Source organism: Aeromonas sp. QDB62, from assembly GCF_027705695.1.
In the GTDB taxonomy this organism is placed as follows: Bacteria; Pseudomonadota; Gammaproteobacteria; order Enterobacterales; family Aeromonadaceae; genus Aeromonas; species Aeromonas allosaccharophila.
In genome coordinates, this window is record NZ_JAPDCD010000008.1 from 55,513 (window position 1) to 112,329 (window position 56,817).

A 56,817-nucleotide genomic window follows, 5' to 3' on the forward strand; every position below is an offset into this window, starting at 1 on the left:
GGCCTGATGGGGCAACGCTGTGATGACGATGTCGCCATCCTCCTCGCTCCAGACCGCCCGCTGCTTGATGGAGCCCTTGCCGGTCTCGTAGATTTTGCGGATGTCGTCACGCGGGGTGATGATCTCGGCGTTGGTCGGGTAGTCCGGCCCCTGAATGTGCTGCATCAACACATCCAGCCCCGCATTCGGGTTGTCGAGCAGCTCGGCACAGGCGTAGGCCACTTCCCGCGCGTTGTGGGGCGGGATGTCGGTCGCCATCCCCACCGCGATACCGGTCACCCCGTTGAGCAGGATGTGCGGCAGGCGGGCAGGCAGCACTACCGGCTCTTTCATGGTGCCGTCGAAGTTCGGCGTCCACTCCACCGTGCCCTGCCCCAGCTCGGAGAGCAGCAGCTCGGAGAAGCGGGACAGCCGCGCTTCGGTATAACGCATGGCGGCGAAGGATTTGGGATCGTCCGGCGCACCCCAGTTACCCTGACCATCCACCAGCGGGTAGCGGTAGGAGAAGGGCTGGGCCATCAGCACCATGGCTTCATAACAGGCAATGTCGCCGTGGGGGTGGTACTTACCCAGCACGTCACCCACGGTACGGGCGGATTTCTTGTGCTTGGAGAGGGCCGACAGACCCAGCTCGCTCATGGCGTAGATGATGCGCCGCTGCACCGGTTTGAGGCCATCGCCGATATGCGGCAAGGCCCGATCCATGATGACGTACATGGAGTAGTTCAAGTAAGCCTGTTCGGTAAAGGTGCGCATTGGCTGGCGCTCTACCCCGTCCAGACTGAGCTCGATAGCATCACTCATGTGGTTTTCTCTTTCGGTTCGGGAGCCGCCACAGGGCGACTCCGGCTAAATGCTTGCTGGCCCTGTGCGGGCCAGCCGACGGCTTAGATGATGGCGAGGTTGCCCGGATCGATCAGCCACTCCTCATCTAACAAAGGAATGACCTAGATGATGGCAAGGTTCCCCTTCTCCTCTAACCATTCACGGCGATCACCCGCCCGCTTCTTGGCCAGCAGCATGTCCATCAGTTGCAGGGTCTCTTCCCCTTGCTCATCCATGGTGAGCTGCACCAGACGGCGGGTATTGGGATCCATGGTGGTTTCCCGCAGCTGTTTCGGGTTCATTTCACCCAGACCCTTGAATCGGGTCACCATCACCTTGCCCTTCTTCTTCTCGGCCTCGACCCGCTGCAGCACGCCGTTCTTCTCGTCCTCGTCGAGGGCGTAGTAGACCTCTTTACCGATATCGATCCGGTAGAGGGGCGGCATGGCGACATAGACGTGGCCCTTGTTGACCAGGGTGCGGAAGTGCCTCACAAACAGGGCGCAGAGCAGGGTGGCGATATGCAGACCGTCCGAGTCCGCATCCGCGAGGATACACACCTTGCCGTAGCGCAGGCCGCTGAGATCTTCGGAGTCGGGATCGAGCCCGATAGCGACCGAGATATCGTGAACTTCTTGCGAGGCGAGCACCTGACCGGCCTCCACCTCCCAGGTGTTCAGGATCTTGCCGCGCAGGGGCATGATGGCCTGAAACTCGCGATCCCGCGCCTGCTTGGCACTGCCGCCCGCGGAGTCACCCTCCACCAGGAACAGCTCACCCTGCATGGGGTCGGCGCAGTTACAGTCGGTCAGCTTGCCGGGCAGCGCCGGGCCCTGGGTAATCTTCTTGCGCACCACTGTCTTGGCGGCGCGCAGTCGGCGCTGGGCGCTGCTGATACAGATCTCGGCGATCTGCTCCGCCAGCTCGGTGTTGCTGTTGAGGTAAAGGCTGAAGGCATCCTTCACCACGCCGGAGACAAACGCCGAGCTCTGGCGGGAGGAGAGGCGCTCCTTGGTCTGACCGGCAAACTGCGGGTCCTGCATCTTGATGGAGAGGATGTAGGCGCAGCGATCCCAGATATCTTCCGGGGTCAGCTTGACCCCGCGCGGCAGCAGGTTGCGGAACTCGCAGAACTCGCGCATGGCGTCGAGCAGCCCCTGACGCAGGCCGTTGACGTGAGTACCGCCCTGCGCGGTGGGAATGAGGTTCACATAGGATTCGGCGAGGCATTCGCCCCCTTCCGGCAACCAGCAGAGTGCCCAGTCCACCGCCGACTGTTCGGAGCTGAACGAGCCGATAAAGGGCTGCTCCGGCAGGCAGGTGAACTGCTTGACCGCATCGACCAGATAATCCTTGAGGCCATCTTCATAGCACCACTCCAGCTTGATGCCGGTGTTCTTGTCGAGGAACTTGATGGTGAGGCCGGGGCAGAGCACGGCCTTGGCTTTGAGCAGGTGCTCCAGCTTGGTGACCGAGAACTTGGGCGAATCGAAGTAGCTCGCCTGCGGCCAGAAACGCACCCGGGTGCCGGTGTTGCGACGGCCGCAGGTGCCGGTGATGGTCAGCTCCTGCACCTTCTCGCCACGCTCGAAGGCGATGTCATAGACCTGGCCGTCGCGGCGCACCGTCACCTCGACCCGATCGGAAAGGGCGTTCACCACCGAAATACCCACCCCGTGCAGACCGCCGGAGAACTGGTAGTTCTTGTTGGAGAATTTGCCGCCCGCGTGCAGCTTGCAGAGGATCAGCTCCACCCCGCACACCCCTTCCTCCGGGTGGATATCGACCGGCATACCGCGGCCGTCATCGATCACCTCGAGGGACTGGTCTTCATACAGGGTCACCTCCAGGGTACGGGCGTGGCCCGCCAGCGCTTCGTCGACGCTGTTGTCGATGACCTCCTGGCCGAGGTGATTGGGCCGGGTGGTGTCGGTATACATGCCGGGGCGACGACGCACCGGTTCAAGGCCATTGAGGACCTCAATGGCATCCGCATTGTATTGAGTAGACATGGAGGGCCTTGCGAATTGACGTTTGGAGGGAATCTTAACTGCTAGGCGGGGGCAGGACAAACGCCCCGCGCCGAAAGCTTGATCTGGAGAAGGACAAGCAGGGCGAGACCGCCCTTTTATAACCCGAGGAAGTGGATGATCTGGGCGGGGTAGCGCTCGAACGCCACAAAGGCGTGGTCGCCGCCGCACTCCAGCGAGAGACGGGCAAAGCGGTACTCGTCCAGCGCCTTGCGGTAGTCAAGCACCTCGTCCTCCTGCTGTTGCAGCACCCAGAGTCGCTCGGGGGCGGTCACAGGCACTGCCAGCGCTCGCAGCTCGTCCATATGTTCAGGCAGCAGCTGATACTGCTCCCCCGTATAGGGATTGGTCTGGGGGCCGAGGTAGTCACAAAGGAGCTCGTGGGGGCGCACCGCCGGATTGATCAGTGCCGCGCGGCAGCCGTACTGCTCGCTGACCCGGGTCGCCATAAAGCCGCCGAGGGAGCTGCCCACGGCGCCAAGCTTGAATTCGTTGCCATAACGGCTCTGCAGATCAGCGATGGTCTGCTCGATGGCCGCCCAGGCCGCCGCCGGGGTGTTGGGCTGGGCCGGGATCACCACCTCGATATCGGATCTGTGTTCTGCCACCCAGGCAGCCATCTGCTGCGCCTTGGCTGAACCGGGCGAGGAGTTGAAACCGTGCAGGTAGAGGAGAACCGACTTCATGGAATGCTCTCCTCAATAACCGGTGGCGTTGGGGTCAGGCACAAACTGCCCCACCGGCAGGCGCCACACCTCGCTGGTCACCCGCCCATCCGGATAGAGGGTGAGATAGCGCCAGCCCGGGCCGGATTCATCCAGCGCGAAGCCATCAGAGAGCGGCTTGAACTGAATGCAGGTGGAGGGGCTGGCAATCAGCCGCACTCCGCGGTGCACCTCGTCAAACTCCTGATGGACGTGGCCAAACAGGATGGTCTTCTGCTGCGGATGACGGGCCAGCACGGCAAACAGGTCATCGGCATTCTTGAGATTGTGCTGATCCAGCCAGGCGCAGCCCACCGGCACCGCCTGATGGTGCAGGGTGATAAGGGCGTGGCGATCGGGATATTGGCGCAGGGCGCGGTCGAGGGCGGCCAGCTGGTGATCGCCGATCATGCCGTGGGGTTTGCCGCGCACCTGGGTGTCGAGCAGGATCACCTGCCAGTGATCGCCCACCAGCAGCTTGGATTCGCTGATCCCAGCGGCATGAAGCTGCTCGGTCATCAGCGGGCTGTCATCGTGATTACCGGGCAACCAGTAGATGGGGCGGCCAAGAGGCGCCATCATGGAGGCGAAGCGCTGATAAGACTCCGGGCTGTGATCCTGCGACAGGTCGCCAGTCGCCAGAATCACCTCGTAGGGATGGTCGTTGGCCTGCACCCGCTCCAGCACCGCAGCCAGACTCTCGGCGGTGCGCACAGCCAGCAGCCGACCCTCGGCACTGGCAAAAAGATGGGTATCAGTAATTTGCAACAGGCGCACACTGCCGTCCTGCGCCTGGGGGAGCTCTGTTTCCAAAATCACGCTTCTTTTTATTTGTTCAACTGGAGATATTGATCGGGCTGGTACCATGTCTGAGACAAAATTTTAGCCATTCGGCCAGAAACAGATTTACCTGCTCCTTTTCGTCCCGCTGGTGCATCTTTTTATTGGGATAATCATAACGTGGTTGCAAACGGGAAATCTGTTGCGCTGCACACACTTCCGCCATCCGCACATCATGGTACAAACGAATCTCGATTTGAGCCTGCAGATATTCGGGCAATTCGGGGTTGTGCTGGCTCAGGATCACCTGGCTGGTGAAGCGACTCTCGCCAATGATGGTGAGCTGGAACTGCAGATCGTTGCCGACCCGATAGCGGCGCTCGGCCCCGACCTCACCCTCTGGCGGCAACAATTTCATCAGTGCCATGTAATTGACCTCGCAGGTACGCTGCAAAGACATCAAATCCGGCACATAGCGCCTGCTCTGTTGCAGGGTCAGCGCCACCTCAGCGATCCGCCAGCCAGCGGGCGCGCAGCTCGCCGTGGTTGAGAGCCAGCCACTGCAGGGCGATGACCGAGGCCGCATTGTCGATGCGCCCCTCTTTGAGCCAGGCGTAGGCCTGCTCGCGGCTCACCACGTGCACCCGGATATCTTCGCCTTCGTCGGCCAGCCCGTGCAGCCCTTCGGCCTTGCTGGCATCCACCTCGCCCACATAGACCTCTATCCGCTCGGTGCTGCCACCCGGGCTCACCAGATAGCTGATGGCGTGCTCGCAGCGGGCCACCTCGATCCCGGCCTCTTCCACCGCTTCGCGGCGCACCACCGCCTCGGCGGTTTCACCTTCGTCGATAATGCCAGCCACCAGCTCCAGCAGCCAGGGGGTCGGGCAGGTCTCCATGGCGCCGATACGGAACTGCTCCACCAGCACGATCTGGTCGAGTACCGGATCATAGGGCAGCAGCGCGGCAGCATGGCCCCGCTCGAACAGCTCGCGCACAATGGGCTGATTCCAGCCGCCTGCAAATAACCGATGCTGCAGACGATAGACATTCACCTTGAAGAAGCCGTTATATCCAGCTGATTTTTCAATGATTTTCACATCATCGGCGGCGTAATGCCGATCTTGCGGCAAGGGTTGCTGCGACATCCGGGACTCCCGTCAGCTTGACTTGTATCAGTTTGACCATAAAATCCGAGGAACATGAATGAACGTTCATTCACTCGGCGTACCATGGCAATGAGGGGTGGATTTTAGCAGCCACAGACCATTTGGCTAGGCGCGCGGGGAGAAAACTGCGTCCGGTTCTTGACGTTCCCGTCACCGGACCTGAGACTCTTAGCATTAAATTTTGCTTATAGTAGAGTGATTAAGCTGCAATCAAGCTTGGTCGGTGACAATATTTGCCCTCTCCAGCAACCAGTTTGGGTTACTACATAAGGTTAAAACGATCTATGAAAAGAACACTCTTGTCCGTCATGGTGTTGCTGGGCGTCAGTGCCGGTGCCCATGCCGAAAACCTGCTCGACATCTACCAGCAAGCCCAGATCAAAGACCCGCAGTTGCTGCAGTCCAAAGCCGTTCGTGACCAGGCCTTCGAGAAGATCAATGAATCCCGTGCTGCGCTCTTGCCGCAAATCAATCTGGGTGCCGGTCTGAACTACCTGCAAAACAAGAATGATACCCAGAGCAACAACAAAGCCTCCGGTTCTCTTTCGCTGGATCAATCCATCTACCGTCGCAGCAACTGGGTCAACCTGGACCTGACCGAGAAAGGCGCCACCCAGTCCGACGTCGCCTACAACCTCGAAGTGCAGAACCTGATGGTGCGCAGCGCCACCGCCTATTTCAATGTGCTCAAGGCGATGGATACCCTGGAATTCGTCCGTGCCAACAAGGTTGCCGTTGAGCGTCAACTGGAGCAAACCCAGCAGCGTTTCGAAGTGGGCCTGACCGCCATCACCGACGTCCATGAAGCCGAGGCGTCCCGCGACCAGGCTCTGGCCGACGAGATCAACGCCGAGAACGATCTGGCCAACAGCTATGAGGCCCTGCGCGAGCTGACCGGTATCGATCACCGCAATCTGGATGTGCTGAACACCGATCGTTTCAGCCCGCAAAAGACCGCCTTTGGCTCCGACAAGTGGCTGGAACTGGCGCTGGACAAGAACCTGCAACTGCACAGTGCCCGCATCGCCAAAGACATAGCCAAAGAGAAAATCGATCTGGCCAAAACCGGCCATGAACCGACCCTGGATCTGGGTGCCGGCCTGCAAACCAGCAATACCGATTACAAGCTGGATAGCATTCCGGGCGGCAATGACAATCAGGCCAATATCGGTCTGACCTTCAAGCTGCCGATCTACAGCGGCGGTGCCACCACGTCGCAAGTGAAGCAGGCCCAGTTCAACTACGTGGCCGCCAGCGAGCTGCTGGAGAAGAACTTCCGTTCGGTGCAGAGCACAGTGCGCTCCTCCTACAACAACGTGAACGCCAGCATCGGCTCGGTGCGCGCCTATAGCCAGTCCGTCATCTCTGCCGACAGCGCCCTGAAAGCGACCGAAGCCGGTTACGAGGTGGGCACCCGTACCATCGTCGACGTGCTGGATTCCACCCGCAAGCTGTACGATGCCAAGCAGAAACTCTCTGCCGCCCGTTACAACTACATCCTCAACATCCTGAGTTTGAAACAGGCTGCTGGCGTGCTGGAAGCGCAGGATCTGGTGGAAGTGAACCAGGGGTTGATGCCTGCCACGGCAAAAGCTAAAACCAAAGGCTGATAGCCGCTATCGGACATGAAAAAGGCGACCGCAAGGTCGCCTTTTTGTTATCCGTATTTCTGTCGGCTTGCTCCCGCCGATAGAAAGCCCCGCCAGATTGCGGGGCCCGCAGCGCGTTAGCCGCGCTCGCGAATCGTCTTGATGATGTCGCTGGTGGAGCAACCATCTTCGAAGTTGAGCACGCGCACCTCGCCGCCGTTGGCGGTCACCTCGGCGTAACCGGCAATATCCTCCGGCTTGTAGTCACCGCCCTTGACCAGCAGGTCGGGCAGGATCTCGGCGATCAGGCGCTGCGGGGTATCTTCACCGAATGGCACTACCCAATCCACCGCGCCCAGCGCAGCCAGTACGGCCATGCGACGCTCGGTCGGGTTGACCGGACGACCCGGCCCTTTCAGACGGCGAACCGACTCATCGGTGTTGACCGCCACGATCAATCGATCCCCCAGCTTGCCCGCATTGGCCAGATAGGAGACGTGACCAGCATGCAGGATGTCGAAGCAGCCGTTGGTCATCACCACCTTCTCGCCACGCAGACGGGCGGCACGCACCGCCACTTTCAGCTGGGCTTCGGACATGACGCCAAAGCCTGTTTCCTGCTCGGTATAGAGGGCGTTGGCCAGCTCGACCGGACTGACGGTAGAGGTGCCCAGCTTGCCGACCACGATACCGGCGGCGGTATTGGCCAGGGCGCAGGCTTCGTCTAGGCTCTTGCCTGCCGCCAGCGAGGTGGCCAGGGTGGAGATCACGGTATCACCGGCACCGGTCACATCGTAAACCTCGTGAGCCTGAGCCGGCAGGTGCAGCTCGGGCAGCCCTTCGCGGATCAGGGTCATGCCGTTTTCGGAACGGGTGACCAGCAGGGCATCCAGCTCGAAGCGCTTGACCAGCTCCAGCCCCTTGGCGACCAGCTCCTCTTCGCTCTTCACCTTGCCCACCACAGCCTCGAACTCGGACATGTTGGGGGTCAGCAGAGTGGCACCGCGGTACTTCTCGAAGTCGGTGCCCTTGGGATCGACCAGCACCGGAATACCGGCGGCGCGGGCCCGCTGGATCATGCCGGGCACGTCGTTCAGCGCACCCTTGCCGTAGTCGGAGAGGATCATCACGTCGCTGTTCGGCAGCGCCTGCTCGACCTTGCTCATCAGCAGGGTGGCATCGACGGAGTGGAAGGGCTCTTCAAAGTCCAGACGCAGCAGTTGCTGGTTGCGGGACAGGACACGCAGCTTGGTGATGGTCGGGAAGTCGGCCAGACGAACGAAGTCACAGGCCACCTTGACGCCAGCCATCTGACCGGCCAGCGCATCGGCCGCTTCATCCTGACCGGTCAGGCCAAGCAGCACGGCGTGGGCGCCGAGAGCGGCGGAGTTGAGGGCCACGTTGGCCGCGCCACCGGGACGCTCCTCAATGTGTTCAACCTTGACCACGGGCACCGGCGCCTCGGGGGAGATCCGGCCGGTGGGGCCATGCCAGTAACGGTCCAACATGACATCGCCTACGACCAGAACGCGGGCTTTTTCAAACTCGGGCAGGGTGATCTTCATCTGTATCGACTCTCAAAACCTGAAAAATCAGCGGGCGATTTTATCACACTCTTTTATCCGGTGTAGAAAAAGCCGACCGCCGCTGTCACGCTAACCGGACGCGGGCCACCCCTCTGACCAGCACACTGCCATTCGCCCCCGCCCCCCCTTTTCGGCTAGAATCCCCCGATTGTGTTTGCGAACAAGAGATTAGCCATGGCCCATGACAACGCTCCCCGCCTGGAGCCCCACCTGTTTCATCCCCGTTACTGGGCCAGCTGGTTCGGCCTCGGCCTGCTCTGGCTGCTGACCCTGCTGCCGTGGCGCAGCCAGATGTGGCTGGGTCGTCAGCTCGGTCGTCTCGCCGCCAGGATATTGAAGTCCCGGGTAAAAATCGCCCGTCGCAATCTGGAACTGGCGATGCCCGAGCTAACCCGGGATGAGCGGGAGAAACTGCTTAAGGCAAACTTCGAGAGCGTGGGCTGCGCCGTGTTCGAGGTGGGGATCGCCTGGTTCTGGCCGGACTGGCGGATGCGCAACCTGATGAAGGTGGAAGGGGAAGAGCACGTCATCGCCGCCATGGAGAAGGGACAGGGCATGCTGCTGCTCTCCTGCCACTTCCTGACGCTCGAGCTCAACGCCCGCTGTTTCGGGCTGGTTCGCCCCGGCGTGGGGGTCTATCGCCCCAACACCAATCCGGTGCTGGAGTATGCCCAGTACCACGGTCGCTGCGCCTCCAACAAATATCTGGTGGACCGGATGGACGTGAAGGGGATGATCAAGGCGCTGCGCAACGGCGACGCCCTCTGGTACGCGCCGGATCACGACTACGGCAGCCACGCCAGCGTGTTCGTGCCCTACTTCGCGGTGGAGCAGGCGGCTACCATCACCGGCACCGCCACCCTGGCGCGGGTGAAGAACACCGTCACCCTGCCCTGCTACAACATTCGCACCAGCGAGGGTTACACCCTGCATATCGGGGCGCCGCTCGCCGACTACCCCAGCGGGAATGACATGGTCGATGCCACCCGCGCCAACCGCGAGATTGAAGCCGCCGTGCGCAAGGCGCCGGAGCAGTACATGTGGCTCCATCGCCGCTTCAAGACCCGCCCCTCCCCCGAGGATGCAGGCTTCTACTAAGCCGCAGTCCCCGACAGGGGCCAGATCGCCAAAACCGACAAACCGCCTGCTGGCGGTTTGTTTTTATCTGCTGCCTGCCCTGTGCGGCAAGCAAGCTCCCCGAACGTCAGCCGCGCAATCACATCCTGCATGCTGGCGCCCATTCCCATCAATCAGCCGCAAAACAGCCCTCATCACCGACCGTAAAAACTGAAAGCGGGTTACAAACTTATTGATTCATTGATAACCAATGAGAGGTTTCGATAGATCCATCGTCACCACCCGCTGATGAGTGATTGAGTGACTTGTCCCATTCGAATACAAAAATTGAATTTGTGATTTAAATCACCTTTACCCAAAGGCACCACCAGACAACTTTAGTGGGCTGAGTCACAAAAAATGGTCATGCAAAACAGAAAAGATCGAAATGTAGCCGAATTACAGCATCCGAATGTGATCAGGGTCACTGGTTGGGGAGGGGGTATGGTGGGGTATCTGAGAGATGGATCACAAGACACCCCGTTTTCAGCCTAATTTGATCGCAAGCTGGTAGATTGAAGTTGCTTAGACGACCGGGATGGCAGTTCGGCAAAACCGGCCATCCCGACTACCACTTTTAATCAAACAGGCTTAAAACGGGGTCCCGACATGTTATCACCGGATACCAAAGTCAAGATACAGAATTTTGGACGCTTCCTGTCCAATATGGTCATGCCCAACATAGGCGCCTTCATCGCCTGGGGCTTTATCACCGCCCTCTTCATCCCCACCGGCTGGCTGCCAAGCGAAACCTTGGCCAAGCTGGTCGGCCCCATGATCACCTACCTGCTGCCGCTGCTGATTGGCTACACCGGCGGCAAACTGATGGGCGGTGAGCGCGGCGGCGTGGTCGGTGCCATCACCACCATGGGCGTCATCGTGGGAACCGACATCCCGATGTTCATGGGTGCCATGATGGTCGGCCCGCTCGGTGGTTGGGCCATCAAGCGCTTCGACAAGGCGATGGACGGTCGCGTCAAGAGCGGCTTCGAGATGCTGGTCAACAACTTCTCCGCCGGCCTTATCGGCATGCTGCTGGCGATCCTCGCCTTCTTCGTGATTGGCCCCTTCGTCAAGGTGCTCTCCGGCGTGCTGGCCGGTGGCGTCGGCTTCCTGGTGGAAAACCACATGCTGCCGCTCACCTCCATCTTCGTCGAACCGGCCAAGATCCTGTTCCTCAACAACGCCATCAACCACGGTATCTTCTCGCCGCTGGGGATCCAGCAGGCGACCGAGCACGGCAGCTCCATCTTCTTCCTGATCGAAGCGAACCCGGGCCCGGGCATGGGCGTGCTGCTGGCCTACATGGTGTTCGGCCGTGGCGCGGCCAAGCAGTCCGCGGCTGGCGCCTCCATCATTCACTTCTTCGGCGGCATCCACGAGATCTACTTCCCGTATGTGCTGATGAACCCGCGCCTCATTCTGGCGGTGATCGCCGGTGGCATGACCGGGGTCTTCACCCTGACCCTGTTCAATGCCGGTCTGGTCTCCCCCGCGTCGCCGGGCTCCATCTTCGCCGTGCTGTTGATGACGCCGAAAGCCTCCCTGATTGGGGTCGCCCTCTCCATCATCAGTGCCACCCTGGTCTCCTTCCTGGTCGCCGCCGTGTTCGTCCGAGCCCAGCAGCCGGAAGCCGACGAGGCCGATGCGCTCGGTGAAGCCACCCGCAAGATGAAAGCCATGAAGGGTGCCAAGCCCGAGACCGCAGCGGCCAAAAAGCCGGGCGGTGAACTGATGGCGGTGCGCAATATCGTGGTGGCCTGCGATGCGGGCATGGGTTCCAGCGCCATGGGTGCCGGCATGCTGCGCAAGCGGGTGCAGGCCGCCGGGCTCGACATCAGCGTCACCAACCGCGCCATCGATCAGCTCGACGATCAGGTGGACTGGGTCATCACCCACAAGGATCTGACCGAGCGGGCCCGTCGCCATGCGCCGAACGCTCACCATATTTCCCTGACCAACTTCCTCGACAACGGCCTCTATCAGGAGCTGGTTCAAAGCCTGACCCAGGCCGCCAACGATGATGTCGCCAACCCGCAACTGCTGGTGGCGGCCAACGATGACAACTACGAGCCGCAGGCCGCCGAAGTCTTTACCCTGAGCCGTCATGACGTGCATCTGGGACTGAAAGCGGACAGCAAGGAGGCCGCCATCCTGACCGCAGGCCGACTGCTGGCCGAGCGCGGCTACGTTGCGCCCGACTACGTCAACGCCATGCTGGAGCGTGAACAGCTGGTCTCCACCTACCTCGGCGAGTCCATCGCCGTGCCTCACGGCACCATCGCCGCCAAGGAGTTTGTGAAGCGTACCGGTATCGTCATCTGCCAGTATCCGGCCGGGGTCGCCTTTGGCGAAGCCGCCGATGAGGTAGCGCGGCTGGTGATCGGCATCGCCGCCCGCAACGACGAACACATGCAGGTGATAACCCGCCTGACCAATGCACTGGATGAACCCGGTCTCATCGACCGGCTGGCCAGCACCACGGATCCCCAGGCCTTCCTGGATCTGCTGGGTGCCGAACAGGCTGCGTAATCATCTTTCATCGTCTTTGGTTCAAGAGGTTAATATCATGAAAACATTGCATTTTGGTGCTGGTAACATCGGTCGCGGCTTTATCGGCAAACTGCTGGCAGATGCCAGCCATCAGGTCACCTTCGCTGACGTCAACGACACGCTTATCGACCAGCTCAACCACCGTCAGGAGTACAAGGTCCATGTGGTGGGTGCGGATCAGAAGCTGGACGTGGTGCGCAACGTGGCGGCGGTGAGCTCCGCCGGTCACGAGGTGATCGCCCGCATCATCACCGCCGATCTGGTCACCACCGCCGTCGGCCCCAACATTCTGGACAAGATTGCCAGCACCCTGGCCAAGGGGCTGCAGGCCCGCTTCGATGCTGGCAACCTGACTCCGCTCAACGTCATCGCCTGCGAAAACATGGTGCGCGGCACCAGCCACCTCAAGCAGGAGGTACTCAAGTACCTGCCAGTCGCGTATCATGCCACGCTCGAATCCTGCATCGGCTTCGTCGACTCGGCGGTGGATCGCATCGTGCCGCCCGCCGCGGCCGCCAACGATGATCCGCTGGAAGTGACGGTAGAGAGCTTCAGCGAGTGGATCGTCGACCAGACCCAGTTCAAGGGGGAGCTGCCACAGGTGGCGGGCATGGAGCCGACCGACAACCTGATGGCCTTCGTCGAGCGCAAGCTGTTCACCCTCAACACCGGTCACATCGTCACCGCCTACCTCGGCAAGCTGCGGGGCTACCACACAGTGCGCGAGGCGATCGAAGATCCGGTGATCCGCAGCAAGGTGCGCCGCGCCATGGAGGAGAGCGGTGCCGTGCTGGTGAAACGCTACGGCTTCGACCCGCGCCTGCATGCCGCCTACATCGAGAAGATCCTCTCCCGCTTCGCCAACCCCTATCTGGTGGACGAGATTGACCGGGTCGGTCGTCAGCCGCTGCGCAAGCTGGCGGCGGGGGATCGACTGGTGAAGCCGCTGCTCGGCACCCTGGAGTACGGCCTGCCCAACGAGCAGTTGCAGGAGGGGATCGCCGCGGCGCTGCACTATCGCAACACCGATGACCCGCAGGCGGTGGAGCTGCAAGCCCTGCTGGCGGAGCTTGGCCCGGCCAAAGCGCTGGCCCGCGTCACCGGACTGGATGAAGAGAGCGAGGTGGTTCGCGCCATCGTCGCCCGTTACGAAACCCTGTAATGACCCTGCTTGCGGCGCATTCAGCCACCACTGATAGCGCCCCAAGCGCTTGAATGGCAAGGGAATGTGCCCCATATGATAAAAACCGGGAGAGAGGCCCACTCTCTCCCTGTCAGCTGGACCCTATACACCTATGACCACACACCAGGAAGATGAAGTACTGGAACGACTGAACGAGCAGGATGGCCCCCGCGGCTTCTTTCTCGAAGCCGTGACCATCCTGGAAGAGGCGGTCGACTCCCTGATGCGACGCGCGTTCCGTCAGGAGGAGTATGCCGTCAAATACGCCATCGAACCCCTGCTCAACCAGAGCGGCCCCCTCGGCCAGCTGGAGGTGCGCCTCAAGCTCATCTTCGCCCTCGGCCTCATCTCCCTCGAGCGCTATCAGGATATCGAAGCCTATATCAAGATCCGCGACTTTCTGGTGCGCGACCCCAAGGATTACCGTTTCAGCGACAAGCCGATCCGCGATCTGCTCGACCGCCTGCACGGGGTCAATCAGGGTGGCATGATGAAGCTCGAGCCCCCCGCCAGCGAAGAGGATTGGGCCTTCTACCAGATGCAGCTCAACCGGCTCGATCAGATGGTGCGCTCCGAGCTGGTACTGGCGCTGGCCGACTGTGTCGGCGAGCTCCACAAGGAGAGCCCCATCTGATCGGGCTCACGCTCATGACCGCCCCGCTGGCGCGCTTTTTCTGCGCCGCGCTTGCCACTGCGCCTTGCCCCGCCCATTGGCAGATGCCACTCTGATCCAGCACCGCCTCGCCTGTACGTCGCACACTGTTGGCGCCACAGGCAGAAAAGCCCTCACATGGAAGAATCGAACGTCATGAGCGACCCGAACGCCAACCCGCTGATTGCCCCGCTGCTGGCGCTGTTGCAACAGGCGGCGGGCAGCTACAAGGTGCACGAGCTGATGGCCGCCCTGCGCCAGCAGGGGGCGATTCCGGTGCTGGCCGACGACGAGCAGCTGCAGCTGTTTCGGGTCAACTTCCTGATCATGAACGCCCTCTACCAGTTGCAAGCCGAGTTCTGGCAAGAGGGATGGTGGCTGGTGATCAGCACCCTGGATATCCGGCTCGAACCGCTGGCCAAGACCCCGGCGGCCAGCCACGCCTTTGCTATCGGCGAAAATCTGCGCAGCTATTACCTCGACTGGCAGGTGTTCTGGCAAACCGACCGTGCCGAAGTTGAAGCCCTGCTCAACCGCTTCTGGCGCGCTTATGACGGGGAGGGGCACAAAGCCGAGGCGCTGGCACTGTTCGAGCTGAATGAAGGGGCGAGCCAAGAGGCGATCCGCCGCCGCTGGCGGGAGCTGGCGCTGCAGCACCATCCGGATCGGGGCGGCAATGCCGAGACCTTTATCCGCATCCGCTGGGCCTGGCAGTGCCTGCGGGGATAAGCCCGTTGCCGCACTGCTGTTGCCGCACATAAAGGGCAGGCATAGACTGGGAGTGGATATTCCCCAAAGGAGCGCATCATGACAGTCAGTGAACTTCGTAAGCTCTATCAGCAACAGATCCTGCAAGAAGCCGAAATTCTCCACGACGTTGCCATCCCCGGCTGGCTTATCGAATTCAGAGGCAAGGATGGTGCCCTCTACGAGCTGACCGACACCCTCGGCTGCCCGGTCAGTTTCGGCACCGTCGATCAGGCCCGCGAACATGTGCATCTGGTGGCCGACTGCCCGATGCAGGTGGAGCACCTCTACCGCTTCTTCGAACGCTAGATCAGCACCCGCCACACAGAAAAAAGGCTCCAGAGGAGCCTTTTTCTTATTCCGGTTACTTTCTATTCCGGTTACTGTCTATTCCGGTTGCAGTGGTTCCGCCACCTTGCCCTCCAGCTTCCTGACCGGCTTTTGCAGGATCAGGTTGGCCGGATAGGTGACCAGATCACCGTTGTCATCCCGTACCCGCACGTAGAACAGGCCAATCTCGGTGATGACGCCGGTGACCGAGTCGTCCTTGTCGAGGATGCGGATCCGGTCGCCAATCTTGTAGGGAAAGGCGAAGAAGATGGTGATGCTGGCAGTGATGTTGGAGAGGATCGACCACTGGGCCACCATGGCGACCCCCAGTACCGCAAAGAAAGATGACGCGAGCACCACCAGTCGGGAGAAGTCGAGCCCCCACACACCGGCCAGCACCAGCAAGGTGGCGCAGCCGAGCAGGAAGTGGAACACATGGGCCACGTAGAGCACCCGGTTCTCGCTCACCTGTCTGCTCTGACCGAGCGCCAGCAAACTCTTGTGAATAAGCCGCCGGATCAGGGTGTGCCCCAGCAACAGCAGCAGGGTCAGGCCAATGGATTGCCACATGGGTTATGCCTCCCTACCACCAGCGCCGGTGCTTGAGCCAGATGGCCAGCCCGCTGGCCAGCGCCACCAGGGAGCCACAGAAGACCCAGAAGGCGGTCGGGCTCTCGGCCCCCGGAATCCCCCCCAGGTTGATGCCAAACAGACCGGTCAGGAAGCTGGCGGGCAAAAACAGCAGCGCCATCACCGACATCTGGTAGGCGCGGCGGTTGGTCGCCTCCGCCATCAGATTGTTGATCTCGTCCGCCAGCACCGCAGTGCGCGCCACCCCGGCATCGAGGTCATCGAGCCAGCGCCGCAGCCGGTCGGCGATATCGAGCAGACGGCGGCGGTCATCCTCATCCAGCCAGCTGATCTTCTCGTTGGCGAGGCGCGCCACCAGATCCCGCTGGGGGGAGAGATAGCGGCGGATCATGATGAGCTGCTTGCGGATCAGCGCCAGGCGGCCATTGGCGGGCAGGTCGCGCATCAGCACCATCTCCTCCAGATCGAGGATCTTGTCGTGCAGCTCTTCAACAAACTCCCCCGCCCGATCGGTCAGGGCATCGCAGATCTCCACCAGCCAGTCGGCCGGGGTATCTGCACCACCCCCCAGCTTGAGCTGGTTGAACACATCCTGCTCGGAGAGCAGCGGGCGACGACGGCTGCTGATGATGAGATCCGGGGTGATGAAGATGCGCAGCGCCACCATCTCCTCGGGCCGGTGATCCTTGTTGTGGTTGATGCCACGCAGGATCAGCAGCACCGTCTCCCCCATCCGCACCAGCTTGGGACGATTGCTCTGGCCGAGCAGCGACTCCTTGGCTGCCTCTCCCAGCAGCGGGGTTTGCAGCAACCAGCGCGCCGAATCGGGATGGCCGTAATCCAGATGCAGCCAGCCGGGGCGATCCCCCGGGATCTCGCTTCCCGCCGTCAGCGGCGCCATGCCACCCTTGCCATCCAGGGTCAGGGCATAAATCACTTCACCGGGCACCCGATCCATCTCGTCTCCTTCTCGTTGCATGTGCTGGCCCCAGCTTACACGAAAGGCGGGGCAGACTCAGCCCCGCACCGGCAAGGGGAGGCCTGTGTTAAGATGCCCGCTCCCGTGTTCCATCCGCTTTCACTACAGGAAACCATGCCATGCCCATCTGGGTTGATGCCGATGCCTGCCCCATTCCGGTCAAGGAGATCCTCTACCGCGCCGCCCACCGCGCCCAGGTCGTCACCACCCTGGTGGCCAATCAGGGATTGCGGGTGCCCCCCTCCCCCTTCATCAAAACCCAGCAGGTGGAGAAGGGTTTCGATGTGGCAGATCATGTCATCGCCCAGCAGGTTCAGCCCGGCGATCTGGTGATCACCGGCGATATTCCCCTCGCCTCCTGGGTCATCGATGCCGGTGGCGAGGCGCTCAATCCCCGCGGCGAGATCTACACCCGCGAGACCATCAAGGCGCGGCTCGGCATGCGCAACTTTATGGAGGAGCTGCGCTCGGCCGGTGTGCAGACCGGCGGCCCGGCCCCCTTCAATGCCGCCGACAAACAGCGCTTCGCCAACGCCCTCGACAAGTGGCTGGTCAAAGGCAAGCTGTAAAGAGACCCTAAAGGCGCCCTGTTTGGGCGCTTTTTCGCCGTAACATCCTGATTTTTAAAATAACTGCTGACCACAACCATCAGGCTGGTAAGATGCGCCGCCATCTTGTCCACGCCGTAATCATCATGACCGCCCAAGGGCACCTGCTCTTCTCCGTTACCTGCACTCTGATCGCCCACAAACTGCAGCTCACTCCGGCGCTGGCCGATGCCAGCCTGTGGCAGACCATCCCTGCCGCGCTGGCCAGCGCCCTGTTGCCCGACCTCGACCACCCCAAATCGGTGCTGGGGCAGCGCCTGCCGTGGATCTCGAAACCCCTGTCGCGGCTGTTTGGCCATCGCGGTTTCACCCACAGCCTGCTGGCGGTCGTCGCCGCCGTCTGGGGGCTGAACCAAAGCCTGCCGCCTGGCACCCTGCCCGTGGGGGTCAAGGATGCCCTGATCGTCGGCTACCTCAGCCATCTGCTGGGGGATTGGCTCACCCCGGCGGGCATTCCGCTCTTCTGGCCCATCAAGCGCCGCTTCCGGCTGCCGGGCTGGCCGCTGCGCAGTGGTGGCGCCCTCGAAACCGGCTTTTGTACCCTCACCCTGCTGGTTGCTGGCTGGTGGTGCGGCTGGCGGCTGTGAGCCAGAAACAAAAAAGCCCCTGACAAAGTCAGGGGCCCAAGCAGTGGCGCGAACCACTAGAGGATCAGATCATGATGCCTGCGATAACCGCAGAGAGCAGGCTGACCAGGGTAGAACCGTAGACCAGCTTCAGACCGAAGCGGGAAACCATGTTGCCCTTCTCTTCGTTCAACGCTTTTACCGCACCGGCGATGATGCCGATAGAGCTGAAGTTGGCGAAAGAGACCATGAAGATAGAGAGGATGCCGACGGTACGCGGAGAGAGCTCGGCAGCCACTTTGCCCAGATCCATCATCGCCACAAACTCGTTGGTCACCAGCTTGGTCGCCATGATGGAGCCCGCTTGCAGCGCTTCACCACTCGGGATACCCAGGATCCAGGCGATCGGGTAGAACAGGTAGCCCATGACGAACTGGAAGTTCACGCCAAATGCCATCTCGAACAGGTAGTTGACCAGGGCAATCAGGGCGATGAAGCCGACCAGCATGGCACCAACGATAACGGCAACCGTGAAACCGGCCATGATGTACTCGCCCAGCATCTCGAAGAAGTTCTCTTTCTTCGGCGTATGGTGCTCGTCACCTTCGGCAATGGCCTTGATGTCGGTCACGGAGTTATCCGGCTCGTACGGGTTGATCAGAGAGAGCACGATGAAGGTGCTGAACATGTTGAGCACCAGCGCGGCAACCACGTAGCGCGGCTCGATCAGCTGCATGTAGGCACCGACAATGGACATGGAGACGGTAGACATCGCCGTCGCCGCCAGGGTGTACATCTGCTTCTCGTTCAGGTGCGGCAGGATGTTCTTGAGGGCGATGAAGTTCTCGGACTGACCGACGATCATCGAGCTGATGGCGTTGAAAGACTCCAGCTTACCCATGCCGTTGATCTTGGCCAGCACGGTACCGATACCGCGGATCACCAGCGGCAGCAGGCGGATGTACTGCAGAATACCGATCAGCACGGAGATGAAGACGATGGGCATGAGCACCATCAGGAAGAAGGAGAAGGCCCCTTCGTTAACCAGGCCACCGAACACGAAGTCGGTACCCTGTTTGGCAAACTCCATCAACTTGGTGAAGCCGGCCGCGAAGCCACCCACCACCGCCAGACCCACTTCGGAGTTCAGCATGAACCAGGCCAGCGCCAGTTCGACCACCAGCAGTTGGCCGATATAACGCAGTTTGATCTGTTTCCAGTTGTGGCGGTTAGCCAGCAAAGCAAGAGCGAGGACCATCACCAGTCCGAGCACAAAGTGAACGTATTCCATACCTGTAGCACCTGAGTGAATTGTAATTTTTGACCGGCGCCATCATAGACATTTGCACATTTAAAAATCAGATAGCCATCACAATCCCGCCCAATAATATGCATGCAGGATAATACAAACGTTTTTAAATTAATTACGCAATGAACTGATATTAATCGCACAACATAGATAACATAAATCCTTTTAAAACATCATGTTGGGCAATTAAGTCGCCGTTTTCATGTTTTTTGAAAATATTCGAGCAGCATTTTCGCAACATTCATTGCGGCGTAGTCTCTGCTCGTGGAATATTTTTCAGCCATTATATTGAAATACCGAAATTGGAAAACGTTTATCCGCGATAAATAATTAGATGAGTGTTTGAAAAATAGTCCTTGTTACATTGTCAGTGATTGCCCGTGATCGGTTTGGCAACAAATGAACCCGGCACGCATCCTCGTGGCCAACCGTTCAAAAATCCGCCACATCCGGCAGCGCTTTCTGATACAATGCGCGCCCTTGCGCACGGCGCATCCCCGTTTTCTCCGAAATAGAGTCCTTTTGTGAACAACAGCGAATTTAGCAGCCTCAATCTCTCCCCCGCCCTGCAAGAAAACCTCACCAGCCTGGGTTACCTGCAGATGACCCCGATCCAGGCCCAGAGCCTGCCCCTGGTACTCGAAGGCAAAGACCTGATCGCCAAGGCAAAAACCGGTAGCGGCAAGACCGCTGCTTTCGCCCTCGGCCTGCTCTCCCGCCTCAACGTCAACCGTGTCGACGTACAGGCGCTGGTACTCTGTCCGACCCGCGAACTGGCGGATCAGGTGGCTCAGGAGATCCGTCGTCTGGCGCGCGCCCTGCCCAACGTCAAGCTGGTCACCCTGTGCGGCGGCACCCCGACTGCACCGCAATCCGCCACCCTGAGCTTTGGCGCCCACATCGCCGTCGGCACCCCGGGTCGCATCCTCAAGCATCTGGAGCAGGGTACGCTGGAGCTCTCGAGCCTGGAAACGCTGGTGCTGGACGAAGCTGATCGCATGCTGGACATGGGCTTTGGCGAAGACATCAACCGGGTCATCAGCTATGCCCCCGAGCGCCGCCAGACCCTGCTGTTCTCCGCCACCTATCCGGAAGGGATCGCACAGATGAGCCGCGGCGTGCAGCGCAATCCGGTCGAGGTGAGCGTGGAGTCCCTGCACGAGGGGAGCGCCATCGAACAGAAGCTCTATGAAGTCCCCTTTGGTCAGCGCCTCGATGCCCTCACTTGGCTGCTGAGCCACTACCAGCCGAGCTCCTGCGTGGTGTTCTGCAACACCAAGCGCGCCTGTAACGACGTGGCCGACCATCTGGCTGCCAAGGGCTTCTCGGCGCTGGCGCTGAACGGCGATCTGGAACAGCGCGAGCGGGATCAGGTGCTGGTGCGCTTTGCCAACGGCAGCGCCACCATTCTGGTGGCCACCGATGTGGCGGCCCGTGGTCTCGACATTAAGGAGCTGGGCGCCGTCATCAACTACGAGCTGACCTATGATCCGGAAGTGCACGTGCATCGCATCGGCCGTACCGGTCGTGCCGGCCAGCAGGGTCTGGCTCTGAGCCTCTATCAACCGAACGAAGCCCAGCGCGTCAACTTCATCGAAGAGTACCAGCAGGCTCCGATGCCGCTGGGTGATCTCGACAGCATCGGCCGCGACATCAAGCCGATCGCTCCGCAGATGGTGACCCTCTCCATCGATGCGGGTCGCAAGACCAAGGTGCGGGCCGGTGACATTCTGGGTGCGCTGACTGGCGAAGGCGGCATTGCCGGTGCCGACGTCGGCAAGATCCAGATCTCCGAGCAGTACTCCTACGTCGCCGTGAAGCGCAGCGTGGCGAGCGCCGCCCTCAAGCGGTTGCAGGAAGGCAAGATCAAGGGGCGCAGCTACCGCGCCCGCAAACTGGGCTAAGGGCGATGGCGGGCAGCATCTCTGCCCGACTTGTCATGAACCACAGCACGGGCGCCTTTGCAGGCGCCTGTTTTTTATCGAAAATGTGCCATTCCGATGGCATGGACAACACAGATGAACAGAGAACCCCAAGCCGAAGTCAGCTGCCAGAACTGCGAAGCCTGCTGCTGCCGCCTCGAAGTGATGCTGTTTACCGATACCGGCGTACCGGATCGCTACGTGGACGAGATAGAGGGACAGGTGCCCGTGATGCACCGACTGGAAGATGGCTGGTGTGCGGCGCTCGACCGCAACACCATGATGTGCCGCATTTATGAAGTACGACCGCTGATCTGCCGTGAATTCGAAATGGGTGAACCCGACTGCGTTGACGAGCGGGACAAGTGGTTTATCAAGCTGGAGTGAACTTGGGCCAGGCAGGATGCGGGGTGGTCAAGCACCCGCTGGTTCGCAGGGAGTAGCTGTGAGCTGCTCCCCCAGCCACTGGATAGCGGCCGCCTCCTGCTCGAAGTAACGCACCGCCCGAAACGGCAGATCCTTGAAGATGTTATCCGCCAGATAGCGCTTGAAGCCCCCCACGAAGACCACCGCCAGAAACTGACAGCCACTCTCGGCACACCAGCCAAACTGGCGACGAAAACGGGCCAGCACCTCGGGCCCGGCCGCTTCGAACTCGGTCGCGACCTCGACAATCCCCCACGGGCGATCCACCAGTCCGGCCAGCTCGTGGCGAAAGCCCGCTTCATAGGCCATGGCCCCTGCCAGATTGAAGGGGCCACGCGGGCGGCAGATCAGCATCTGGCCCCTGCGCTCCATGTCGAATTGCCCATGTGGCTGCATGACTGCTCCCATTCCGTTACCACCACCGCCTGCAGATTGTTATCACAAGGTAATAATTTATAAAGAAAAGTCCAGCATCAAACAGGCTTCCCACAAAGTGTGCTCATCCCATCCGGCAAACCGCCATCGCCCTGTCAGCACACCATATCACCGCCATCCCGTACTGAACCGACCTCGAGATGTGTGATTGCAGTTAACGAAACGTTACTGCTATTATCCGCGCCGCCACAAACATTCCACCAGCCGAAAGGTTTACCCCCCCAACAAGGATGTGCAATGAAAAACAGGGACTCGAGTCATTACCAACGGATCTGGCGCTGGCACTTCTACGCCGGTCTCTTTGTCGCTCCTTTCCTGATCCTGCTGTCACTGACCGGGATCGTCTATCTGTTCAAACCCCAGCTCGACAACCTGATATACCCCGATCTGATGAAGGTCGCCCCCGCCAGCCAGACGCTGAGTGCCGACCAGCTGCTGGCCAAGGCGATGATGACCATGCCCGATGCCAGCCTGCGTAAATATCTGCCGCCTGCCGCTCCCGACCAGAGCGCCCAGTTCATCGTCAATCGGGGCGAACAGGAGCTGACCCTGTTCCTCGATCCTGCCAGCGGCGCCCTGCTCGGCACCATGGACAACAAGTGGAATCTGCAGGCGGTGGCCCGCTCCCTGCACGCCGACCTGCTGCTCGGCACCACCGGAGATCGGCTGATCGAGCTGGCTGCAGGCTGGGGACTGGTGTTACTGCTAAGCGGTCTCTACCTCTGGTGGCCACGCAAGGGGCCCGGGGTGAGCGGCATCCTCTGGCCCAGAGTAAGCCAGCGCGGACGCCTCTGGTGGCGGGATCTGCACGCCGTGGTTGGCTTTTGGGGCGCCGGTTTCCTGCTGCTGTTGCTGCTGAGCGGCATGACCTGGACCGGTTTCTGGGGCGATCAGTTTGCCGCAGTCTGGAACCGCTTCCCCGCAGCCATGTGGAACGAGGTGCCCAAATCGGCGCCACTGGCCCGCAGCCTGAATCAAGCCCACGAGCAGACCGTCCCCTGGGCGGTGGAGAACACCCCGATGCCCAGCTCGCAGCCGGTCGATGAGGCGCACGATCATGGTGCCATGAACCACGGCGAGCATGAGGGTATGGTGATGGCAAGCCAGCGCATTGCGCTGCAACAGGTGGTCGAGACAGCCAGTGAACGGGGCGTCAAACCGGGTTATAGCATCACACCACCGGTCGGTGAGAGCGGCGTCTACACCATCGCCCTGTTTGCCGACGATCCACGCAACGACGCCACCCTGCATATCGATCAATACAGCGGCAAGGTGCTGGCCGATGTGCGCTGGCAGGATTACGGCCCGGTCGCCAAGACGGTAGAGAGCGGCGTCATGCTGCACATGGGCAAGCTCTACGGCTGGCCCCATCAACTCGCCATGCTGATCATCTGCCTGATGGTGCTGATCAGCGCCGTAAGCGGCTTGTGGATCTGGTGGTGCCGCCGCCCGCAGGGCCGTCTCGCCGCGCCGCCGCTGCCCGCCAAACTCCCGCCGATGCGCGGTGCCATCGCCCTGCTGATCCTGCTGGGGATCGCCTTCCCGCTGGTCGGCGCCTCCATGGTTGTCATCTGGCTGCTGGATACCCTGATTTTCTCTCGTCGCCCCCTCAAGGTGGCGCGCGCCAGCTAAACCCGACGGCACAGCTGAAAAGAAAAAGGGCTCCCATCTCGGGAGCCCTGTTCATTGTTCGCCTTGGCGTTTGCGCCCCCCGTCAGGAGAGCGCCAACCCGATGGAGAGCAGCAGGCTGAACAGAAACGCGCTGATGGCGGTCTTTTTGAGCGCGCCGGTCAGCACCTCGCCATCGTAGCTCTCGCGCAAGGTGCGGGCCGCATCGCTAAGCGGCTTCATGGCAGGCAGGAAGATCCACGGCCAGAAACTGGCGGGCTGGGTCAGGATAAAGGCGATGGTCGCCAGCAGCGCCGCCCCCAGCAATACCCAGTGATAGGCGATGGCGCGGTTGCGGCCAAGACGTACCGCCAGGGTGATCTTGCCGCTGGCGGCGTCGGTCTCGATATCGCGCACATTGTTGATATTGAGCACGGCGGTCGCCAGCAAACCACAAGCGGTGGCGGGCAGCAGCAGATCCCACTCCAGACTCTTGGTGAAGAGGTAGTAGGAGCCGAGCACCCCCAGCAGACCGAAGAACAGGAACACCGAGATATCGCCAAACCCGCGATAGCCGTAAGGGGTCTTGCCCACGGTATAGGTCACTGCCGCAACGATGGCCGCGCCACCCAGCACCACAAATGCCAGGATCTGCAGCCACTGGCCACCGAAGGCGCAACCGAGTAACAGCAGGCCACTGGCCACCGCCGCCAGCGCGGTCAGCGCCATCGCCACGCACATCTGTTTTTTGGTGATAAGGCCGGAGACCACCGCCCGCTGCGGGCCGATCCGCTCGCCGTTGTCGGCGCCGGAGACCGCATCGCCGTAATCGTTGGCCAGATTGGAGAGGATCTGCAGCAGGATGGCTGTCAGTAGCGAGAGCGCCATGATGGTGCCATCAAAGGCACCACGACTGGCAGCCAGCCCCGAGCCCAGCAGGATGGAAGAGCAGGCGAGCGGCAGTGTTCGCAAACGCGCCGCCAGCAACCAAACAGAGAAGGTATTTGTCATATTGTGATGGCCAAACAATCGGATATTGATCGTGTTAAGGGTTATCGAACCGGATTTGGGTATACTTGGCCCCGGAGAGTGAAGCTCCCTCGGGCGATTTACATGGACGAATGGGCAGATAATATATAGGAAATCATCGCCCTTTGGCATAAACCTACGGCATCCTGCTACCGGATCGCTCGTTACTACCCGGCTCAGAAAAGAATCCATGTTGGCTCAGACCCATATCAAGCAACAACTGGACGCCCTGCGTCACAGCAACGTCAGCGGCTTCGTGCGGTTGCGAGTGGCAATCGAGATCCGCTCCTTTCTGGGCTGGCTCGCGGCGCAAACCCTCTATCCCCGCATCTACTGGCAGGCCCGTGGAGAGGATCGTCCCGAGTATGTCGCGCTGGGCGCCATCCATGAACTGACCGAGCCGCACGCCATCAAGCAGGTGTGTGCCAACGCCAGCCAGCATCACGACGACAGCCCCCGCTACTATGGCGGACTGGCGTTCGATCCGGCCCAATCCGGCTGGCAAGGGTTTGGCCCCTGCCGTTTCGTGCTGCCCCGCATCGAGCTGGTGCGCCGTGGCGAGTGCGTCAGCCTCTGCCTCAACCTCTGGCTGGATGACGACAATCTCGAGGCCGAACTGCAGGCCGCCGAAACCGCTCTCGATGCCCTGCACCCGGAAGCCCCGCTGCCCGCCCTGCAAAAGCAGCCCTGGCAGCGACAGGATTGCCCCGGCCCCGCCCAGTGGCAGACGCTGGTAGAGCGCGTCACCGCCCCCGATTTTCAGACCCACACTCCCAAGGTGGTGCTGTCGCGGGAGAGCGTGCTGACCAGTCCGAACCATGATGCGGATATCAATCCCTGGGCCATGCTCGACCAGTGGGCCCGCCACGCCCAGGACTGCTTCCACTTCGGTTTTCAATTCTCCCCCGAGCAGGCCTTTATCGCCTGTTCCCCCGAGCGGCTCTACCGCCGGGAAGGGAGCCACCTCTTTACCGAGGCGCTGGCGGGCACCATCCGCCGCTCCGGCGATGAGGAGGTCGATGCCCAACTGGCCGCAGAGCTGCTGGCCGACAGCAAGAACCGGCTGGAGAACCGGCTGGTGCACGCCGACATCCTGAGCAGGCTGGCACCGCTGGCCCACGATGCCACCCTGACCGAGCCGCGCATTCTCAAACTACGGCTGCTGCAACACCTCAAGTGCGATATCGAAGCCGAGCTCAAGCCTGGCGTCTGCGACTGGCAACTGCTCGACGCCCTCCACCCGACTCCGGCGGTGGGCGGCGCCCCGCGCGAAGCGGCGCTGGCCTTTATCCGCGAGTTCGAGCCCTATGAGCGGGGCTGGTACGCCGGAGCCTGCGGCATGTTGAGCCGGGAGACCTCGGAGTTTTCGGTCGCCATTCGCAGCGCCCGCATTCAGCCGGGCAGCGTCACCCTGTTTGCCGGTGCCGGCATTGTCGCCGGTTCCGAGCCTGTCGCCGAGTGGGCCGAACTCGACAACAAGATCGCCAATGTGCTCTCCCTGCTGGGATAGCCATGACCCCTTTTCAACCCGCGAGAGCCCCTATGCCCACCCGTAAAGAGCCTGCCAGCGAAGAGTTTGCCTGCCCCCCGTTTTCGAGCCAGCACGCCACCTTCAACCACGTCTGGTCCTCCCTCTTGCTGGAGGAGCTCTTTCGCCTCGGGGTGCGCGACATCGCGCTGGCCCCCGGCTCCCGCTCCGCGCCGCTGACCATGGCGGCCGCGGCCCATCAGGGCTTTCGCCGTCACCTGCACTTTGACGAGCGCGGTCTCGGCTTTATGGCGCTGGGGCTGGCCAAGGGGAGCAACCGGCCGGTGGCGGTGATCATGACCTCGGGTACTGCGGTGGCCAACCTCTGGCCCGCCGTGGCAGAGGCCCAGCTCACCGGCGTGCCGCTGATTATTCTCTCCGCTGATCGCCCTCCTGAGCTTATCGACAACGGCGCCAATCAGGCGATCGACCAGCAGGGGATCTTCGGCCGCTACCCCGTCTATCAGCAGAACCTACCAAGCCCCACTCCGACCATTCCAGCGGCGTTTGTGCTGAGCTCGGTGGATCAAGCCTTGGCCAAACAGGCGCTCACTCCCGGGGTGGTGCACTTCAACTGCATGTACCCCGAGCCCCTCTACCCGGGCGAGCACTATCAGGATTTCGCCGACTATCTGGCCCCCCTCGGCAACTGGCTCGGCTCCCACAGGCCATGGAGCCCGTGGCAGCAAAGCGAGCCGAACTGCCCGCCGCAACCCGAGTGGAACGAATGGCAGCACAAGCGCGGGGTGATTGTGGCCGGACGGATCACGGATCCCGCACAGGCACAGGCGGTCGCCGCGCTGGCGGAGCAACTTGGCTGGCCGCTGCTGGCGGATCTGCAGAGCCAGATCCGCTTCGATAGCCGCAACCTCATCCACATGGATCTGGCGCTCAACGACCCTGAATTCGTCGCCGAGCTGGGCCGCGCCGAGGTGCTGCTGCAATTTGGCGCGCGGCTTATCTCCAAGCGGCTCAGCCAGTTCATCAAGCACCATCCATGGCAGGATTACTGGCTGGTGGATCCGCAACCGGCGCGGTTCGACCCCGACTACCGGCTGCGCAACCGGCTGCTCTGCAGTGCCAGCACCTTTGCTGCGGCCCATCCGGTCACCACCGTTCAGGCCCCCTGGCACCAGTTGGCCGAGCTGCAACACCATGCCAGCCAGCAGATCGCCGCTGCCTGCGAGCGCTTCTCGGAGCTCGGCATCTGCCATCGCCTCAATCACCTGATCGAAGGACAGCTGTTTGTCGGCAACAGCATGCCTGCCCGACTGATGGATATGCTCGGCGAAACGGGCAAGGGGCCGAGTCGGGTGATGACCAACCGCGGCGCCTCCGGCATCGATGGCCTGATCGCCACCGCCTACGGGTTTGCCCAATCGATCGAGCCGGGCAGCGATGAGCCCACCACTCTGCTGCTCGGCGATCTCAGCGCCCTGCACGATCTCAATAGCCTCGCCCTGCTCAGCAAGGCGAGCCGACCGCTGGTGGTGATCCTGCTCAACAACGATGGCGGCAGCATCTTCCGTATGTTGCCGGTGCCCACCGAAGGGGAGCTGCTGGAGAGCTACTATCGACTGCCCCACGGCCTCAGCTTTGAACATGCCGCCGCCATGTTTGGCCTCGCTTATCGCGCACCGACCACCCTGCCCGAGTTCGAGCACGATTACCGCGCCGCCCTCAAACATGGCGTTACCTTGATCGAGATCCGGGTACCGAGCGAGCAGGTAGCCGATGATCTCAAGGCACTGGGGGCCGCTATCCGTGGCAAATAAAGATGCCAATGTGCCGCTGGTGCTGCTGCACGGCCTGCTGGGGGATAGCGGCGACTGGCAACCGGTGATCGACCGGCTGCCCGCCATCCGCTGCATTGCCCTCGATCTGCCGGGTCACGGCCAGCATCACAATCTCAACGTCAGCGACTTTGAACAGAGCCACCAGTGGCTGGTTGCCGAGCTGGCCAGCCGCAATATTGAACGCTATCTGCTGGCGGGCTACTCGCTGGGGGGGCGACTGGCGCTCTATCACGCCAGCCGCGAACCCGCCGGGCTGCAGGGGCTGCTGCTAGAGAACTGCCACCCGGGGCTACCGGCCAGTGAACGGGCCGCACGCATCCAGCACGATGAACTGTGGGCGCAGCGCTTTGAGCGTGAGCCCTTGGCTGACGTGCTGGCAGACTGGTATCGGCAAGGGGTGTTTGCCGATCTCGACGACGCGGCCCGCGCCCGCCAGATCGCCCGCCGCCTTGGCAATGATGGCAAGGCCATCGCAGCCATGCTGCGCGCCACCTCGCTCGGCAAGCAGCCGGATCTCGCCCCCTGGCTCATGCGGTGCCCGCTGCCGGTCACCTGGGTGAGTGGCAAGCGGGATCACAAATTCCATCAGCTGGCTTGCCAGCTGGCGAGTCAACATCGCAAAATCAACCACTTGGTGCTGGAGGGCGGCCACAACCTGCACGCCCATCAGCCAGAAACCTTTGCCCGACTCCTCGCGGAGTGGGTCAACCAACAAGAAGAGACGAGTCATGATTGAAGCAATGACGGAAGCTGAACTGTACGCACCTGTTCAACATGCCGGGATTGCTCAACGCTGTGCTCAACTCTTTGCTCAACTCGGTGCTCAACTGCGCTCGACCAGATCAGAAGGAAAAAACCATGATTGAAGCAATGACCGAAGCGGAACTGTACGCTCCTGTTGAGTGGCAGGATTGCTCCGCCGGTTACGAGGACATCCTCTATCACAAGTCCGGCGATGGCATTGCCAAGATCACCATCAACCGTCCCCAGGTCCGCAACGCCTTCCGTCCCCGCACCGTCAAAGAGATGCTGCAGGCACTGGCCGATGCCCGTTATGACGATCATATCGGCACCATCATCCTGACCGGTTTTGGCGAAAAAGCCTTCTGTGCCGGCGGTGACCAGAAGATCCGTGGCGACTACGGTGGATACCGTGATGACGAGGGGACTCACCACCTCAACGTGCTCGACTTCCAGCGCGACATCCGCACCTGCCCGAAACCGGTCGTTGCCATGGTGGCCGGTTACGCGGTCGGTGGCGGTCACGTGCTGCACATGATGTGTGATCTGACCATCGCCGCCGACAACGCCCAGTTTGGCCAGACCGGCCCGAAAGTGGGCTCCTTCGACGGCGGTTGGGGGGCTTCCTACATGGCCCGCATCGTCGGCCAGAAGAAAGCCCGCGAAATCTGGTTCCTCTGCCGCATGTACGATGCCCAGCAAGCCCTCGATATGGGTCTGGTCAACACCGTCGTGCCGTTGGCGGATCTGGAGCGCGAAACCGTGCGCTGGTGCCGCGAAATGCTGCAAAACAGCCCGATGGCGCTGCGCTGCCTGAAAGCGGCCCTCAACGCTGACTGTGATGGTCAGGCGGGCTTGCAGGAGCTGGCAGGCAATGCCACCATGCTGTTCTACATGACCGAAGAGGGTCAGGAAGGCCGCAACGCCTTCAACGAAAAGCGTCGCCCCGACTTCTCCAAATACAAGCGGAATCCCTGATGACACTAGCCCTGTATCGCTATCAACTGCCTTTTACCCAGCCACTGACCTTTCACGGCAAGGTGGAGGTGGCGCGAGAGGGGCTGTTGGTGCGCATCAACGACGGCTGGGGGGAGATTGCCCCCCTGCCCGGCTTCTCGAAAGAGAGCCTGCAACAGGCAGAGGCGGAAGCCCTTGCCGCGCTGGCGGTCCTGGCTGCTGGCGACACCCCGAACCCCGTGCTGCCGTCGGTGCAATTTGGCCTCGACTGCGCGCGCCGGACATGGCCCGAGCAGCGCAACCCGCTGCCGGAGCCCTATCCCCTCATTCAAGGCTCCCCCCAGGAGCTGCTGCGCAACTGGAAAGAGTGGCTGCACCGCACGCCCAGCAAGGCCAAGCTGAAGGTGGCACGCTACCCGATGCGTGACGAGCTGGCGCTGATCCGCCTGCTGTGCGATCGGGTGCCCTCCCTCAAGCTGGTGCTGGATGCTAACCAGGGCTGGACCCGCGAGGAGGCGTGGACCTTCTGTGGCCACCTCGACCCTAATCGCATCGAGTATCTGGAAGACCCCTGCGCCGACTTTGCCGACATCGCCTTTGTCGCCAACCGTACCGGCATGCCGGTGGCGCTGGACGAGCTGCTGGCGCAGGGCAAGCCGTGGGAGCCGATCCCGCAACTACGTGCGCTGGTGCTCAAACCCACCCTGCTCGGTTCGCTGGCCAACTGCGAAACGCTGATCGCCCGCGCCCGCGAACTGCGGCTCAAGGTGATCATCTCCTCCTGCTTCGAATCGGATCTGGGCCTGAACCAGCTGTTCCATCTGGCGGGCGAATGGGCACCGGAACAGGCCCCAGGCCTCGATACCCGCCGCTGGATGGCGGGCAATCTGCTGGGGGAAGATGGCAAACCAGATCTGAGCCGACTGGAGAAACTGTATTACCGTGATTGACCCCTCACGCTCACCAGAACAGACGCCTTGCCCGGTACGCCACCGGGCAATCACCACCCCGAACCGCATTGCCATCCACGCCGCCTCGCCCCTCAGTTATCGCCAGCTCGATGCCCGCCTCAACAGCCTGTGCCAACAGCTGGAACAGGCTGGGGTGCGCCGTGGCGATCATCTGGCGGCGGTGGTGCGCGGGTCGCTGGAAGATGTGCTGCTGGCCTGGGCCTGCGTGCGCAGCGGCATCATCTTCTGTCCACTCAATCCCGCCTTTCCCCTTGAAAAGCAGCGCGAGCTGGCGGTGCAACTCGATGCCAGCGCCTTCTGGTCGGCAGGGGAGATACCGGCAGGCAACTGGCAACCCTTGCAGCTCGACTTCGCACGCGACCTGCCGGCAAGCGAGGAAACATGGCCGCTAGAATCGACCCAGCTCAACAACATGATCCTCACCTCCGGCTCCAGCGGTACGCCGAAAGCGGTGGTGCATCGGCTCTGCAACCACCTTGCCTCGGCGCGCGGCTCTGCCACCCTCATTCCCCTCGATGAGAGGTCCGGCTGGCTGCTCTCCCTGCCGCTGTTCCATGTCGGCGGCTACGCCATCCTGTTTCGGGTCTTTCTGGCGGGTGCCACGTTGGTGCTGGATCAACGTGAACGCCCCCTCAAGGAGCGGCTGGAGTGCCAGCCCATCACTCATCTCTCGTTGGTGCCAACCCAGCTCTGGCGCCTGCTGGCTGAGGGTTTTGACCCCGCACGAACCCGCCTGCGCGAGCTGCTGCTCGGGGGCGCCGCCATCCCGCAACCGCTGGTGAAGCGCCTCTGCGCCATGGGGCTCGAACCCAAGGTGAGTTATGGTCTCTCCGAGATGGGCAGTCAGGTCTGTACCGCTATCCCCGGCGATGCAGGCGTAGTTGGCAAACCGCTACCGGGACGGGAAGTGTGTATCAGGGAGCAGGAGATCTGCGTGCGCGGCGCCACCCTGTTTGCCGGTTACTACCGAGATGGCGAGCTGGAACTGCCCCTCGATGACGAAGGCTGGTTTCATACCCGCGACAAGGGGAGGTTCACTGCCGCAGGGGAACTGGTTGTAGAGGGGCGGCTCGATAACCTCTTTATCTCGGGTGGCGAAAACATCCAGCCCGAAACCATAGAGCAGCGACTGGTGGATCACCCCGCTGTCGCCCAGGCGCTGGTGGTGCCGGTGCCGAGCGACGAGTGGGGGCAACGCCCCGCCGCCTTTATCGACTGGCACGGCGAACCGGTTCCCTACTCCGAGCTGGCAGCCTGGATCCGCAACACCCTGCCCGGCTTTATGGTGCCCGACCACTGGCTCCCCTGGCCCGATCTTGGCGGCAATCTCAAGCCCTCCCGCCAACTGCTGGGCAAGGTAGTCCGACAACAGACCACTCGGGTACGACAAGCTGAATGAGATCGGACTCACAATTTACCGATCTTCTTTGAAAACAAAAAAGAAACATGTGAGTCCTCACTGCGGCGCCAACCCACGATAATTCGATCAGACTCAAAAAGTCACCATCTTATTGATTTATCTGATTTTTAATTGGCAATTGATATCCCTTTGGAACTGTTTAAATTGCCTTGCGATTACTCGCAAGACAATACACAAACAAAAACAAAGGGATAAAAATGAACCGTTCGGGTACCGGGTGGCTGCTGCTGGCAGGCCCCCTGCTTTTGGCGACATCCTCGGCGCAAGCCAACTACTCCCCCAATGACTGGCGACAGTATCAGCTGACTGGCGAATCGAGCCGGCAACTGGCCGCTCGCATCACCGAGATCACCTACGAACTCAAGGCGCGCAGCAGCAACGCCCCCTATCAGCAGCTTAGGGTATACCGTCGCTTCGACTGGCAGAGCAGCGATCTCGCTGCACTGGCCGAACAGCAGTGTGGCGAGCCGCAGCTCAAGGTAGATGCGGGCTGGCAGATCCGCTTCGTGCGCTGTGAAGATCGGATTCCGGCGGGCAAGCTCATTCCCGCCAGCAGTTATGACTTTGGTTATGGCCTCAAGCAGGGTCGCTGGGAGCAGCTGACGGGCACGCCGACCGCCCAGCGCCAAGATCGTCTGCCGCTGCCGCAAGCCATCATCCTGGGCCAGAGTGAAAGGGAGCTGGATCGCTGCGAACTCAACGCGCAGGGCCGCTGCGCCGAGTCGGAATGGCACTATCAGCCGCAGGATTGGCAGCAGTTGCAGGTACTTGAAGAGACCCCGAGCGAGCGGGATGGCCGGTTGGAGCAGATCTTCTTCCGTCTGCAACCGGTGGCAGGCAGTCAGGCTGCCGCTCAGGTCAGCGAGATCCACGTCTGGCGCCGCTATCAGTGGCAGCTGGATCAGCTCACGCCTCAGCAGGAGTGTGATGAGCCGCAGGAACGCAAGGAGGGGAGCAACACCATCCGCTATCGCATCTGCCGTCAGGTGATCCCCGCTGGCAGCGAGGTTCAGGTAACGTTGCAAGATAGCGGCTACCAATACCCGGTCGCTGGCGGCGAGTGGCAACCCCTGCCAGAGATCAAAGAGTGGCAGGAGAGCCGGGTGCTCAATCGCCCCATCGTGCTAGCCAGCAAGGAGGATCAGCTGGAGTGCCGCCGCGCCAACGGTCGTCTCTGCTCCGAGCTCGAGCAGCCCGATGTGGATCTGCTCAACAGCGATGCCGCCAAACTGGTAGCCGACGTGAGCGGCCAGAACAGCCCTGCCTGGCAGGCGGATTACGGCCACGATGATGCCAAGCTGATGGCGGTGGTGCGCGGCATGCGTGCCCTACTGGCGGCCAACCAGCCGACCCATCCGGCAATGGACAAGCTGCTCTACTATGTGCGCGCCCATAACTACCATGGCGGCGTTGGCAAGGAGAGTGATCAGGCCGCCCGGGCACTGGCCGGGGTGATGATTGATCTGCTTAACCACCCATTGCTGCTGGGAGCTGAACCACAGGATCAGGCTGGCACAGTGCTGGAAGCCTGGAGCGTGGCGGCGCAGGGACAACTTGGGCAAGCCGCCTTCCGCCAGAGTGCCGCCCCCATGCTGGCCCAGCTCAACCAGGCGCTCGGCTATGCGGTGCAACATGCGGCGCAGATCAATGGCCACAAACCCTGGGCCGATGGTCTGTTCGAGCTGCTCAATCTGGTCGATCAGAGCGCCTCTTATGGTCAGCAGGCTGACTTCAGCGCAGTTGTGCTGCAACAGGAGGCGGCATTGCGCCAGAGCCTGCTGCAACTGGGCCTGAGCGAGCTGGCCCTCTGGAAACAGCGCGATGGCTCACGGGATCTGTTTATCTTCAACAACATCCTCGATGCCCATAGCCGTCTCTACCAGATGATGCGCTACCTCCATCACACCAGCCCGGATAAGGCGATCGCCTATCGCCAGCAGCTGGATCGCGATGTCATCGCCATCATGCGCCAGCAGGGGCTGATCCCGGGTGGCCAACATCCGGCCGCCATGCTGGAAGAGGTCTCCCTGACTCTCTCCAGCTACTACCTCACCTACACGGATCGCACCAGCGAGGCCTGTGTCAGCGGCGAGTTCGCCGGGCTTTGTACTCCGATCCGCATGGAGGAGATCCTGCCGTTCGAGCACACCTGCTCACCCACCCTGCGTCTGCGCGCCCAGGATCTGACTCAGGCTCAGGCCGAAGGGATCTGCCGCGAGCTGGGTGACGAGGAGCAGCGCTTCCACCAGCAGATGGAAACGGGCGAGCAACCGGTGGCCGATGATCACAACGAGGCGCTGGAGCTGGTGATCTTCAACTCCTCCGCCGACTGGGGCCGCTACGGCAGCGCGCTGTTTGGCGTCTCCACCGAAAATGGCGGCATCTATATCGAGGGGGATCCGGCTCGCCCCGGCAATCAGGCCCGCTTCTTCGCCTATGAGGCGGAGTGGAAACGCCCCACCTTCCAGGTGTGGAACCTGCGCCACGAGTACGTTCACTATCTGGATGGCCGCTTCAACCAGTACGGCAGCTTTGGCCACTATCCGCTCAACCGCACCACCTGGTGGGCCGAGGGGATTGCAGAGTACATCGCCCACGGCCAGTGCTTTGCCCGGGGTCTGGATAACGTGGCAAACCGCCCCGCCAACCAGCGCCCGACACTGGCGGCGATCCTCCACCTCGATTACGAGCAGGGGGGCGAGATGGTCTACTCCTGGTCCTATACCGTGCACCGCTTCCTCAACGAGACCGGTCGCGGCGCCAGCTGGCTGGCGCTGGCACAGGCGCTGCGCAATCCGGATCGGCAGCAGGCGATGAGCGACTTCGAAGGGGAGCTGGACCGGCTGATCGCCAACGACAGCGACGCTTATCAGGCGTGGCTCGGCCGGGATCTGCTGCCCTGGTGGCAAACCAACAAGGAGTCAGACGCCTGCAAGGGCAACGACTCCGCCCACTGATAGACCTCAAACAAAAAGAGGGGCTGCCACCGCAGCCCCTCGCGTTATCCTCCCGCTCGCCCGGCCTCGCCTGCGACAACCTCTGCCCGAATGAGCGGCCCGCCCGTTATCAAGCCTGACGCCAGCGGCCGAGTTGTAATAGAATGCCGAAAGCCATTCCCAACTTCAGACCCTGACCGCACCGCGCATGAAGAAGTTTGCCAAGATCCTCCTCGCCTGCCTCGTTTTGCTGCTGGCCCTGATTGCCATGCTGCTGGGCTACAGCGAGTGGATCGTCTCGGATGCCCGCCACTATACCCACGACAAGGTGGACGAGGTGCCCTACAACCGGGTTGCGGTGGTGCTGGGTACCTCCAAATATCTCTCCGGTGGCGGCCCCAACCACTACTTCAAATACCGCATCAAGGCGGCGGCCGAGCTCTACAACAATGCCAAGGTGGACTTCATCATCGTCTCCGGTGACAACGCCACCGTGCAGTACAACGAACCACGCCAGATGCGCCGCGCCCTGATCAAGGCGGGCATCCCCGCCTCCGCCATCTATATGGATTTCGCCGGATTCCGCACCCTCGACTCAGTGGTTCGCGCCAGGGAGGTATTCGGTCAGGATCGCTTTACCGTGGTCTCACAGGGCTTTCATAACGAGCGGGCCATTTTCATCGCCCGCCATTTCGGTATCGATGCGGTCGGCTTCAATGCCGAGGATCCCAGCGCCTATCAGGGGATCCGCACCCGGGTGCGGGAAGTCTTTGCCCGCCTGATGGGTCTGCTCGACCTCTATGTACTGGACAAGGGGCCCAAGTTCCTCGGAGCACCGGTGCCCATCGGTCTGCCTGTGCCTTGCCACTCGCTGAGCACCATCGGCAGCCTGCAACCCTGCCTCAAACAGCCCAAACCGGCGGTGGATAAGACCAAGCCTGCGGCGGTATCTGCAGCGGTTGCCACCGAGTCGGCCACTCCGGCTATCTCGGCTGCGATTGAACAAGTCACTGCAGCTGCATCCGCAGCGGCAACCACTGAACCGGTCACCCCCGCCAAACCCGCGGCAGAAACCGCCGCCAAGATGCCCAGCGCGGCCTTGCCCATATTGCCGGTGGGCTCTTCAGCCGCCAGCGCCAGCACTGCCGCACCATAAACAGACGACCCGCCAACTGGCGGGTCCTGTTATTGCAGCGTGGATTGTGGCAGCCAATTTGAACTGCTCATCCTGGCCCATCCCCTGTGGCTATGTCAGCCGCGCGCCGCCTGATAGCGGCGGGCCACTTCGGCCCAATCCACCACCTGATAGAAGGCCGCGATATAGTCAGGACGCTTGTTCTGGTACTTGAGGTAATAAGCGTGCTCCCACACATCCAGCCCCAGGATCGGGGTATGGCCATGCATCAGGGGACTATCCTGATTGGCACTACTCTCCACCTGCAATCTGCCCGCCTTGTCCACCACCAGCCAGGCCCAACCGCTGCCAAAGCGGCTCAGGGCAGCCTGAGTGAAAGCCTGCTTGAAGGCATCGAATCCCCCCAATTCCCGCTCGATGGACAGCGCCAGCTCACCACCCGGCTCACCGCCCCCCTGCGGGCTCATCACCAGCCAGAACAGGGAGTGGTTGGCATGACCGCCGCCATGGTTGCGTACCGCCCCCTGCAAGGCGGCTGGCAGGCTGTCGAAGCGGCGCAGCAGATCCTCAACCGGCAGTGCGGCCAGCTCGGGCGCGGCTTCCAGCGCGACGTTAAGGTTGTTGATATAGGTCTGGTGATGACGGCTATGGTGGATCTCCATGGTCAGGGCATCGATATGGGGTTCCAGTGCGTCGTAGGCATAGTTCAGGGCTGGCAGGGTATGACTCATGATGACCTCTGTTCGGATTAATGGAGCCGGGATGAGGGCTCGCTCTGGCACAGGCAGTGACCGAGCGAGCGCATGATCGCGGCGTGGCTGCCGTGGCGCTGTACGAACGTCAGCAACTCGGCACGGGTAGTGCGGGTATGGCGCAAAGCGGCCTCTCGCAGGCGGGAGGAGCAAGCGGGGGAGTAACAGGTCGCCAGCAGGCAGTCGTGCACATAGCAGAGCAGGTCGGCGGCGCGATCGGGCAGAGTCATGGCCACCAGCAGATCCGCCAGATTGTGGTGGGCCACCACCAGCGCCGCCACCGCCTCGTCAGCATCGTGCCACTGCACCAATTGCTGACGAGCCAGCCAGAGCGCCTGCTGATAATGGGCCAGCGCCTGATGGTACTCGCCGCAATCAAACAGCCGGTTGCCCTCTCTGGTCTGCTGCTTCCAGTGGGTCATACTGCTGCCACCTTCGGTCGACTCGACCCACCCCTTCACCCAGGTTGCTGTCATACGCTTCACACCAACAAATGATAATAATTATCATTACATGAATCATATCCGGGAGACAAGGGGTGTGGGGATCGCAGCAAACAACCAAAACAGCGCGGCCACTCCTTGGCAAGGAGTGGCCGCTTGAGGCAACCGGTCAGAAGATGCGACCGGTCAATGGCAAGTTAATGTCAGGTCAGATGTTGTTGGCTGGCGAGGGCGGGGCGATCCCCAGCAGCATATGATCCATCATCCCCACCATGCGCCCTATCTCCGGTTTGGTGATGGTATCGTTGGCCCCCAGTTGCAGCGCCTTCTGGCGGTTGTCATCGCTCATCAGGGAGGAGAACATCACGATGGGCATCTCCTTGTAGGAGGGGGTATCCCGCAGTCGCTTGAGCAGGTGCATGCCATCCATGCGCGGCATCTCCACATCGGTGATCACCGCATTGACGAAGCCGGAAACCGGCATCTTCTCCTCCTGCGCCAGACGATCGAAATCCGTCAGCATCTCCAGCCCTTCCCCCCCGTCCTTGGCCGTTATCACGTTGTAGCCGGCGGTACGCAGGGTGGTCTCGATCATCTTGCGGATAAAGGCCGAGTCGTCCACCACCAGAATGGTCTTGCCCTGACGCAGCGCCATCATGCGATCGTCGATGAGCACCTTGCGATCCTGGGTGACGTCGTACTTCTCCATGCTGAGTTCGGGGTTGATGTCGGCGATGATCTTCTCGAAATCGAGGATCATTATGAGGTTGCCATCGCGCCTGACTACCGCCACCACGCAGTCGTTCTCTCCCGCTTCCAGAAACTGGCTGGGGGACTCCACATCCTCCCAGGAGACCCGGTGAATCCTGCTGACGCTGTCGATCAGAAAGCCGTTGGCCATCTTGTTGAAGTCGGTGACGATCACCACCTTGTGGCTGGGGTCAGGGTTGGTCTTGATGCCGAGCCAACCGGCCAGATCCACCAGCGGGATCAGGCGCTCCCGCAGGGAAAAGACCCCCACCATATGGCGCTGGGCATTGGGGTAATCGGTGGTTTCCGGCACCCGGATCACCTCGCGCACCTTGGCGACGTTGATCCCGTAGTAGGCGATCTTCTCTCGCCCGTCCGGCAACTGCTTCTTGAGGTGAAACTCGATGATCTCAAGCTCGTTGGTGCCGCTTTCGGTCAGGATAGATTTACGCTCTTCCCCATCTTTGGACATCATGGTGACTCTCATTCTGGTTGCGCGGGCAGCAGACCGCTGCGGTTTTCTCTCAGTATAGGAATGGAATGCACTCTGCTGCGCTGATCCGGTCAAGAATGCAGCTATAACCGCTTGATCCGCGAGGCCGGAGGGCTCGTACCAGCCTATCAGGAAAATTGCGGTGCGATGGAGAAGGCCATCACAGCGTCACAAGGAGAGGGATCATGAATGAGAGCGTGCTCGTGATTGGGGCTGGCGGCGGGATCGGGGCGGCGCTGGTCGCACAATGGCTGGCAACCGGCACAACCCGGGTCATCGCCATCAGTCGTCAACCCGCACCTGCGGGCCTCTCGTCGCCAGATCTTCACTGGCTATGTTGTGATTACAGCGATGAGCAGATGGCAGCTGCGGTAGCCCGCATCGCGGAATTGGCGCCGAGACCGCATCGGGTGGTGATCTGCAACGGCATGCTGCATCAGGGGGAGATCCAGCCAGAGAAACGGCTCGAAGCACTCAATCTCGCTGTCATGACCCGCCTCTACCAGACCAACGCCTTGCTGCCGCTGCGCTGGATCAGCCAGTTGTTACCGCTGTTTGGCCGCGAGCCTTGCACTCTGGCGGTACTCAGTGCCCGAGTCGGCAGCATTGGCGACAACCGAGCAGGCGGCTGGTATGGCTATCGCGCATCCAAGGCCGCCCTCAACATGCTGCTCAAGTGTGCCGCCATCGAGCTGGCCAGGCGGGCCACAGGCGTCAAATTGCTGGCCTTCCATCCCGGCACCGTGGATACCCAACTCTCCCGCCCGTTTCACGCCAATGTACCGGCGGGAAATGTGCAGAGTCCCGAGCTGGTAGCCGACCATCTGATTAACCTGATGAACCGGCTGCAACCGGATGGCGAGCTGAGCTTTCTCGACTGGCAGGGCAAACCTATCGAGTGGTAGGGGAACCCAAGAGACGTGCCAGCAGTGCCCGCAAGCTCTTGATCACGGCGGGCTTGCCTGCCAGCTGCAATCTCGCAGCAAGTCTTCCCCAGTCGGCATATTGCCAGATGGTGGCGATCAGCAGATGGCGCTCGGCAGGGGTGAGCGAGGCCAACACATCCAGATGTCGCGCCAGCCATAGCTGCAGGCTGGCTTGGCTTAGCTCGAACGGCTTGTGATGCAGGGCAAAGCATTCAATATCGTCGAGCTCGAACTCGCCAAGCTCAGTTGCGGTGACGGTACTGCCTTGCAGAGATTGCCATACCAGCTCGGGATCCAACGCGCTCAACTCACCAGCCAGCAAGGTCGGCAGCTGGCGTACGAAACGCTGCTGCCACTGATCCAACTCGGGCTCATGCTCGGGTTTCAGCGCTTTGAGCAGCAGGGCTGCGTGGCAGCCGCTGGCGGCATCCCGTTGCAAACCGATGCGCAGCACCGTCAGTCCTGCCTTGCGCCAGAAGGGGAGCAGGTCGGCGCTGGCCGAAAAAGCCGAGCCCAGGTAGTCGATACCAATCTGGCGATAGTGCTCCTCAAGCTTGCCAAGCAGCAGCGAACCCAGCCCATGGCGATGCAGCTCGGGGTGGATGGCGATACGCATCACCCGGGCGTAACTGCGCGCCCCCGCCGTTTTGAAACCGGCGTGGGCCAGCAGCGACTGGGGCAGCAAATGGCCGCGCGGGCGGCGGCGCCCTGCCCAGATCGCCTCGGCGAGTTCGGGTTCGATTTCCCCTTCCCGCGCCACCAAGGCCACACCCAGCAGGCTCTCGTCCTGCTCCAGCAGATGGATGTCGAGATCCGGGCTCTCCAGCAGCGACCTGAGATCGCTCGGCGTGGTTTGGTAGTGGGCCAGCACCAACAGGCCGAACAGCTGGTTGAGCAGCGCCTCGTCACTCGACAGCGCCTCTTGGCTGACCAGACGCCAGCTCGGGCTGGTCGGTGGCATGGGAGTTGCGACTTCGGCATTGAGGCCGAGCAGGCGGAAAATCAGCGGCTCCAGCGGATCGTGCTCACTCCAGCGGATCGGTTCGCCCAGTTGGATCTCCTGCCAATCCGGCGTTTGGCTATCCAGCACTCGCTTGAAGCGCAGGTGAAAACCACGTCCTGTTCCCTCGTAACCGTGCTCAGTGGTGGCAAACACGATACGGCTGTGACGGGCCAGCATGGCCTCGAGCAGCGGGGTCGGAATGGCGGCCGCTTCATCCACCAGCAGCAGATCGGGATTAATCGCCTCGTGCACCAGCCGATCAGGAGAGCAGTAGCTCAGCCCGGTTAGCTGCTCCGGCGTGGTATCTAGCCCGCGAGCTGCGTGGGCAAACAGGGTCGCCACCGTCGCCTGTGAGGGGGCCGTCACCACTATGTTCAGCCCGGGCTGCTGGCGCAGCAGCTCGGCGGCGGCCAGCCCCAGCAGCGCACTCTTGCCACGGCCGCGGTCGGCACTCAACACCAGCGGCCGGCGGCGATGACCGTGCAACACCTTGTGGATGGCGGGCAGCGCCCGGGCCTGATCGCAGCTCAACGCACGCTCCGGCCCAATCGGTTGCCACGGCTGCGGGCAAACCGGCAGCTCCAGAGAGAGGGCCGGATCGCCAGTTAGCAGCCGCACCAGCCGGGCGATAAAGCCGTGACCGGCCCGGCTTACCTCCTCCTGCTGGGCCACCAGCCTAACCCGGTCGGGATCCGGCCATGCGGGCCAGATCTCTCTGGGCGGCGTCAGCAGCAACAGCAAGCCACCGGCGCGCAAGGTGCCTGCCAGCGCCCCGAAGGCGTCGGGGTGAAAACCGCTGAAGGCGTTGAACACCAGCGTGTCGCACTCCTGACCGAGCCGCTGCAGCGCCTTGGCGGCGGGTTGCGGGGCATAACACTCAGGCCCAGCCCCCAGCCAGAAGATGTGCTCACCGAGCAGGGATTGGGCGCGGGCAATGCACTCGGCCTCCTCCCCCTCCAGCCAGATCAGGCGCCGCTCACCGGCGCGGGCCAGCGCCTCGCGCAGCCGGTTGACCTCTTGTGGCGTCATGAAGCCGCGCTGTCAACCGGTTTGCGGGGTTCGAACATGCGCTCCCCCATCTGATCGATAAAGGTGTGGGACTTCTGCACCATGAAACGCTCGGCATCGGCCGGATTGGCAAACAGATCGGAGCGGATGAAACGGTGGGTTTGCAGCACCCCATCCAGCTCCTTGGTGATGCGGCCCGCCAACCGGTACTGGCCCCCTTCCGCCATGGGCTCGGGGTAGATGAGATAGCCGGCATATTCGGTGGGAGTGACTTCAGGCGCCTTGGTCGGCTCGCCCCCGAACAGGGCGCTGAACAGTTTCTTGAGCATGGTGATCTCCTCTGGTTGCCAGCATTGTCCCCAAGGGGTTGCACAGTGGCAAGCAGGGGATCTTATTACCAATAGTTATTTGCATCACGAACCATTCTCATTTAGATTTCACTGCATTCCACAAGAGGTAACCATCATGTACGTCTGTTTGTGCCGCGGCATCACAGATACCCAGATCCGCAAGGCGGTGCAGTCAGGTAACAGCGAATTCCGCCAGCTCAAGCAGTCGCTAGAGGTGGGCGCCCAGTGTGGCAAATGCGTGCGAATGACCATGGAGATCATCGCCGCCGAGCTCGACACAATGGAGCAGGAACAATCCGTGCTCTACTACGAGGTGGCCTGACCCGGCCCCACCCTCTTCTGATTTGACCCGCCAGCAGGGTCACCCTTCCTCTCGGGCGAGCTGACTCGCCAGACCTCTTGTTGTCACTTTTCTGGACTAAGCTCTAACGATCGAAGCCTCAGGCACGAACCAAGGAGCACTGTCGATGAAAGGAGATCCCAAGATCATTGTCCACCTCAACAAGGTGCTGGCCAATGAGCTGATTGCCATCAACCAATACTTCCTGCACGCCCGCATCTACGATGACTGGGGCCTCAAGGCGCTCGGGCACAAGGAGTATCACGAGTCTATCGATGAGATGAAACACGCCGACGAGCTGGTCAAGCGGGTGCTGTTTCTCGAAGGGCTGCCCAACTTGCAGGATCTCGGCAAGCTGCGCATCGGTGAGACCGTCGAAGAGATGCTGCGCTGCGACCTGTCGCTGGAGATGGATGCCATCCCCGATCTCAGGGTCGCCATCGCCTATGCCGAGTCGGTGCAGGACTACATCAGCCGCGACCTGTTCCAGGAGATCCTGGAGGATGAGGAGGAGCATGTGGACTGGCTGGAGACCCAGCTCGATCTCATCGATCGCATCGGGCTGGAGAACTACCAGCAGTCGCAACTGCACCACGGTTCATCCTGAATAGTTATGGCATGAAAAAACGGTTAAAAAACCCGCTCAGGCGGGTTTTTTAATGTCTGGCTGCATAGCTTTTCACACCACTTATCAGCATGAAAAATAAGCGTATTTTTGCTATTCAGGTCGCAAAAACAGACGCCGAGTAGTTGCACTATTGGGGCCCCTCACAGGGACACACAATAACAACATGTGAAAGGACTACATCATGCACTTCCTACCCAACAAGCTCGCGCTAGCCTGCGCCATTGCCCTGTCTCTTGCCGCCTGCAATGACAACAGCTCGAACGCACCTGCAGATCCCGCAGCCACCAAAGCATCCCTGATGCAGACCATGGATGAGGCTCTGCGCGAGAGCCAGGCGCTCGACCCCTACGGTTTTGCCATCGATGCCGCCAGCATCGCCAAGCGCAAGGCACTCGACAGTTCTCTGCTCAAACGGCTGGATGCCCTGGATCCCTCGGTGCTAAGTGAGCGGGATCGGCTGTTCTACGACATGATCCGCTGGGACTTGCAGATCAATCTTGAAGGGTACGATTTACCCCAATCCCAGATCCCGATCCATCACTTCCGCAACCGTGTGGTGGATCTGGCAGATGACGTTGGCGCAGCCCCTGCCAGCGGCAAAGCAGCTCGCACCGTCAGCGGTGACTTCGACTATTTCGAGCACAGCTCGGCCGACCGGGTGGAACCGGGTGATGGCGCATGGCGACGCGATCTCGACCGCACAGACACAGCTCCGGCACTTGCAATGGCAACCCGGGCAAAGACAACAATGACCCCGCAGGCCTGGTACCAGGAACACCTCACCTGGCTCAAGGCATATGATGCCTATCTGGCCGAGGTGAAACACCAGTTCGAGCAGGCCAGTGTTCAGGGCAACACCTTGCCTGATGAGCTGGTAGACCGGCTGCTGGCCCAGCTCAACAGCAAGCTGGATGGCGACATGCTCGCTGGCGCCTACCTCGGCTGGCAGCAGTTGCCGGGGGATGCCGATGCCACACTGCGAGCAGACTACAAAGCCGTGTTGGACAGCATCAACAGCCGTTATCTGGCGCTGCGCGACTATCTGGATTACCAGCATGGCGGCGCCTATGCAGTGCGCCTGGGTAGTGGCGAGTGTGACGACGGTTTCTGTGGCATGACCAACGGGCGCGACTGGTATCGCTGGCTGCTGAAGAAGCACACCACCACCAATATGACACCGGAACAGGTTCATGAGCTGGGATTGAGCGAGGTAGAGCGGATCTTCGGTGCCATGGTCAAGGTGTGCCACACCGTTGGCAAGTGCGACAACGAAGACGTGGCCCAAAGCAAGCAGAGCGGCCAGATCTACGCCTTCTTCCGCTATCTGAACGAGCCTGCCTTCTTCTATCAGAACCCGCTGGCACTCTGGTCGGCTGGCCTCAACCCGGACAACGCGGCCGGTGCGACCCTGAACGGGCCGCAGCAGCAGGCACTGGCCGAACACGAGCGGGCATTGCAGGAGTACAACGTCTTCAAGAGCAAGGCGGCGCTGGTGCTGCCGGACTTCTTCGATGCCGAGCGCACCATTCCCAAGCTCGATTACGAGGTGGTGCCCGTCTCCTATGAAGATGCGCCATACGGCGGAGTGGCCTGGTATCAGGACGGCAACCCGCAGACCGGCCGCAAGGGACAGTTCGTCCTCAACACCTACTACCCCTATGGTCTGCAGAGCTGGAACATCAGCACCCTGCTGGCCCATGAGGCGGCGCCGGGCCACCACTTCCAGATCACCATCGCTCAGGAGCTGGCCGCCAAGGATCCCGACTTCCCGCAGTATGTGGCGAACGCCTCCTACACCGCCTATGCGGAGGGTTGGGCGCTCTACACCGAATATCTGGCGGATCACGACATGGGGCTCTATCAGGGACGGGGCCTCTATGATCCGGCGGTGGGAGACGTGAAGGTCGAGGGCTCGTCCGCCTTCAACAACCAGTTGCAATACTTTGGCCGTCTCAACGAGGAGATGCTCAGGGCGATGCGGCTGGTCGTGGATACCGGTATCCACTGGTATGGCTGGAGCCACGATCAGGCTGTCAACTACATGAAGGAGAACTCGGCGCTGGGTGCCGGGGACATCAGCTCCGAGGTGCCGCGCTACATGGCCTACACCGGTCAGGCGACCTCCTACAAGGCCGGCCAGCTGGCGCTGATCCGGATGCGGGAGTCGGCCGAGCAGGCGCTGGGTGGAGACTTTGACCTCAAGGCGTTCCACCACCATGTGCTGGAATACGGCATGTTGCCCATCTCGGTACTGGAGCAGAAGAACAAGCAGTGGATTGAACAGTCGAAGTGATCACAGTTACGGCGCCCGGCAAGGCAACGGGCGCCGCTTTCGATTAGGATACGGCTCTCTGCCAATAACAATGCTACGGACGATTTCCATGGAACAGATTGCACGCGAGATGGCGGCCCACAAGCGGGTGGCGCTGGTGGCTCACGACAACATGAAGACCCCGCTGCTGAACTGGGTGATGCGCCGCAAGGAGGAGCTCAAGCTCCACCATCTCTATGCGACCGGCACCACCGGCACCATGCTCGGCAAGAAGGCACAGCTGCCCATCACCTGCCTCTTCTCCGGCCCCATGGGGGGCGATCAGCAGCTCGGCGCCCTGATTGCCGAAGGGAAGATCGACGTGCTGATCTTCTTCTGGGACCCCCTCAATGCGGTGCCCCACGACCCGGATGTGAAGGCGCTGCTGCGGCTGGCGGCGGTGTGGAATATCCCGGTTGCCACCAATGAAGCGACCGCCGACTTCATCATGGACAGCCCCCACATGCAGCAGGCGTTCAGCGTGCAGATCCCGGATTACGCCGGTTATCTCAAGGCGCGTACCGAGTGATCCGCTGACCCCTCATGCAAAAGGGCCGCAACAAGCGGCCCTCTTTATTGGGGAAATGAATCACTCGTGGAAACCAATCGACACCGGCTTATAGCGCCCGGGCGAGAATGCGCGCCACCCGATCCGGGTCGATATCCTGATGTTCCCCGATCGCGGTACGCCCCACCCGCTTGAGGTTGGAGCAGACCGCCGGAATGCAGCTTTCGCTGAGACCATAGTCAGAGAGCCGGGTGCCCAATCCCATCTTCTGGAAGAACTGCTCGGTACGGATGATCGCCTCTTCAATGCGCAGGGCCTTGTCCTCGCGGGTCGAATGCCACACCCGCTCGGCAAACTGGGCCAGCTTGTCCTGCTTCTGGCTCGCCCGCTCACGGAGCAGTGAGGGGAGCACCACCGCCAGACTCTGGCCGTGATCCAGCCCGTAGAGCGCCGTCAGCTGATGACCGATTGCGTGAGCGGCCCAATCCTGCGGCACCCCGCAACCGATAAGGCCGTTGAGCGCCAGACTGGCGGCCCACATCAGATTGGCCCGCACCTGATAGTTGGCAGGCTCCGCCAGCGCTCTGGGGCCGTTTTCCACCAGCACCTGCAGCAAGCCTTCCGCCAGCCGGTCCTGCACATCGCCCCCCACCGGGAAGGTGAGGTACTGCTCGGTGATATGGATGAAGGCATCCACCACCCCGTTGCCGGTCTGACGGGGTGGCAGGCTGTAGGTGGTCGCCGGATCGAGCACCGCAAATTGCGGCTGCACCAGCGGGCTTCTGAAGGAGATCTTCACATCTCCCCGGCTCACCACAGAGGTGGGGTTGTTCTCAGATCCGGTGGCGGGCAGGGTCAGCACGCAGCCCATCGGCAGCGCCTGGTGCACGCTCGCCTGTTTGCCGCAGATATCCCAAGGATCGCTCCCCTCATAGCAGGCCGCCGCCGCGACAAACTTGGTGCCATCCACCACCGAACCGCCGCCGACCGCCAGCAGGAAGTCGATACGCTCGCGCTTCACCAGCGCCACCGCCTCCATCAACAGCTCGTATCTGGGGTTGGCGCCGATGCCGGAGAACTCCTGCCACGTCCCCCCTGCCAGCGCCCGGGTCAGCTGCTCATAAACGCCGTTCTGCTTGATGCTGCCACCGCCATAGAGCACCAGCAGGCGACTGCCGGGCGGGATGAGCTCAGGCAGGCTGGCGATCTGCCCCTCACCAAAACAGATGCGGGTCGGGTTGGCATATTGGAAGTTGTACACGGCGGGATCCTCGACTTGAACAGAGCGGGGACATTGTGCGCCTGCGATCACGTCAGGTCAAAAACGGGAGCTGGTTATCAGAATGGAGATTGCCGGGCGTTGCAGAGGCATTTTCAGGTATGGCTCTGCTATGGTCTGTCAGGAGGGCGGGTAGCACCCAGGTGATCAGACTCCCCATCACTTTCCCATCCTGCTACCCCCGTCAGTTTTCATCCAATCCCTCGTCATACAGGAAGGTCTGAAATATGAAACTGAAGCATGCATGGATTGCTGGTCTGTTTACCCTCTCGACCACTCTGGTACAAGCCGCCGAGGTCATCGCAGGAGTCGACGTCGCTCCTGGGCAAGCCAGCCTGGCGCAAGAGCTCACGGCGAGTGCCACCGTGACCGCCATCGACCTGGAGACCCGCCAGGTCAGTCTGAAAAACGCAGAGGGTGAAACCTTCGATATCGTCGCTGGCGAGCAGGTTGCCAACCTGCCGAACGTCAAGGTCGGGGACAAGGTCATGCTCAAGTATCTGCAGATACTCGATGTAGAGCTGCTGAAAGGCACCGCAGGCATCAGAAAACGGATCGTGGAAGTGGATGGCGAACGGGCCGGGGCAGATGAGAAACCGGGTGGCGGTGTCGGCATGAAGGTGACCATCTATGCCGATGTCATCGGACTGAACAAACAACAGCAGACGGTCACCGTCAGAGGGGTGGATGAGACCCTGACCATCAAGATCAACAACCCGGAGCAGTTTAACCTGATTGCAGAGGGCGACCAGCTCAAGGCGGTTCAGACCAAAGCCATCGGGATCGGCATCGTCGCTAGCGAATAGTCCCGACCGGGCTGCTCAAACTGCCATGCAAGCGTAATGACGCCCGACTCGCGGCCACATGCGCGGCCACCATATCAAGCGGGAGGCAATATTGTCTCCCGCCTTCCTTACCCAGACCGTTCACTCCCCGAGCCACCATTCAGGGCAAGATCTTGCCTCTTCGCCCCGACTTGCCGGCCAATCCGGCACATCGCCGCCCCTACTTCTGGCCGGTCAGGCGATCCATCGCCTCTTTCAACATCTTCTCTCGCTGCTCGTTGAGCGGCTTGCTCTGCTCCGCCCGCTCCTCGGCGGTCAGCTGCTTGTTGTCGGCGATCGTCTTGAGCTTCTCCTCTATCTCGTTGAACTTCTTGCGATCGAAGCCCAGCGCCTTGTCCACCAGCTGCTGCACCACGCCCCCCTTGTCGGAACTCATATCCAGCGCCGGCGGCAGCTTGTTGTTCTTGGCCAGATGTTCGTAGGTCAGCACCTGCTGGGCCTGACCGGTCATGCGCTGGGTGGAGAGGCTGACCATCTCCTCCCAGCCACCGCCCTGACCGCCACTGCCGGCACTGTTGAGGGTGGCGAGGGCGCGGTTGTTGGATGCGCTCTGGGCAAGCTGCTGGCTGTAGGGTTTGATATCCATGGGGGCTCCAATTCGGTGCGCATCTGCGGCAATGGGCACAGGCTGATCCGGTCACATGGGGCGTCAGGCCCCACCATTACCAATAAAACCAGCAAGTTACAGGCCAACTTGTCAGATGGTGCAAGATCCCGCGCTATGGCGGCGCTCACCACGGCCCCCACGCAAGCAGGCGTCAGAATCATGACTCATCTGCTGCCGGTTCACGCTGTTTTGGCACATTTCACCGTCCGCGCGCCACGGCGCCAGAGAAAAGTCAGGAACAGCAGTTCGATCACAAAACAAACAACCAGCGAGGCATACAATTTTGGCGCACATCACAACCAGCCAGCCGTGTCATGGATGATCTGTTCGTAAAACCAATAACAGGCAGACCAATCTGCCGTGCTCGCTCCGCTGCCAGTTCGGAGTTGCGGCCTCCCCACACCTCATCCCCTCGTCTGACTCTCACTCACCGCAACCTTTCGGGCATAACTATGAAAAAACACACCTTGAGTCTTCTCTCCGCCACCCTGCTCACCCTGCTTGGCACCAGTGCCGATGCCTGTACCGGCCTTATCGTCGGCAAGGGGGCCAGTGCCGATGGCAGCGTAATGATCGCCAGAAACGAGGATTTTGGCGTCAACAACTGGAACAAGTATCTGGCCTTCCACCCGGCACAACAGAACGAGGGCAAGAGCTGGAAACTGGGCAACGGGCTGGAAGTGCCAATGCCCAAGGCGTTCTTCGCCTACTCCGCCATCCACGACTGGGATGCAACAACCAGCGACCCAGCAGGCAAATATTATGAGGAGCGCGGCATCAACGAGTTCAACGTCGCCATCTCGGCTACCACCAGCGCCGAGGTCAACGACAAGGCCCAAAAAGCGGATCCGCTGATCGAGAAGGGGGTCATCGAGGCCATCATCCCGACCCTGATCCTGCCGCAGGCCAAAACGGCCAAAGAGGGGGTCGAGCTGCTCGGCCGCTATGTGGAGCAATATGGCGCCGGTGAGGGCAACAGCCTCTATCTGGCGGATGTGAACGAGGCCTGGCTGATGGAGATTGGCTCCGGCCACCACTGGATCGCGGTGCGGGTGCCGAACGACAGCTACGCCATGGTGGCCAACGGCCTGCGCATCCACGGCGTCGCTCTCGACAGCGCCGATGTGCTGCACTCGCCCAAGCTGCTGGAGTTTGTACGCGAACACAAACTGCTGGATAACGCCGATCCGAAGGATTTCAACTTCGCCAAGGCGTTCGGGGTGATTGCCGATCCCTACAACGTGGATCGGGAGTGGCTCGGCCAGAAAATGCTGACCGCCAGCCAGAAACAGGCGACTCGGCTGGCGCAATATCCACTGTTTATGAAGCCGGATACTCCCATCGCTGTGCCGGACGTGGCCAGGGTGCTGAGCGCCACCTATGACGGCACGCCGCTGGCGGGCAAGGCAGAGCGGCCAATCCGCGTCGATCGCCAGCTGGAATCCCACGTCATCCAGCTGCGCAAAGAGATGCCCAAAGAGCTGCAGGGGCTGATCTGGCAGAGCTACGGCGTGCTGGCCGAATCTGTGATGGTGCCGCTCTACAACACCCTGGAAAACTACCCCCTGCCCTATCGCAGCGGCAGCGACAGCTACTCCGATGATTCCGCCTACTGGCAGTTCCGCAGCCTGACGGCGCTGGCCAACACCAATCCGGACAAATACCTGCCGCTGCTGCGAAACGTCTGGAGCAAGGAGAGCGCCAAGCTCTACAAGGAGGTCGCCGTGCTCGACAAGAGCCTCAAGCAGACCTACGCCAACGACAAGGCCACCGCCATCGGGCTGGCCGCCGACTACTCCTACGGCCAGCTGGAGCAGACCTATCAGATGGCCAAAGATCTGCGCTACAAGCTGATGACGGATCTGACCAAGAGCAGCGAGAAGAAATACTCGGAGGAGGAGTTCAAGAAGATCATGAGCCTGTAATCTGCTCGCCAACGCAAAGAGGCTCCCGAGGGAGCCTCTTTTGTTTCATCCAATGCAGCGATCAGCGGCGGCTGATATTGAGCGGGCCGAAGGTCTGGGCCACCGGCATGATCTCGATGCTGTTGATGTTGACGTGGGCGGGCTGCTGGCTCACCCAGAGCACGGTATTGGCGATGTCTTCCGGCTGGATCGCCTCCACCCCCTGATAGACGGTGGCCGCCTTGGCATCGTCACCGTGGAAGCGGACGTTGGAGAACTCGGTGCCGCCGCACAGGCCCGGCTCCACGTTGGTGACGCGAATGGCGGTACCCGCCAAATCGGCGCGCAGGTTGAGGCTGAACTGCTTCACGAACGCCTTGGTGGCGCCATAGACGTTGCCGCCCGGATAGGGGTAGGTGCCCGCGATGGAGCCGATGTTGATGACGTGGCCGCGATTGCGCGCCACCATGCCCGGCAGCAGCAGGCGGGTGAGCAGGGTCAGGCCGCTGATGTTGGTGGCGATCATCTGCTCCCAATCGTCCAGATCCGCCTTGTGGGCAGGCTCCAGCCCCAGCGCCAGACCGGCGTTGTTGACCAGCAGATCCACTTCGCTCCAGGCGGCTGGCAAACCGGTGATCGCGGCGCGGGTGGCCGCCTTGTCCTGCACGTCGAACACCAGCGGCAGAAACTGCTCGCCCAGCTCGTCAGCCAGCGCGGCCAGCCGCTCGGCACGGCGACCGGTGCCGATCACCTTGTAGCCCGCCTGCACCAGCTGGCGGCTGATGGCTTCACCAAAACCGGACGAGGCGCCCGTTACCATTGCAATCATCTGAACCTCCATATCTACACCGATATCGTTATTTATCTGTTTGAATCTATTCAGATTCATTCATCGCTCAATTCACGTCCGGTCGCCTTGCGCCAGACAAATACCACCAGATGGAGCAGAAACAGGCCCGAGCCCCCCAACGCAAACAGCAGGCCGGTGAGGGCGTTGACCGAGGTGTCGGCGCCGCACCACCACCAGACCAGCCAGCCGATCAGGCCGATGACGAAAGTCTGGATGGCACAGACCGGGCAACGCCCCAGCTTGGCCTTGATGGCGGTAGCAAGACAATTGTCGCAGCTCATCCTGCTCCTCGATGTTGCTCGTTCCACACGGCTAGCATGCCTGCAAAGGCGGCTTGCGAGCCACTCTGCGCCGCTCACGCTCCTCGTCGCTCACCAGCGGCAGCACCAGCCGGTGGGCGTGCTGGTCGCGGCCATAGTAGTCCGCCAGCCGCTGCTGGGGACGAAATCCCAACCCCTGATAGAGCGCCAGCGCCTCTTCGTTGGCGTCCCCCACCTCGAGGCGAATCGCCCCCCAGCCAGCGGCCTTGCCCTCCCGGATCACCTGCTCCAGCAGACGGCGGGCCCAGCCCAGACGGCGCACCGTCCAGCGGATGGCCAGCGCCTGAATGACCAGCCGATCCCAGCCTCTGTGCTCCAGCAGGCAGAGATAGCCCATCAGCTGATGCTTCTCATCCAGCAGCAACAGGGTGCGCCCCTTGGCGTGGGCCAGCAGATAGTGCCAGCGGCTGCGGCCAAAGGCGACTTCGGGGGGAAAACAGTAGCGTTCCAGATTAACGATGGCGCCCAGACCATCTGTTCGGGCCGCACGTACGGTCAACACGGGGAGTCCTTGTTCGGTTATTTATCTTCAGCACCAAAAATGCGACTTGTATCACAAGTTACCAAAGCGTCATATTAGGCACTGTAACCTCTTGTTTCCCCTCGCGCCATTGTCGTGCTTGTCGGTGCATCGAAGCCCACTGGGGATCCTGCCTTTTTTCAGGCAGTCTGATCTGTGGAGCCGAAAATATGAGTACCTATGTCATCGTCGAAGAGCTGGGCGACTGGCCTTACCATGCCGATTATCTGCTGACCGCCCGCACCTATCTGCAACATGGCGTGCCGACCACCGGCGGCCGACCCCGCATCATCAACCTCTGCCGCAATCTGGAGCACCTGAGCGCAGGCTACTACTGCTCGCTGCTGGCCCAGGCCCGCGGCCACCACTGCCTGCCGGGTCTGCAGGCCATCAGCCGACTGCAACCCCAGCAGCCACCGGCCAAGCTGTGGCGCAAGGCACAGGGGTGGCTGGCCCAGCAGAGCGAGGACAGGATCCGGGTGCGCGCCATCTTCGGCCAGTGTGAACAGAGCGAGCTGGCGGGGCTGGCCCGCTACTACTACGGCCTGAGCCAGTTGCCGCTGCAGGAGCTGACCCTCAAGCGCGGCCGTCATGGCTGGTCGGTACGCCAGCAGCAGAGCCTGTCACCGCTGGAGCTGAGCCCAAGCGAAAAGGCACTGATGCTGCACCATGCTCAGGCGCTGGTGGGCACCGGTGATGAGGAGCAGGCGGCGCCGCTCTACCAGCTCGCCATTCTGGTCGATCCCGATGATGGCCGCGCCAGCAGTGATGGGCTGGCGCTGGAGCGCTTTATCCGGGCTGCTGCCGCCCAGGGGATCCGGGCCGAGATCCTGCCACCGTCGGCCATCGAGCGGTTGCCGGAGTTCGACACCCTCTGGCTGCGGGCCGAAACCGCGGTCGGCCACTACACCTTCGAATTTGCCCGCCGTGCCGAGCAGCTCAAGATGCCGGTTATCGACAGCTCCCGCGCCATCCTCGCCTGCAGCAACAAGCTCTATCTCTACGAGCTGATGGTACGCAGCGGCGTGCCCATGCCGCCCACCATGGTGGTGACCCGTCGCGGTCGCCACCATGTGGATGAGCTGGTACAGCGGCTCGGCCTGCCGTTGATGGTGAAGGTGCCCGATGGCGCGCAGGGGCGCGATCTCGCCATGGCCAGCGACGAACAGCAGCTGGCCCGGCTGCTGGACGAAGGGCTGAGCCGCTCCGCCCTGCTCTTGGTGCAGAGCCGGATCCCCGCCGAGTTCGACTGGCGCATCGGTTTTCTCGATGGCTCGCCGCTGTTTGCCTGTCGCCGCTACCGGCCAGAGCCCGGTAACCGCATTCGCCGCCGCAAGCACCCGCTCGACATGAGCCGCATCGAGGCGTTGCCACTGAACGAGGTGCCGGAACGGGTACTGCAGACCGCCCGCCGCGCCGTCCATCAGCTCGGCAATGGCCTCTACGGGCTCGACTTGCGCCAGCAGGGCCGCGACTGCGTGCTGCTGGAGATCGTCGACAACCCCTGGATCCGCGGCGATATCGAGGACAAGGAGGCGCAGGATCTCTACGAGCGACTGGCCCGCGCCTTCCGCCAGCGGCTGGAAAACCGGGGCCAGACCACCGCATAACCCGCCATGACCTTTTCGCCACAATGACAGAGAGGGCCCCGCGATGGGGCCCTCTCTCATATCAAAGCGTACTGCCGCTGACTTATTGCAGGCGGAGGAAACGGCCACTCAAAGGGGGAAGCGCCACCGTCACACTGTCACTACCCAGGGCCAGACTCTCGCCACTTTGCAGATCCACCAGCGCACTGCCGCTGCGCAGCTTGTTGGTCGGCAGGTTGTAGCTGAGCGCCGAGGTAGAGAGGTTGAGCAGATAGACGACTTGCTCGCTCGCCGTCTGCTTGATGTCACCATAGAGGCTGCCGTCGGCCACCAGCTTGACTCGCTCCCCCTGATAGAGGGCGGGATGAGCGGCGCGCATCGCCAGCAGCTGGGCGAGCCACCCTTTCAATTCGGCCTGCTCGCTGTCCGGCACAAAGCCGGTGACACCGGGCACCTTGCCGTCGCTGCGGGCCACATGGTCATCGCACAAACCCTGCGCCGCACAATCACCGCTCACCTGCTTGGCAAAGCCCGGCACCTCGTCGCCAAACTCCTCGCCGTAATAGAAGGTGATGGGGCCGGAGCGGGCCGCCATAAAGCTGAAGGCTGCCTTGTGGCGCAGCCAGTACTCGGCCGGATTGAAGTTGCCGCGCTCCAGCAGATCGCCGAAACGCACCAGATCGTGGTTACCCAGCATCAGGTTCGGCATGGCGTGGCCGGGGTAGTTCTCCACCTTGTTCCAGCTGGCATCGAGCACACTGGCCCCCTGGCCCCCCTTGCCGGACTCCTCCACCGCCAGCGCCTGCACGATGCCGTAGCGCAACGGGAAGTCGAACGCCGAGGCGAGCGCCGGATTGTCGCTGCTGCCGTAAGCCTCGGCACGGATCTCGTCGGCACTCTTCCATACCTCGCCCACCATGTAGCCGAGGGTGCCCCACTGCTGACCGGCGGCCTTGCGTGTCGCGCTGGCTTGCTCCACTTCGCTGCGCATGGCACGCCACTCATTCAGATTGAGCTGATAAGCCTGATCGAGGCGCCAGCCGTCGATACCGTACTGCTCGACCCAGTAACGGGCCACCTCCTTGAAGTAGGCGAGGCTCTCCGGCTTGCTGTAATCCACCAGCTGACCGGGATAACCGGCACCACCGCCGGTGAGAGCGGGCAGACGCCCCTCTGGCGATGGCTTGCTCACACCCACCTTGTTGACGTGGCCAAACACCCCGTCGAGGAATACATAGAGACCGCGCTGGTGCGCCGCATCCACCAGCTGTTTGAGCTTGGCGTTGCTGCCAAAGTTGGGCTCCACGGTGAAAAAGTCGCAGGCGAAGTAGCCGGTGGCATCGAGCTTGTTGTCACCGCCTTGCCCTGCGCAGGAGTCGAATACCGGAGTGAGCCAGATGGCGTTGACGTTGAGACTCTTGATGTGGTCGAGGCTGTCGATGATCCCCTGCAGATCGCCGTTGTGCTGGGAGGGGCCATAACCGACGCCGTAGTTGGCACTGCCGTCACCATCGGCAAACGACTCCACCATCACCTGATAGATGCGCAGGTTGCAGGCGAGTTGATCATCGCCATAACAGGCGCGGTTGTTGACCAGATCGGTACGGTTGGGTACCGGTGGGATTATCTCGCCACCGGAAGAGCTGCTGCTACCGCTACCACCACAGGCCGCCAGTAACAGAGCGGCCCCGAGCAGGCCGCCATAGCGCAACGTTCCTTGTTTCATTGTTATGTTCCCGCTGTGAGAACAGGCGTCTGATACGCCTGTTTTTCACCATGATAGCGAGGCTCACACAGCGGTGTCTGTGACTGAAAACGTTATCTGACTCAACTGGTTAGAGCACGCCTGCCGAGGCAAAACGGTAGTTGAGCGAGAGCCAGTACGAGCGACCCGGCTCGGGGATACGGCCGCTCTGCTCGTAGCCAAGCCCCGCCTGACTGGCGTGCACCGACTTGGAGAGGTGCTCGTAATAGAAGGTGTCGAACAAGTTGTCTACCCCGGCCGAGAGCTGCCATCCCTTGGCAAACTGCCAGGCACCGCTCAGGTTCAGGGTGAAGAAGCCCGGGGTCTCCCCCTGATCCTGACCGGCGACCGTGCCGGACCAGAGATCCACCCGATCCTGCGCCGCCACCGCGCGCCCCAGCAGGGTGAAGTTCAGCGCCTCGTCTGGCTGCCAGCCTAGGGCCAGCTTGCCATCGAGCGGCGGCATCTGGGCCAGCGGCTTGTTGTCGCTGCGGTTTTCCCCATACACCACCGCCAGACCACCATCGAGACGCCACTGCTCGGCAAACTGCCAGCGCCCCTCCAGCTCGCCGCCCCGGGTCTGGGCATCGATGTTGCGCACCTTGTTCGACTTGCTGTTGTAGAGCAGGTAGTCCTTGATGTCGGCGCTAAAGAGGGAGAGGGTCAGATCCAGCTCGCGACTGCGCAAAGCCAGCCCCGCATCCCACTGACGGCTGCGCTCCGGGTTGAGGGTGAACGGGGTGCTGTCCTTGCTGCGCTCCCAGTAGTCCGGCGCACGCTCTGCCTGCCCCCACGCCAGATAGCTGGACCAGCGGGGCGACCACTGATACTCGTAGCGACCAAACCCGCTGTTCAGGGCCAGGGTGTCGCTGTAGAGGGTCTGTTCACCGGCGCCATAGCGGGTGGTCACTACCCGATCCTGCCGGTAGCCTCCTTTGTAGCTATGAGCCCCCTGCTGACGGCCCAGCTCGGCGAAGCCGCCCTGCTGCTCGAAACGCAGGGTGCGCTGGCGATCTTGCGTCGCATAATCGACGCCACCCCGGCTGCGGTGCTGATCCCGGTTGCTGTCGAACCCGGCGGTCAGCAACCAGTCGGCAGGTAAAGCGATGTCGTTGGCCCAGCGACCGCCGCTGTTGCGGCGATCCGGGTTGGAGAGCATCTTCATGCCGCTGTTTTGCCGCAGGCTGAAGTTGTCCATGATGTGGTCGATGTCGTTGTCCCACAGAGTCAGCTCGCTGCGCTGCCAATAACGGGTGATCTCCTCCTGCTTGAGCTTCAACCCGAAGGACTCCCGATCAAACATGGGGCCATCCATGGTGCGGTCCGCATAAGCGGCGCGGGCATTGCTGCGCTCGGCGGTGAGTTCCAGCCAGGTGTGCTCCCCCGGCGTCCAGCCAAGCTGCGCGGTGCCATTCTCGCGGCGAT

53 protein-coding genes (2 of these 53 cut by a window edge) are annotated in these 56,817 nt (G+C 61.7%); 29 read left to right on the top strand and 24 right to left on the bottom strand.

Features of this window, described 5'->3' with window-relative positions; translation table 11 throughout:
* The 6 genes from parC to nudF form a co-directional block, all read right to left on the bottom strand.
* Positions 1-804, bottom strand: partial view of a DNA topoisomerase IV subunit A gene (gene parC, locus OKC27_RS05855; RefSeq protein WP_270806008.1) — the start only. 1,482 nt of this gene lie to the left of the window's left edge; the window shows 804 of its 2,286 coding nt (coding positions 1-804); it begins with the start codon at positions 802-804; its stop codon lies beyond the left edge, outside the window.
* Positions 805-947: 143 nt separating this feature from the next.
* Positions 948-2,837: a DNA topoisomerase IV subunit B gene (parE, locus tag OKC27_RS05860; RefSeq protein ID WP_182938305.1), complete on the bottom strand. Its 1,890-nt coding sequence runs from the start codon at positions 2,835-2,837 to the stop codon at positions 948-950.
* Between the two features lie 116 nt (positions 2,838-2,953).
* Positions 2,954-3,541 (bottom strand): YqiA/YcfP family alpha/beta fold hydrolase, encoded by a 588-nt coding sequence (locus tag OKC27_RS05865; RefSeq protein ID WP_182938306.1) that lies wholly within the window; start codon positions 3,539-3,541, stop codon positions 2,954-2,956.
* Between the two features lie 12 nt (positions 3,542-3,553).
* Positions 3,554-4,372: a 3',5'-cyclic-AMP phosphodiesterase gene (gene cpdA / locus OKC27_RS05870; RefSeq protein ID WP_182938307.1), complete on the bottom strand. Its 819-nt coding sequence runs from the start codon at positions 4,370-4,372 to the stop codon at positions 3,554-3,556.
* A gap of 22 nt (positions 4,373-4,394) precedes the next feature.
* Entirely contained in the window at positions 4,395-4,799 is a 405-nt protein-coding gene (locus OKC27_RS05875) for a DUF1249 domain-containing protein (protein ID WP_267967597.1), read from the bottom strand.
* A gap of 46 nt (positions 4,800-4,845) precedes the next feature.
* Entirely contained in the window at positions 4,846-5,487 is a 642-nt protein-coding gene (nudF, locus tag OKC27_RS05880; protein WP_111807617.1) for an ADP-ribose diphosphatase, read from the bottom strand.
* 305 nt (positions 5,488-5,792) lie between these two features.
* Between nudF and tolC the strand changes: the two genes are divergently transcribed.
* Positions 5,793-7,118 carry an outer membrane channel protein TolC gene (tolC, locus tag OKC27_RS05885; protein ID WP_075113240.1) on the top strand — a complete coding sequence of 442 codons (1,326 nt, stop codon included), beginning with the start codon at positions 5,793-5,795 and terminating at the stop codon, positions 7,116-7,118.
* 116 nt (positions 7,119-7,234) lie between these two features.
* Here the strand turns inward: tolC and hldE are convergent, their stop codons facing one another.
* Complete coding sequence (hldE, locus tag OKC27_RS05890) at positions 7,235-8,662, bottom strand: bifunctional D-glycero-beta-D-manno-heptose-7-phosphate kinase/D-glycero-beta-D-manno-heptose 1-phosphate adenylyltransferase HldE (RefSeq protein ID WP_270693354.1); 1,428 nt, start codon at positions 8,660-8,662, stop codon at positions 7,235-7,237.
* A gap of 195 nt (positions 8,663-8,857) precedes the next feature.
* Between hldE and lpxL the strand changes: the two genes are divergently transcribed.
* From lpxL to OKC27_RS05920, 6 genes are all read left to right on the top strand, one after another.
* Entirely contained in the window at positions 8,858-9,781 is a 924-nt protein-coding gene (gene lpxL, locus OKC27_RS05895; RefSeq protein ID WP_270693355.1) for an LpxL/LpxP family Kdo(2)-lipid IV(A) lauroyl/palmitoleoyl acyltransferase, read from the top strand.
* Positions 9,782-10,408: 627 nt separating this feature from the next.
* Positions 10,409-12,331, top strand: coding sequence for a PTS mannitol transporter subunit IICBA (locus tag OKC27_RS05900; protein ID WP_270693356.1), 1,923 nt, complete (start codon positions 10,409-10,411; stop codon positions 12,329-12,331).
* Positions 12,332-12,368: 37 nt separating this feature from the next.
* Positions 12,369-13,514 carry a mannitol-1-phosphate 5-dehydrogenase gene (locus OKC27_RS05905; protein WP_270693357.1) on the top strand — a complete coding sequence of 382 codons (1,146 nt, stop codon included), beginning with the start codon at positions 12,369-12,371 and terminating at the stop codon, positions 13,512-13,514.
* A 133-nt stretch (positions 13,515-13,647) separates the two neighbouring features.
* Positions 13,648-14,169 (top strand): MltR family transcriptional regulator, encoded by a 522-nt coding sequence (locus OKC27_RS05910; RefSeq protein WP_270806009.1) that lies wholly within the window; start codon positions 13,648-13,650, stop codon positions 14,167-14,169.
* 174 nt (positions 14,170-14,343) lie between these two features.
* Positions 14,344-14,916, top strand: a complete 573-nt coding sequence (locus tag OKC27_RS05915) for a DNA-J related domain-containing protein (protein WP_270693358.1) — start codon at positions 14,344-14,346, stop codon at positions 14,914-14,916.
* Between the two features lie 78 nt (positions 14,917-14,994).
* Positions 14,995-15,243 (top strand): hypothetical protein, encoded by a 249-nt coding sequence (locus OKC27_RS05920; RefSeq protein ID WP_042057543.1) that lies wholly within the window; start codon positions 14,995-14,997, stop codon positions 15,241-15,243.
* A 78-nt stretch (positions 15,244-15,321) separates the two neighbouring features.
* Here the strand turns inward: OKC27_RS05920 and OKC27_RS05925 are convergent, their stop codons facing one another.
* Both OKC27_RS05925 and zntB read right to left on the bottom strand, forming a co-directional pair.
* Positions 15,322-15,834 (bottom strand): mechanosensitive ion channel domain-containing protein, encoded by a 513-nt coding sequence (locus OKC27_RS05925; RefSeq protein WP_005354921.1) that lies wholly within the window; start codon positions 15,832-15,834, stop codon positions 15,322-15,324.
* A 13-nt stretch (positions 15,835-15,847) separates the two neighbouring features.
* On the bottom strand, positions 15,848-16,813 hold the full coding sequence (gene zntB, locus OKC27_RS05930) for a zinc transporter ZntB (protein WP_058053159.1): 966 nt from the start codon (positions 16,811-16,813) through the stop codon (positions 15,848-15,850).
* 140 nt (positions 16,814-16,953) lie between these two features.
* Here zntB and OKC27_RS05935 point away from each other — a divergent pair, with 140 nt between their 5' ends.
* Together OKC27_RS05935 and OKC27_RS05940 are read left to right on the top strand one after the other, a co-directional pair.
* Positions 16,954-17,403, top strand: coding sequence for a YaiI/YqxD family protein (locus OKC27_RS05935; RefSeq protein WP_005335916.1), 450 nt, complete (start codon positions 16,954-16,956; stop codon positions 17,401-17,403).
* 125 nt (positions 17,404-17,528) lie between these two features.
* Positions 17,529-18,029 (top strand): metal-dependent hydrolase, encoded by a 501-nt coding sequence (locus OKC27_RS05940; protein ID WP_270693371.1) that lies wholly within the window; start codon positions 17,529-17,531, stop codon positions 18,027-18,029.
* A 64-nt stretch (positions 18,030-18,093) separates the two neighbouring features.
* Here the strand turns inward: OKC27_RS05940 and OKC27_RS05945 are convergent, their stop codons facing one another.
* Positions 18,094-19,299 (bottom strand): NupC/NupG family nucleoside CNT transporter, encoded by a 1,206-nt coding sequence (locus OKC27_RS05945; protein ID WP_058053158.1) that lies wholly within the window; start codon positions 19,297-19,299, stop codon positions 18,094-18,096.
* A 542-nt stretch (positions 19,300-19,841) separates the two neighbouring features.
* On the opposite strand from OKC27_RS05945, the gene dbpA reads away from it, so the two are divergent.
* Positions 19,842-21,221, top strand: a complete 1,380-nt coding sequence (gene dbpA / locus OKC27_RS05950; RefSeq protein WP_042057548.1) for an ATP-dependent RNA helicase DbpA — start codon at positions 19,842-19,844, stop codon at positions 21,219-21,221.
* A gap of 114 nt (positions 21,222-21,335) precedes the next feature.
* Positions 21,336-21,626: a YkgJ family cysteine cluster protein gene (locus OKC27_RS05955; protein WP_042057550.1), complete on the top strand. Its 291-nt coding sequence runs from the start codon at positions 21,336-21,338 to the stop codon at positions 21,624-21,626.
* A 27-nt stretch (positions 21,627-21,653) separates the two neighbouring features.
* Here the strand turns inward: OKC27_RS05955 and OKC27_RS05960 are convergent, their stop codons facing one another.
* Positions 21,654-22,061 (bottom strand): hypothetical protein, encoded by a 408-nt coding sequence (locus OKC27_RS05960; RefSeq protein ID WP_270693359.1) that lies wholly within the window; start codon positions 22,059-22,061, stop codon positions 21,654-21,656.
* A gap of 276 nt (positions 22,062-22,337) precedes the next feature.
* On the opposite strand from OKC27_RS05960, the gene OKC27_RS05965 reads away from it, so the two are divergent.
* Entirely contained in the window at positions 22,338-23,732 is a 1,395-nt protein-coding gene (locus OKC27_RS05965) for a PepSY-associated TM helix domain-containing protein (protein ID WP_270693360.1), read from the top strand.
* Positions 23,733-23,814: 82 nt separating this feature from the next.
* Here OKC27_RS05965 and OKC27_RS05970 read toward each other — a convergent pair whose 3' ends face one another.
* Positions 23,815-24,720: a 1,4-dihydroxy-2-naphthoate polyprenyltransferase gene (locus OKC27_RS05970; RefSeq protein ID WP_058053172.1), complete on the bottom strand. Its 906-nt coding sequence runs from the start codon at positions 24,718-24,720 to the stop codon at positions 23,815-23,817.
* A 208-nt stretch (positions 24,721-24,928) separates the two neighbouring features.
* On the opposite strand from OKC27_RS05970, the gene OKC27_RS05975 reads away from it, so the two are divergent.
* The 9 genes from OKC27_RS05975 (at position 24,929) to OKC27_RS06015 (ending at position 36,243) form a co-directional block, all read left to right on the top strand.
* A complete protein-coding gene (locus OKC27_RS05975; protein WP_270693361.1) occupies positions 24,929-26,248 on the top strand; it encodes an isochorismate synthase in 1,320 nt (439 codons plus the stop codon).
* A gap of 32 nt (positions 26,249-26,280) precedes the next feature.
* On the top strand, positions 26,281-28,041 hold the full coding sequence (menD, locus tag OKC27_RS05980) for a 2-succinyl-5-enolpyruvyl-6-hydroxy-3-cyclohexene-1-carboxylic-acid synthase (protein ID WP_270693362.1): 1,761 nt from the start codon (positions 26,281-26,283) through the stop codon (positions 28,039-28,041).
* Positions 28,001-28,798 (top strand): 2-succinyl-6-hydroxy-2,4-cyclohexadiene-1-carboxylate synthase, encoded by a 798-nt coding sequence (gene menH, locus OKC27_RS05985; RefSeq protein WP_270693363.1) that lies wholly within the window; start codon positions 28,001-28,003, stop codon positions 28,796-28,798. The genes menD and menH overlap by 41 nt, the downstream gene beginning before the upstream one ends.
* Positions 28,791-28,928: a hypothetical protein gene (locus OKC27_RS05990; protein ID WP_156135269.1), complete on the top strand. Its 138-nt coding sequence runs from the start codon at positions 28,791-28,793 to the stop codon at positions 28,926-28,928. Before menH ends, OKC27_RS05990 begins: the two co-directional genes overlap by 8 nt.
* Positions 28,921-29,781, top strand: a complete 861-nt coding sequence (gene menB, locus OKC27_RS05995) for a 1,4-dihydroxy-2-naphthoyl-CoA synthase (protein ID WP_042656614.1) — start codon at positions 28,921-28,923, stop codon at positions 29,779-29,781. Before OKC27_RS05990 ends, menB begins: the two co-directional genes overlap by 8 nt.
* A complete protein-coding gene (gene menC / locus OKC27_RS06000; protein ID WP_270693364.1) occupies positions 29,781-30,710 on the top strand; it encodes an o-succinylbenzoate synthase in 930 nt (309 codons plus the stop codon). Before menB ends, menC begins: the two co-directional genes overlap by 1 nt.
* Positions 30,703-32,130 (top strand): o-succinylbenzoate--CoA ligase, encoded by a 1,428-nt coding sequence (gene menE / locus OKC27_RS06005; protein WP_270693365.1) that lies wholly within the window; start codon positions 30,703-30,705, stop codon positions 32,128-32,130. Before menC ends, menE begins: the two co-directional genes overlap by 8 nt.
* Positions 32,131-32,348: 218 nt before the next feature.
* Positions 32,349-35,108 carry a collagenase gene (locus OKC27_RS06010; RefSeq protein ID WP_270693366.1) on the top strand — a complete coding sequence of 920 codons (2,760 nt, stop codon included), beginning with the start codon at positions 32,349-32,351 and terminating at the stop codon, positions 35,106-35,108.
* A gap of 187 nt (positions 35,109-35,295) precedes the next feature.
* On the top strand, positions 35,296-36,243 hold the full coding sequence (locus OKC27_RS06015) for a SanA/YdcF family protein (protein WP_270693367.1): 948 nt from the start codon (positions 35,296-35,298) through the stop codon (positions 36,241-36,243).
* Between the two features lie 95 nt (positions 36,244-36,338).
* On the opposite strand, the gene OKC27_RS06020 is transcribed toward OKC27_RS06015, so the two are convergent.
* The 3 genes from OKC27_RS06020 to OKC27_RS06030 form a co-directional block, all read right to left on the bottom strand.
* Positions 36,339-36,953: a superoxide dismutase gene (locus OKC27_RS06020; RefSeq protein ID WP_182938321.1), complete on the bottom strand. Its 615-nt coding sequence runs from the start codon at positions 36,951-36,953 to the stop codon at positions 36,339-36,341.
* Between the two features lie 17 nt (positions 36,954-36,970).
* Positions 36,971-37,450 carry a hypothetical protein gene (locus OKC27_RS06025; protein WP_082040682.1) on the bottom strand — a complete coding sequence of 160 codons (480 nt, stop codon included), beginning with the start codon at positions 37,448-37,450 and terminating at the stop codon, positions 36,971-36,973.
* 175 nt (positions 37,451-37,625) lie between these two features.
* Complete coding sequence (locus OKC27_RS06030; RefSeq protein ID WP_042057572.1) at positions 37,626-38,642, bottom strand: chemotaxis protein CheV; 1,017 nt, start codon at positions 38,640-38,642, stop codon at positions 37,626-37,628.
* A 203-nt stretch (positions 38,643-38,845) separates the two neighbouring features.
* Between OKC27_RS06030 and OKC27_RS06035 the strand changes: the two genes are divergently transcribed.
* A complete protein-coding gene (locus tag OKC27_RS06035; RefSeq protein ID WP_042057574.1) occupies positions 38,846-39,565 on the top strand; it encodes an SDR family NAD(P)-dependent oxidoreductase in 720 nt (239 codons plus the stop codon).
* On the opposite strand, the gene OKC27_RS06040 is transcribed toward OKC27_RS06035, so the two are convergent.
* Entirely contained in the window at positions 39,552-41,618 is a 2,067-nt protein-coding gene (locus tag OKC27_RS06040) for a tRNA(Met) cytidine acetyltransferase TmcA (RefSeq protein ID WP_042057576.1), read from the bottom strand. The genes OKC27_RS06035 and OKC27_RS06040 overlap by 14 nt on opposite strands.
* Positions 41,615-41,926, bottom strand: coding sequence for an HlyU family transcriptional regulator (locus OKC27_RS06045; protein WP_042057578.1), 312 nt, complete (start codon positions 41,924-41,926; stop codon positions 41,615-41,617). The genes OKC27_RS06040 and OKC27_RS06045 overlap by 4 nt, the downstream gene beginning before the upstream one ends.
* A 136-nt stretch (positions 41,927-42,062) precedes the next feature.
* Between OKC27_RS06045 and OKC27_RS06050 the strand changes: the two genes are divergently transcribed.
* From OKC27_RS06050 to OKC27_RS06065, 4 genes are all read left to right on the top strand, one after another.
* Positions 42,063-42,269 carry a bacterioferritin-associated ferredoxin gene (locus OKC27_RS06050; RefSeq protein ID WP_042057580.1) on the top strand — a complete coding sequence of 69 codons (207 nt, stop codon included), beginning with the start codon at positions 42,063-42,065 and terminating at the stop codon, positions 42,267-42,269.
* A 145-nt stretch (positions 42,270-42,414) separates the two neighbouring features.
* Positions 42,415-42,894, top strand: coding sequence for a bacterioferritin (gene bfr, locus OKC27_RS06055; protein WP_042057581.1), 480 nt, complete (start codon positions 42,415-42,417; stop codon positions 42,892-42,894).
* 202 nt (positions 42,895-43,096) lie between these two features.
* A complete protein-coding gene (locus OKC27_RS06060) occupies positions 43,097-45,208 on the top strand; it encodes a DUF885 domain-containing protein (protein WP_042057583.1) in 2,112 nt (703 codons plus the stop codon).
* 88 nt (positions 45,209-45,296) lie between these two features.
* Positions 45,297-45,755, top strand: a complete 459-nt coding sequence (locus OKC27_RS06065) for a methylglyoxal synthase (protein ID WP_042023112.1) — start codon at positions 45,297-45,299, stop codon at positions 45,753-45,755.
* An 88-nt stretch (positions 45,756-45,843) separates the two neighbouring features.
* Here OKC27_RS06065 and OKC27_RS06070 read toward each other — a convergent pair whose 3' ends face one another.
* Positions 45,844-46,995 carry an iron-containing alcohol dehydrogenase gene (locus OKC27_RS06070; RefSeq protein ID WP_270806012.1) on the bottom strand — a complete coding sequence of 384 codons (1,152 nt, stop codon included), beginning with the start codon at positions 46,993-46,995 and terminating at the stop codon, positions 45,844-45,846.
* A gap of 245 nt (positions 46,996-47,240) precedes the next feature.
* On the opposite strand from OKC27_RS06070, the gene OKC27_RS06075 reads away from it, so the two are divergent.
* Positions 47,241-47,819 (top strand): hypothetical protein, encoded by a 579-nt coding sequence (locus tag OKC27_RS06075; RefSeq protein WP_042023117.1) that lies wholly within the window; start codon positions 47,241-47,243, stop codon positions 47,817-47,819.
* A gap of 199 nt (positions 47,820-48,018) precedes the next feature.
* On the opposite strand, the gene OKC27_RS06080 is transcribed toward OKC27_RS06075, so the two are convergent.
* A complete protein-coding gene (locus OKC27_RS06080) occupies positions 48,019-48,444 on the bottom strand; it encodes a hypothetical protein (RefSeq protein ID WP_182938325.1) in 426 nt (141 codons plus the stop codon).
* Between the two features lie 473 nt (positions 48,445-48,917).
* On the opposite strand from OKC27_RS06080, the gene OKC27_RS06085 reads away from it, so the two are divergent.
* Complete coding sequence (locus OKC27_RS06085) at positions 48,918-50,390, top strand: C69 family dipeptidase (protein WP_182938326.1); 1,473 nt, start codon at positions 48,918-48,920, stop codon at positions 50,388-50,390.
* 61 nt (positions 50,391-50,451) lie between these two features.
* Here the strand turns inward: OKC27_RS06085 and OKC27_RS06090 are convergent, their stop codons facing one another.
* The 3 genes from OKC27_RS06090 to OKC27_RS06100 are packed head-to-tail and all read right to left on the bottom strand — an operon-like array spanning position 50,452 to position 52,041.
* Positions 50,452-51,198 (bottom strand): SDR family oxidoreductase, encoded by a 747-nt coding sequence (locus OKC27_RS06090; RefSeq protein ID WP_182938327.1) that lies wholly within the window; start codon positions 51,196-51,198, stop codon positions 50,452-50,454.
* A 56-nt stretch (positions 51,199-51,254) separates the two neighbouring features.
* On the bottom strand, positions 51,255-51,500 hold the full coding sequence (locus OKC27_RS06095) for a DUF3624 domain-containing protein (RefSeq protein WP_234605319.1): 246 nt from the start codon (positions 51,498-51,500) through the stop codon (positions 51,255-51,257).
* Positions 51,501-51,531: 31 nt separating this feature from the next.
* Complete coding sequence (locus OKC27_RS06100) at positions 51,532-52,041, bottom strand: GNAT family N-acetyltransferase (protein ID WP_270806013.1); 510 nt, start codon at positions 52,039-52,041, stop codon at positions 51,532-51,534.
* Between the two features lie 188 nt (positions 52,042-52,229).
* Here OKC27_RS06100 and OKC27_RS06105 point away from each other — a divergent pair, with 188 nt between their 5' ends.
* Entirely contained in the window at positions 52,230-53,669 is a 1,440-nt protein-coding gene (locus tag OKC27_RS06105) for a RimK family protein (RefSeq protein ID WP_042057599.1), read from the top strand.
* Between the two features lie 82 nt (positions 53,670-53,751).
* Here the strand turns inward: OKC27_RS06105 and OKC27_RS06110 are convergent, their stop codons facing one another.
* Positions 53,752-55,374 (bottom strand): alpha-amylase family protein, encoded by a 1,623-nt coding sequence (locus OKC27_RS06110; RefSeq protein ID WP_270693369.1) that lies wholly within the window; start codon positions 55,372-55,374, stop codon positions 53,752-53,754.
* Positions 55,375-55,483: 109 nt separating this feature from the next.
* On the bottom strand, positions 55,484-56,817 hold the 3' portion of the coding sequence (locus OKC27_RS06115) for a TonB-dependent copper receptor (protein ID WP_270693370.1). It continues 634 nt past the right edge of the window; 1,334 of the gene's 1,968 nt are visible here — the last part of the coding sequence; its start codon lies off the right edge, out of view; its stop codon occupies positions 55,484-55,486.

Bases quoted from the DNA above. Each gene is read 5' to 3' on its own strand.
- parE (WP_182938305.1), bottom strand. From the start codon at position 2,837: ATGTCTACTCAATACAATGCGGATGCCATTGAGGTCCTCAATGGCCTT.
- OKC27_RS05865 (WP_182938306.1), bottom strand. From the start codon at position 3,541: ATGAAGTCGGTTCTCCTCTACCTGCACGGTTTCAACTCCTCGCCCGGT.
- OKC27_RS05875 (WP_267967597.1), bottom strand. From the start codon at position 4,799: ATGTCTTTGCAGCGTACCTGCGAGGTCAATTACATGGCACTGATGAAA.
- nudF (WP_111807617.1), bottom strand. From the start codon at position 5,487: ATGTCGCAGCAACCCTTGCCGCAAGATCGGCATTACGCCGCCGATGAT.
- tolC (WP_075113240.1), top strand. From the start codon at position 5,793: ATGAAAAGAACACTCTTGTCCGTCATGGTGTTGCTGGGCGTCAGTGCC.
- hldE (WP_270693354.1), bottom strand. From the start codon at position 8,662: ATGAAGATCACCCTGCCCGAGTTTGAAAAAGCCCGCGTTCTGGTCGTA.
- lpxL (WP_270693355.1), top strand. From the start codon at position 8,858: ATGGCCCATGACAACGCTCCCCGCCTGGAGCCCCACCTGTTTCATCCC.
- OKC27_RS05900 (WP_270693356.1), top strand. From the start codon at position 10,409: ATGTTATCACCGGATACCAAAGTCAAGATACAGAATTTTGGACGCTTC.
- OKC27_RS05905 (WP_270693357.1), top strand. From the start codon at position 12,369: ATGAAAACATTGCATTTTGGTGCTGGTAACATCGGTCGCGGCTTTATC.
- OKC27_RS05910 (WP_270806009.1), top strand. From the start codon at position 13,648: ATGACCACACACCAGGAAGATGAAGTACTGGAACGACTGAACGAGCAG.
- OKC27_RS05915 (WP_270693358.1), top strand. From the start codon at position 14,344: ATGAGCGACCCGAACGCCAACCCGCTGATTGCCCCGCTGCTGGCGCTG.
- OKC27_RS05920 (WP_042057543.1), top strand. From the start codon at position 14,995: ATGACAGTCAGTGAACTTCGTAAGCTCTATCAGCAACAGATCCTGCAA.
- OKC27_RS05925 (WP_005354921.1), bottom strand. From the start codon at position 15,834: ATGTGGCAATCCATTGGCCTGACCCTGCTGCTGTTGCTGGGGCACACC.
- zntB (WP_058053159.1), bottom strand. From the start codon at position 16,813: ATGGATCGGGTGCCCGGTGAAGTGATTTATGCCCTGACCCTGGATGGC.
- OKC27_RS05935 (WP_005335916.1), top strand. From the start codon at position 16,954: ATGCCCATCTGGGTTGATGCCGATGCCTGCCCCATTCCGGTCAAGGAG.
- OKC27_RS05940 (WP_270693371.1), top strand. From the start codon at position 17,529: ATGACCGCCCAAGGGCACCTGCTCTTCTCCGTTACCTGCACTCTGATC.
- OKC27_RS05945 (WP_058053158.1), bottom strand. From the start codon at position 19,299: ATGGAATACGTTCACTTTGTGCTCGGACTGGTGATGGTCCTCGCTCTT.
- OKC27_RS05955 (WP_042057550.1), top strand. From the start codon at position 21,336: ATGAACAGAGAACCCCAAGCCGAAGTCAGCTGCCAGAACTGCGAAGCC.
- OKC27_RS05960 (WP_270693359.1), bottom strand. From the start codon at position 22,061: ATGCAGCCACATGGGCAATTCGACATGGAGCGCAGGGGCCAGATGCTG.
- OKC27_RS05965 (WP_270693360.1), top strand. From the start codon at position 22,338: ATGAAAAACAGGGACTCGAGTCATTACCAACGGATCTGGCGCTGGCAC.
- OKC27_RS05970 (WP_058053172.1), bottom strand. From the start codon at position 24,720: ATGACAAATACCTTCTCTGTTTGGTTGCTGGCGGCGCGTTTGCGAACA.
- OKC27_RS05975 (WP_270693361.1), top strand. From the start codon at position 24,929: ATGTTGGCTCAGACCCATATCAAGCAACAACTGGACGCCCTGCGTCAC.
- menD (WP_270693362.1), top strand. From the start codon at position 26,281: ATGCCCACCCGTAAAGAGCCTGCCAGCGAAGAGTTTGCCTGCCCCCCG.
- menH (WP_270693363.1), top strand. From the start codon at position 28,001: ATGATCTCAAGGCACTGGGGGCCGCTATCCGTGGCAAATAAAGATGCC.
- OKC27_RS05990 (WP_156135269.1), top strand. From the start codon at position 28,791: ATGATTGAAGCAATGACGGAAGCTGAACTGTACGCACCTGTTCAACAT.
- menB (WP_042656614.1), top strand. From the start codon at position 28,921: ATGATTGAAGCAATGACCGAAGCGGAACTGTACGCTCCTGTTGAGTGG.
- menC (WP_270693364.1), top strand. From the start codon at position 29,781: ATGACACTAGCCCTGTATCGCTATCAACTGCCTTTTACCCAGCCACTG.
- OKC27_RS06010 (WP_270693366.1), top strand. From the start codon at position 32,349: ATGAACCGTTCGGGTACCGGGTGGCTGCTGCTGGCAGGCCCCCTGCTT.
- OKC27_RS06015 (WP_270693367.1), top strand. From the start codon at position 35,296: ATGAAGAAGTTTGCCAAGATCCTCCTCGCCTGCCTCGTTTTGCTGCTG.
- OKC27_RS06020 (WP_182938321.1), bottom strand. From the start codon at position 36,953: ATGAGTCATACCCTGCCAGCCCTGAACTATGCCTACGACGCACTGGAA.
- OKC27_RS06025 (WP_082040682.1), bottom strand. From the start codon at position 37,450: ATGACAGCAACCTGGGTGAAGGGGTGGGTCGAGTCGACCGAAGGTGGC.
- OKC27_RS06030 (WP_042057572.1), bottom strand. From the start codon at position 38,642: ATGATGTCCAAAGATGGGGAAGAGCGTAAATCTATCCTGACCGAAAGC.
- OKC27_RS06035 (WP_042057574.1), top strand. From the start codon at position 38,846: ATGAATGAGAGCGTGCTCGTGATTGGGGCTGGCGGCGGGATCGGGGCG.
- OKC27_RS06040 (WP_042057576.1), bottom strand. From the start codon at position 41,618: ATGACGCCACAAGAGGTCAACCGGCTGCGCGAGGCGCTGGCCCGCGCC.
- OKC27_RS06045 (WP_042057578.1), bottom strand. From the start codon at position 41,926: ATGCTCAAGAAACTGTTCAGCGCCCTGTTCGGGGGCGAGCCGACCAAG.
- OKC27_RS06050 (WP_042057580.1), top strand. From the start codon at position 42,063: ATGTACGTCTGTTTGTGCCGCGGCATCACAGATACCCAGATCCGCAAG.
- bfr (WP_042057581.1), top strand. From the start codon at position 42,415: ATGAAAGGAGATCCCAAGATCATTGTCCACCTCAACAAGGTGCTGGCC.
- OKC27_RS06060 (WP_042057583.1), top strand. From the start codon at position 43,097: ATGCACTTCCTACCCAACAAGCTCGCGCTAGCCTGCGCCATTGCCCTG.
- OKC27_RS06065 (WP_042023112.1), top strand. From the start codon at position 45,297: ATGGAACAGATTGCACGCGAGATGGCGGCCCACAAGCGGGTGGCGCTG.
- OKC27_RS06075 (WP_042023117.1), top strand. From the start codon at position 47,241: ATGAAACTGAAGCATGCATGGATTGCTGGTCTGTTTACCCTCTCGACC.
- OKC27_RS06080 (WP_182938325.1), bottom strand. From the start codon at position 48,444: ATGGATATCAAACCCTACAGCCAGCAGCTTGCCCAGAGCGCATCCAAC.
- OKC27_RS06085 (WP_182938326.1), top strand. From the start codon at position 48,918: ATGAAAAAACACACCTTGAGTCTTCTCTCCGCCACCCTGCTCACCCTG.
- OKC27_RS06090 (WP_182938327.1), bottom strand. From the start codon at position 51,198: ATGATTGCAATGGTAACGGGCGCCTCGTCCGGTTTTGGTGAAGCCATC.
- OKC27_RS06095 (WP_234605319.1), bottom strand. From the start codon at position 51,500: ATGAGCTGCGACAATTGTCTTGCTACCGCCATCAAGGCCAAGCTGGGG.
- OKC27_RS06105 (WP_042057599.1), top strand. From the start codon at position 52,230: ATGAGTACCTATGTCATCGTCGAAGAGCTGGGCGACTGGCCTTACCAT.
- OKC27_RS06110 (WP_270693369.1), bottom strand. From the start codon at position 55,374: ATGAAACAAGGAACGTTGCGCTATGGCGGCCTGCTCGGGGCCGCTCTG.